Raw genomic sequence first — 56817 nt, 5'->3', positions numbered from 1 at the left:
CGTTGGTCAGCACCCGCTCCGGCGCGATGACGAATCCGGAGCCGGATTGGCGCACACCGCAGGTCGGTGCGAGGTCCTGGATCCGCAGCACGCTCGCCCGCAGTTCGGCGGGCATCGGCCCATCGAGGATGCCGGGATCGGGCGGCGCGAGCGGAAGGCCGAGCCCGGCTTCCCGGATCGGTCCGGCGAGCACCTCGGACAGCCCGGACAGCCAGAACGGTGCGACGTCGTCCACGGTCCGCACGGTGGTCGAATCACGCACCAGGGCTGCGGATTCCATCGGCGCGGCGAACAGCCACACCACCAGCGGGACCGCGAGCACATGCACGAGGCAGCCGCAGAGGGCGTCGACGCGCCGGGTGACGGGATCGGAAACCGCCGCGCGCGCGGCTTGTCCGGCCCGGTGCCCGGCGACCGCGCCGAACGCGACCAACCCGACGATCACCATCAGCACCAGCAGAAGCCGCACGGCGCCCGGAGCGAGCTGGCCGAGCACCGCCGCCGAGAGCGCCGCGCCGAGGATCGCCCCCGCCAATCCACCCGCGAAGCCGGGCAGCCCGACGATCGCGCCGCGGCGCCAGCCGAGCACCGCCGCGACCGCGAGGGTGGCGAGCACGGCCAGATCCAGCCAGTTCGGCACGGTCAAACGCCACACTCCCGTCGCTGCTGATGGACAACGGCGCGGACTCGTCGTCGGCCGCCCCGTCACCACCCGGCTATACCCTGGTTAGCGCGTCGGCAACGGTCGAGCCGCTAATTTAATCAGCGATTCGAGCTGCGGCAACCATGTTGCCCTATGCCGTGGGCTGGGTGGCCAGCGCCCGCCGGGCATACGCGCGCACGTCGGCATCGGTGTCGTCGATCGCGGCGCGCAGCGCGTCGTGCGCGGCGGGCAGGTGCGGCCACGCCGAGAGCGACAGCACCGCCGCCTTTCGGACGTCGAGATGCGGATCGTGCAGGGCGGCGGCCAGAATCGGCACCGCGAGGTCCGGGTCGGCGCCCGCGAGCCCGCGCGCCGCACCTTGACGGATCTGCCAGGCCGAATGGCGCAGGGCGGTGCCCAGTGCGGTGACGTCCGCGGGTTCGCCACCCAGCTGGGCGAACGCGGTGAGCGCCGCGGCGCGCACCAGCGGGTCGTGGTCGTCGCCGAGGCGACGGATCACCTCGAGCCCGCCGTCGCCGATGGCGGCGAGGCCGTGGGCGACGGCGATCCGCACTTCCCGGTTGTCGTCGGCGGCCAGAGTGGCGACGCCGTCGCGATCGTTCAGCGACACCAGTGCGCGGACCGCTTCGATGCGGACGCGATGATCCCGGTCCGCCGAGGCGGCGCGATACTGCGCGGCCTCGCCCGCCCGCAGCGCGCGCAGCAGATCGATCACGGTGGACCGCACGACGGGATCGGCCGAACCGAGCCGGTCGGCAAGCCCTTCCGCGGAGGGCAGCACTTCGACGAGTTCGCGCAGACCGGCCGCGGCCGCACGCCGGACCGAGGCCGCTTCGTCGTCCAAGGCATCGCCGAGGGCGATCGAGAAGCCCTCCGGGGTGTGCTCGCTCAGCACCGAGATCGCCGCGGCCCGGACGCCCGCGTCGGGATCGGTCAGATAGGCCGACAACTGCTCCACGCTGGGCTCGTCGAGCGCGAGCAACGCGACGATCCGGGGTGACGGGGGAGTGGCGGACTGCGAAGCAGCGGCTACGGCCCGCTCCTGCTCAGCGCCGGCGCCGGTATGCGGCGCACGGCCTGCGATCCGGTGCGGCTGGTGCACCGGCACCGCCTCGGCATCGGCCGAGGGCAGGTCGTCGAGCCCGGGCACGGGCACCAGGTACGGCGCCACCGGACGCTTCAGGAACGCCATGGTTCCGTCGGGGTTCTTGCGCAGGTTGAGGTGGTATCGCCATTCGACATCGTCGCGTTCGGGGAGGTCGGCGCGCTCGTGATAGAGGCCCCAACGGGATTCGGTCCTGGTCAGCGAGCTGCGGGCGGCCATATCGGCGCAATCGCGGATGAACGACACCTCCACCGCGCGCATCAGCTCGTGCGGGGTGCGCGCGCCGATGCCCTCGACCTCCGCGCGCATCCGGTCGAAGGTCTCCACCGCGATGCTCAGCTTGGCGGCGGTCTTGGGCGGCGCGACATAGTCGTTCACGAAACGCCGCAGCTTGTATTCGACCTGCGGTTGCGGCGGCCCGTCCGGCTGACGCAACGGCCGGTAGATCAGCTCGTGGGCCGCGGCCAGCTGGTCCTCGGGCAGCTCGGCGGGCGCGGGTACCTCGGCTACGGTGGACGCGGCGTGCGCGCCGGCGAGATCGCCGAAGACGAACGCGCCGATCATGTAATTGTGCGGCACGCACGCCAGATCGCCCGCCGCGTACAAGCCGGGCACCGTGGTGCGCGCGTGCTCGTCGACCCACACGCCGGAAGCAGAATGCCCGCTGCACAGGCCGATCTCGGAGATGTGCATCTCGATGTCGTGGGTGCGGTAGTCGTGGCCGCGGTTGGCGTGGAAGGTGCCGCGGGTGGGGCGCTCGGTGGTGTGCAGGATGCCCTCGAGCGTGCTCAGCGTCTCGTCGGGCAGGTGCGACACCTTGAGATAGATGGGGCCGCGCGCGGATTCGATCTCCCGCTTGACCTCGGCCATCATCTGGCCCGACCAGTAGTCGGAGTCGACGAAGCGTTCACCGTCGGCGTTGACCTGATAGCCGCCGAACGGATTGGCGACATAGGCGCAGGCCGGGCCGTTGTAATCCTTGATCAGCGGGTTGATCTGGAAGCATTCGATGCCGCTGAGTTCGGCCCCCGCGTGGTAGGCCATCGAGTAGCCGTCGCCCGCGTTCGTCGGATTCTCGTAGGTGCCGTACAGGTATCCGCTGGCGGGCAGCCCGAGCCTGCCGCACGGCCCGGTGGCCAGGATCACCGCTTTCGCGGCCACGGCGACGAATTCGCCGGTGCGGGTGTGCAGGGCGGCGGCGCCGACGGCGCGCCCGCCCTCGGTGAGCACGCGCACCGGCATCAGCCGGTTCTCGATGCGGATCCGCTCGCGCATCTTGCGTTGGCGCAGGACGCGATACAGCGCTTTCTTGACGTCCTTGCCCTCGGGCATCGGCAGGACGTACGAGCCGGAGCGGTGCACCCGGCGCACCGCGTACTCGCCGTACTCGTCCTTCTCGAACTTCACGCCGTAGCGCTCCAGCCGCTGCACCATGGCGAAGCCGCGCGTCGCCGTCTGATAGATGGTGCGCTGGTCGACGATCCCGTCGTTGGCCCGGGTGATCTCGGCGACGTAGTCCTCCGGTTCGGCCTTGCCCGGGATCACGGCGTTGTTCACCCCGTCCATGCCCATGGCCAGCGCACCGGAATGGCGCACGTGCGCCTTCTCCAGCAGCAGCACGTTCGCGCCCTGCTCGGCGGCGGTGAGCGCGGCCATCGTGCCCGCCGTGCCGCCCCCGATGACGAGCACGTCGCAGTCCAGCCGAATCCGTTCCGACAGCGGCGGAATGTTCACAATTTCTCCAGGATCTCGGCCTTCGTCGCGGCCCGGTCGATCGCCTCGCGCGGCCCGGGCACCGGCACCAGCGCCCGCAGCGTGCCGCCGCCCAGCACGGCGATGCGGTCGCCGAGCAGCAGGGCCTCGTCGAGGTCGTGGGTGACGAAGACGATGGTGGTGGGATGGGCGCGCCAGGTCTGGATCAGCAGGCGCTGCATGGTTTCCCTGGTCTGGGTGTCCAGTGCGCCGAACGGCTCGTCCATCAGCACGGCGCGCGGCGCGGCGGCCAGGCTGCGCGCCAGCTGGACGCGCTGGCGCATGCCGCCGGACAGGTCGCGCGGCAGATAGTCGGCGTACCCGGTGAGCCCGACCTCGTCCACCCAGTGCAGCGCGGTGGCTCTGCGCTCGGCCCGGGGCGTGCCGCGCAGGCGCAGGGCGAGTTCGATGTTCTGCCGCACGGTGCGCCAGGGCAGCAGCGCGTCGTCCTGGAAAACCAGGGCGCGGTCGGCCGCGGGGCCGTTCACGCGGTCGCCGTCGGCCAGGATGGCTCCGCCCTCCGGCGCGCGCAGTCCGGCGATCGCGCGCAGCAAGGTCGACTTGCCGCAGCCGGATTTGCCGACCACGACCAGGATCTCGCCCGGCGCGATCGCCAAGTCGAGCCCGTCGAGCACCGGTTCGCCCCCGTAGGCGATCCGGACGCCGGTGAGGCTCAGGCGCATTCCGGTCGATGCCGGTGCGGCGATCACTGTGGTCATGCTTCGACCTCTCTGGGCAGCCAGCGGGTGATGCGGCGGCCGGCCAGCTCGACCAGCCCCGATGTCGCGAAACCGAGGACGCCGATGGTGATCATGCCGACGAACACCGCCGGATAGTCCACGATGGTGTAGGCCTGCCAGGTGCGGTAGCCGACGCCGAGACGTCCGGAGATCATCTCCGCGGAGATGAGGCAGATCCATGCCACCCCGACGCCGACCGACAGGCCGCTGAAGACGCCGGGCAGGATGCCGGGGAACACCACGCGCGCGAGCACGTCCAGCCGGGACGCGCCGAGGGTGCGCACCGCGTCCTCCCAGATCGTGGGCAGTGCGCGCACCGCGTGCCTGGTGCTCACCAGCACCGGGAACAGCGACGCGGTGAAGGTGATGAACACGATGCCGGATTCGTCGCTGGGGAACAGCAGGATCGCGACCGGGACCAGGGCGATGGCCGGAATCGGCCGGACCAGTTCGGCCAGCGGGCCGAAGGTGTCGGCGAGCAGCCGCGAGCGGCCGAGGCCGATGCCCGCGATCACGCCGACCACCGCGGCCAGCCCGAAGCCGGTGACGATCCGGATCAGCGACTGCGCGATGTCCAGGTAGTACTGGTCGGCGCGCAACTGGGTGCCGAATTCGGCGACGATCTCGGTGACGGTCGGCAACGTGTCGAAACGCAGGCCAGCCCGCACGTTGTTGACCGTGAGCAGCTGCCACAGGCCGACCGCGACGGCGACGGAGCCGACGCGCAGCAGCCGCGAGCGCCAAGCCGATCGCGATGCCGGGGCGGCCTCCGAGCCGACCGCGGTGGTTCCCGCGGTGGCCCGCACCGCGGGGGCGGCGAGTTCGCTGGTCATCCGCGTACTTCCGTGACGGCTCGGTCGTAGGTGACCGGGGTGGCGGACGGATGTGCCTGCCGGTAGCGCTGCGCGGCGGCGGTGGTGGTGAAGGGCAGGTAGCCGTCCCCGTCGCGCAGCCAGATCGACTTGTCGGCGAACCAGCGGGTGCCGAGTTCGGTATCCGGGATGTAGGCGGCGCGGATCGTCTTGCCCTGCGCTTTGGCGAGCTGGACCGCGCGCAGCAGGCAGGTCGGATCCGCGGCCGGTTGCGGCTTCGGCGCGCCGTCCAGCCACAATTCGCCGGCCAGCGCGGGGTTCTCCGCCGCCTTGCCGCAGACCGGATCGGCGCCGGTGACGCGGGTCGGGTTGGCGGTGTCGGTGAGTTCGCGGTCGTAGTCGCGGCCGGTCTCGGTGAACGCCTTGCGCAGCGGCGTGTCGTCGACGAACCGGTCGATGTCCAGGTCGGCGAAATCGCCGATCGACTTCAGGTACGCGACATCGCCTTTGAGCGCCGCGATCAGGCTGGGCTCGAGCGTGGTGTCGAAACTGGTTCCGCCGGGGCCGTTGTAGAGGTACACCACCTCCTGGGGCAGCCCGGACCCGTCGGCGACGATCTTCGCGGCCTCGAACGGCTCGTCCCGCAGGAACTGGGTGGCGTCCAGTTGCGCGGCCAGGAACGCCTGGAGCACCTCCGGGTGATCGGCGGCGTAGGCGCGCCGGGCCACCACACCGTGGAAGGTCGGCACGCCGAGTTCGGCGCCGTCGTAGAGCAGCTTGGCCTTGTTCTGGAAGACGACCAGACCGGGCCACGCGACGAACTGCGACAGCGCGCCCACCTGACGGGACTCCAGGGCGGTCGCGCCGACCTGCGGCTGCTGGTTGAGCACCTCCACGCCCTTGGCCGGGTCGATGCCTGCCCGCGTCAGCGCCTGCACCAGCGTGCCGTGCCCGGCCGAACCCACGCTGGCGGAGATCTTCTGCCCGGCCAGATCGCCGATGCCGGTGGCCGCCGAGTCGTTCGGCACCACCACCATGTTCAGCGCGCCCTTGGGGTTGTACCCGGTGATCGACACCAGTTCGGTGCGCGAGCGCTCGCCCGCCTGGGTGCGGGAGCCGTTGATCAGCAACGGGTAATCACCCATCGACCCGATGTCGATCTTCTCGGCCACCATCTGCGCGGTGATCGGCGCGCCGGTGTCGTAGTCCTGCCACTCGACCTGGTACTTCGCCCCGCCGTTGTCGGTGATCTTCTGTAGCCGCCGCTCGAGATAGCCCTGCGCGCGAAGCAAGGTGCCCGCGGTGACGGTGTTGATGGTCTTCGATTGGTAGCCGACGACCACCTTCACGGTGCCCGCGGGGGTGTCGTCGGTCTGCTCCAGCGAGCACCCGGTCAGCGCGAGCGCGGCGGCGAGCAGGATGGGGGCGAGTTTTGCTTTCATCGGTCTTCCAGATCAGCGGAGCAGGTAGGGCATGTTGACGGTGACGGCGCCGGTGGGGCAGCGGGCCGCGCAGGGACCGCAGTACCAGCACTCGTCCACGTGCATGAAGGCCTTGCCGTTGTCGGGGTTGATGGCCAGGGAGTCGAGCGGGCAGATCTCGACGCACAGCGTGCAGCCCTGGATACACAGCGACTCGTCGATGGTGACGGGGATGTCGGTGCGCTGGTTCACGAGTGCCATCTAGAGGACCTTCCATTCGGGGGTGCTGCGGGTCAGGCTGCCGCGCATGGTGATGCGGTCGCCGCGCATGCGGATGTACTCCAGATCGACCGGGCGGCCGTCGTCCAGCCGGGTCAGCCGTTCCAGCATCAGCAGCGGCGCGCCGCCGGGTACGTCGAGGGTGGAGGCGGTGTGCGGGTCGGCGGGCACCGCTTCCAGGGCCAGGTCGGCCGAGCCGAGCGAGTGGCCGCTGATGCGTTCCAGCAGCACGAAGACGTCGGTGTGCTCGAGATCGTGGCCGAGCACCTCGGTGCCGATGTCGGGCACGAGGTAGGTGAGGTCCAGGCTCAACGGCAGATCCGCGAGGTAGCGCAGCCGCTCGAGATAGACCACCCGCTCGCCCGGTGCCAGGCCGAGCCTGCGCGCGACAGCGGGCGGCGCGGGGACGTGCATCGCCGCGCGCACCTCGTTGCGCACGGTGCCGTGGCCTTTGAAGGTCTCCTGCAATCCGAGCAGGGCGTCGAGCCCGTGGTCGTACTTGCGGGTGGCTACGCGGGTGCCGACCTTGGGCGCCCGGTCGATCAAGCCTTCGTCCTTCAGCAGCGCCAAGGCGTCGCGGACGGTATTGCGCGAGGCGCCGTACTCGGCGGCCAAGTCCTGTTCGCTGGGCAGCGCGCCGTCGAACGCGCCCGCGTGCAGTTGGTGGCGCAGGATGTCGGCCACCCGCCGCGCCTGATCGGCGCGCAACTGCCGCACCGGCGTGGGTTCCGCTGCCACCGTTCCCGCCTTTCCATCGCTGACCTGCACGAATAGCGACGATAACGGGATTGTGGCCGCGTGCTTGCCCACGTCGGCTTGGGAAGAAATCAGGGGATGTTATTGCGCCGGGTGGCGCGCGGCCCTACCTGGCGATATGCGCGGTGGTCCGGCCAATACGCCACGTCGGCTGCGGTCGGCCGGATTTCGATCACAGCGATTCGAAAGCGGGCTCGCGCGGGCCGCGCCCTACGGATCTACGGTCGCGGACCGTAAGTATTGAGAAACAGCACCGGTCCGTCGCCTAACACGCCCGAGCGGTCCAGGGCCAGCAGCGCGGCGAGCGCTTTGGCGGTGTAGACGGTCTCCAGGCGCAGGCCGGCCGGTTCGGCGCGCTGTGCGGCCTCCAGAGCCCCGGGTGTGGTGTGGCCGTAGCCGGGGCCGAGCCACTCGGTGGTCATCGTGACGTCCTCCGGCCGGAGCGCGATCGGCGCGAAGCGTGCTCCGCGGGTGCGCAGCAGGCGCTCGGTGCGCCCCGCGAGCCGGACGATGTGCTTCGCGTCGAGGGGGAGCGTGTCGTTGACGACGACGCCGACGACGCGCGTACGCAGCCCGGCCAGGCGCAGACCGAGTGCGAGGCCCGCGGCGGTACCCCCCGATCCGACCGCGGTGACGATGTGGGCCGGCTCGGGCAGCTCATCCGCCGCGATCTGTGCCGCGAGTTCGCACGCCACCTCGACGTAGCCCAAGGCGCCGACCGGCGATGAGCCGCCCGCGGGCAGGAGATACGGACGCCTGCCGCCGTGGACCCCGCGCAGATACAGCCATGGCGCCGCGAGGATCGTCCGCAGTTTGGTATGCGTGAAATACAAAGTGGCGCCGGAGTTCTCCAGTCGCCGCAGTTGTGCGCGCACGTGGTCGTCGACCGGCTGGTCCACCAAGGCGAGCGCGGTATCGATGCCCTGGGCGCGGCCGTACAGTGCGGTGGCGAGCCCCCAATTGGTTCCGGTGCCGCCGACCGTGAGAATGGTGCGCGCGCCACGTCGCCGTGCCTCCGGCAGCAGCCATTCCAGCTTGCGGACCTTGTTGCCGCCCCAGCCCCCGTCGCCGTAGACGCTTTCGTCCTTGCACCACAGCTCGGCGGTGGTGTGGAGGTCGTACCGGCTGACGGGTGTCGGAGCGGTGCCGAGGCGGACGAACGGCAACGTATCGGCCACCTCCGGAAAGCGCGCGTGCAGCAGCGCCCCGGTCATGGCGTGATCGCCTCGGGAATGCCCAGCAGCGCCGCCTGGACCTCGTGCAACCGGTCGACGTCGCCGCGAATGCCGGCGACGCTGTCGTTGTACAGGAACGCCTCGCCGAGCCGGACCAGCGCGTAGGCCAGCAGCGCCGGTTCCAGCGGCGGGGTGTAGCCGTCCTCCTCCGCGGCGCGGATGATCAGCTCGCGGACGGTGCCGACGACCAGCGGTTGCACCGGTCCGTCGCCCGCGGTGAGGATGCGCAGCCCGGACAGCGGCTCGTTCTCGAAGTAGCGCCGGAACGGTTCGTTGTCGGTCATCCACCGGTTGACCCGGTACAGCACGTCCAGGATGCGCCGCGCTCCGGTGGAGCGGCGGCGGGCGTCCGCCCGGCTGAGCAGCGCCTCGAACTCCCCGGCCAGGACCGCACCGAGCACCCCGTCGCGCGAGCCGAACCAGCGGTAGACCGACGCGCGGCTGAGCCCGAGCTGTCCGGCGATCGCCTGGATGTCCACCCGCTCACCGGACAGGAACGCCCGGCGAGCGTGCTCGATGACCTGCTCCCTGGTCGCGGAGGCCGGTCGGCCGGGAGGGCGGGTGGTCCGCTGACTGGAATCGATCACCGCGGAATGATACATCTTCTGTGAAGTGTATCGAAACGGGCGGTGTTCAGAACCAGGCGTCGCGCATCCGCAGAGTAGTCGTGTCCAGGCTGGCGAGTAGATCCAGTGCCGGTGCCGTCTTGGGCAATTCGAAACGATAGAAGAACCGGGCCGCGTGCCGCTTGCCATCGTAGAAATCGCCCGCACGGTCCGCGGTGGCGAGGAACTGCTCGAGCCAGATCCAGGCCAGCACAGTGTGCCCGAAGGCTTCCAGGTACACCGAGCTGTTGGCCAGCGCGGCCTCGATATCGCCGGAGGCGAACAGCCCCGCGGTGACCTCGACCAGCCGTCGCCACGCCGAATCCAGTTGTGCGGCCAGTTCGGCCGCCTCGCCGCCCGACGCGCGAGCGGCGGTGATGGTCGCATCGATCCGGGACCCGAGTGCGAGCAGGCTCGCGCCGCCCTGCTGGGTCACCTTGCGTCCGAGCAGGTCCAGGCCCTGGATGCCGTGCGTGCCCTCGTGGATCGGGTTGAGCCGGTTGTCCCGATAGTGCTGCTCGACGTTGTATTCGCGGGTGTAACCGTAGCCGCCGAGCACCTGGATGGCGAGGCTGTTGGCCTCCAGGCACCACTGCGAGGGCCAGCTCTTGGCGATCGGGGTGAGGATGTCCAGCAGTTGGGTGACCGCGCGGCGGTCGTCGTCGGACTCGGCGGTGCGCTGCTCGTCGACCAGTTGCGCGCAGTAGAGCACCAGCGCCAGCGCCCCTTCGGCGTACGCCTTCTGCGCCAGCAGCATTCGCTTCACGTCGGCGTGCTCGATGATCGGCCGCTGCGGCGCGGACGGGTCGGCGGGAAGCTTGGCCCGGCCCTGCGTGCGGGTGCGGGCGTAGTCCAGCGACTCGAGGTATCCGGTGTAGCCGAGCGCGGTGGCGACCAGGCCGACGCCGATGCGCGCCTCGTTCATCATGTGGAACATGTAGGTCAAGCCGCGATGCGGTTCCCCGACCAGGTAGCCGACCGCGCCCGGCGCGCCACCCGGCGTCCAGCGGCCCTCGCCGAAATTCAGCACGGTGTTGACGGTGCCGCGGAAGCCCATCTTGTGGTTGAGCCCGGCCAGTGCGACGTCGTTGCGCTCACCGATCGCGCCGTCGTCGCCGACCAGGAAGCGGGGCACCACGAACAGCGAGATGCCCTTGGTGCCCGCGGGCCCGCCGGGGATCTTGGCCAGCACCAGGTGCACGATGTTCTCGCCGAGTTCGTGGTCGCCGCCCGAGATCCACATCTTCGTGCCGAACAGGCGATAGCTGCCGTCGTCCTGCGGTTCGGCGCGGGTGACGATGTCGGCCAGCGACGAGCCCGCCTGCGGCTCCGACAGGCACATGGTGCCGAAGAAGCGGCCCGCGAGCATGGGCTTGACGAACTTCTCGACGTGCTCGGGGCCGTGGGCGAGGAGCAGATTCGCATTGGCCACGGTGAGGAACGGGTAGCCCGCGGTGCCCGGGTTGGCCGCCTGGAACCAGGCGTAGCTCGCCTGTGCGACGGTGGCGGGTAGCTGTGCGCCACCGAGTTCGTAATCCATTGCCGCCGAGGGCAATCCGGCCTTGGCGAAGGCTTCCAGCGCCTGCCCGACCTCCGGGATGATGGTCACGCGCTCGCCGTCGAAGGTGGGTTCGTTGGCGTCGTTGAGCTTGTTGTGCGGCGCGAAGTATTTGGTCGCGAGCTGCTCGCTGAGCTCGAGCACGGCGTCGAAGGTCTCGCGTGAGTGCTCGGCGTACCGCTCGCGTTTGGTGAGCCGCTCCACGTCCAGCCACTCGTAGAGCAGGAAATCGAGATCGCGCCGGGACAGCAAGGTCGACCGCATTCAGCCCGTCCTTTCGAGACATGTTCGACTTACTGTATCTTACGATGCGATGGCCGGGCAGGGGGCCGGTAGTCCGCGCTCGAATACGGATCAGGGCGCAACGCCGTACCGGCGGTCGGCGAGATCCTCGTCGGGCGGCCACCAGTCCTATCGCCGCTTCGGCCGTCTCGACCGGCAGCTCCGTAGCATCCGTTCGTGCGCGGAGGCGGGCGGTTGCCCGCAGACGGGATGCCTCCACGATCGCTTCGGGCCGACGGGTCGACACAGTTCGCGAGGACCACGGTAGCCATCACCCGGACACGAGCAGGCCGCGTTCGCGTGCGATCGCCGCCGCCTCGGTGCGGCTGGACGCACCGAGCTTGGTGAGGATCCGTGAGACGTGCACACCGGCGGTGTTGGCGCTGATGAACAGCTCGGCCGCGATCTGACGGTTGCTCGCGCCCGTGGCCACCAGGCGCAGCACGTCGAGTTCGCGCGGGGTCAGGCCCACGGTGCTCGCCGATCGGGCCGGGGAAGGCCGGTTCCCGGAGTCGGCGAGGTCGATCCCGGCGCGGTCGGCCAGCTGCCTGGCTTGCTCGGCGAGTGGCGCCGTGGCCAACTCGTCCGCGAGCCGGAGCACGGACCGCAGGGCGCTGCGCGCTGCCGCGCGATCACCCGCGGCCAATTCCGCTTCGCCGGATTCGACCAGGCTGCGCGCCAGCTCGAATGGCCGACTCAGGGTTCGCCAGGAGGAAGCGGCCGCGGTCCAGTCGGCGGGACGGCCGCTGCGCACGGCGTGGCAGGAATTCCGGTATGCGGCGTCGACCGCGGTGGTCACCGGCAGCCTCTCCGTTACGGAGTTGAGAACCAGTGGGGCGCAGCGAGTTCGCGCCACCGCATCGGCCAGCGCCCACGCCTCGTGATGGTGCGCGGTCAGATCGTCCGCGGTCAGCGTCGCCGCGCCGATCTCGGCGGCGCGCTGCGGATCGCCCGCCGCGAGCGCGATCTCGGTCTGCACCGTGTGCAGCTGGATCTGATACTGCCTGGCCCAGCGGCGATCCCCGAGCAAGGGCTGCGCGGTCGCCGCGCTCGTCGCCGCGGCCTCGTCGTCCCCACGCGCCAGCATGATCCGCGCGTGACACAGCAGCAGCGCGGCGGTGCTCAACGGGGGCAACCGCTCGGTGAGCGATTCGTCGATCAGATCGAGCGCTTCGTTCCAGCGACCCAGCGCGGTGAGCGCCTGTGCCCATTTGACCAGCAGGATCGGTGCCGCCTCGGCGAATCGGTAGGTTTCGTGCGCGGCGCGCAGCCCCTGCTGAATCGCCGCGATGGCGGCCTCGTCGGCGCCCGCCGACACCAGCAGCGCCGTCTCCCACAGCACCACGGTCAGCACCGTGCCCGGATCTCCCGCATCCTTCGCGGCGGCATGCGCCTGCTCGAAATGGGTCATGGCGACCTCCGGACGGTCCGCCGTGGCCAGCCCGAGATACGCGTGGGCACGCGCGGCCAGCGACGCGGCATCCGCACCGGCCGCCTCCTCGATCGCGCCCGGCGGGTGAAGTGCCCCAGCCATGACCGACGAGGTGTCGTGGGCGGGCGGGATACCACGCAATTGTTCGGCCACCTCGACGGCGGCACGCGCGTCGTTCTCGGCCGCGGCCGCCGCGCCGCTGAACGCGCGCGCCGCGGCGAGTTCGGCGAGCACCTCGCCGCGTAACAGAGTCGGCCGGTCCGAAGGAAGACATGCCAGCGCCGCGAGCAGGTCGTCTTCACCGCCGCCGCTGCTTTGATTGCGTAATCCGGCGCGGTAGTAGTGCAGTCGGGCGGCACGCTCCGGCTCGATCTCCGCATCGATGGCGGCCAGCGCCTCGTCGGCCGCCGCGATCCCGCGCTCGACGACGCCGCCCCGATAGCATGCCGCCACGACCGCTTGCACGACCTCGATCCGCTCCGCGCCTACTCGGCTCGCCGCTTCCCCCACCCGATCCCACGAGTCGAGCACTCGGTCGAGATGGTGCACCTCAACACGATGCGCCCCGATGTTCCTGGCTTCCGCCGCCGCATCCCAGGCGGCCTCGAGCGCCGATGAGAATTCTCCGGCGGCATACGCGTGATAGGCAAGCTCGCCGGAGGGGCATTGGTCCGCATCGCGTTCGCGGAGCGTGGTCAATGCGCGAAAAATATTGCCATGCAATCTTTTTCGCTCCACGGGCAGTAAGTCGGCGTAGACGGCGTCCCGGATGAGAACGTGCCGGAACGCGTAACCGGTGTCGTCGGGTACCAGCAACTGCTGGTCGACCAGTAGCTGCAACGCTGTGGTCAGCGCGTCCTCGGCGAAGTCGGAGGCCGCCGCCAGCACGGTGTGCCGGACCGGTGACCCGGCCGCCGCCGCGAGCCGCAGCACCGATGCGGCCTGACGGGGCAGGTCCGACAGGGGACCGAGCAATAGTTCGGACAGTTCGGCGGGCGTGTCCTCGGGCGCGGGGTCGAGCGCCTCCACGAACAGCGGGATTCCTCTGCTGCGCTCGAAGACGCGCGCGATCGTCCCCGGTTCCGGTTCTCTGCCGCGCAGCGCGGCCAGCTGCCTGCCGACCTCGTGCTTGGTCAGCGGTGCCATCGAGAGCAGACGGACACTCGGGTCCCGGCGTAGGCCGGTGACCAGCTTGCGCAACGGCTCGGAATCGGCGGGCCGGTAGGTACCGATCAAGAACAGATCGCCTTCGGCGATGTTGGCCACCAGGAAGGCGAGCAATTCCAGGCCGGCCTCGTCGGCCCAGTGCAGATCCTCCAGCACCACCACCAGCGGTCTGTTCATCGCGCACTGTTCCAGCACGGTCAGGATCTCGCCGAACAACCGGATCCGATCGGTGTCGATCTCCGCCGCGCCGGAACGCGCCGCCAGTTCCGGAAGCCAGCGCGCCAGCGCGGGTTTCGCCGGGAGCAGCGCCGCGAGCGCCTCCGCTCCCTGGTCGCGCAGCAGTGCGCGCATGACCGCGACGAACGGAGTGAACGGCACCCCCTTCGCGCCGAACTCCGGACACCGCCCGGACAGCACCGCCGTGCTGGCCCCGAGCCGCGTCCCGAACTCCGCGACCAGCCGCGACTTGCCGATCCCCGCTTCGCCCCCGACCAGCACGGTATGCACCGTCGGCTCCCCATAGGCATCCTGCAATGCCGCAAGCTCAGCGGCCCGCCCCACGAAGGCACCGCATACCGGAAGGCTGACCACGGCGCGATCATGCCCCTACCGCGAGGTCGGCGCCAATCGCGGGAGCCGAGGCGGAGTGCGGCGGACAGGAAAGCCGCTCCCCGCCCTCGCCCGAGCCGCGTCGAACTTCAGTGGCGGCGTCGACCGGACGCGGGCCGCCGCCTGAAGTTCACGAGCCGCACACCATGGATCTTCTCGGCCGAAGCCGCCATGGTCGCGGATAAGAGCGGTGGCGTTGGCGGCGAGGTATCGGCCGGGCCAGTTGGGGTGCGCTCCTCGGTGATGGTGGCCGAGGGTGTTGCGGCCGAATTCGGCGTCGCGAGGGGCTAGGGGAGTACGGGAAATAATGAATTCTCGTGATTCGGTGCACCCCTCGTTACCCGAAGTATCAATGGCATGACGAACACCGAGATCCGCCCCTTCCGCATCGACATCCCGCAGGCCGACCTGGACGACCTTCGCTCGCGCGTGGCCCGCACCCGCTGGATCGACGACCTGCCCGGCGTCGGCTGGGAGCGCGGTGTGCCGACCGCCTACCTGAAGGAACTTGCCGGATACTGGGCCGAGAAGTTCGACTGGCGCGCCGCCGAGGCGGAGTTGAACACCTACCCGCAGTTCACCACCATCGTCTCCGGACAGAACGTGCACTTCCTGCATGTGCGCTCGGCCCGAGCGGACGCCACCCCGCTGCTGTTGCTGCACGGGTGGCCGAGTTCGGTGGCCGACTTCCGCGACACGATCGGCCCGCTCACCGACCCCGCCGCGCACGGCGCCCCGGACGCGCCCGCCTTCCACCTGGTCATCCCGTCGCTGCCCGGCCACGGCTTCTCCGGCCCGATCACCGAGCCGGGCTGGAACGACGGCCGGATCGCGGCGGCGCTCGCCGAACTCATGGCCCGCCTCGGCTACGACCGCTACGGCGTGCATGGTGGCGACCACGGCGCCTTCATCGCCCCGGCACTGGGGCGGATCGACGCCGAGCATGTCCTCGGCGTGCACGTCAACGCGTTGGTGACCTTCCCGACCGGCGACCCCGCCGACATGGCCGCCCTCACCGACGCGGAGAAGGCGCGACTGGGCGCGATGAAGAAGTTCCAGGACGACGGTTCCGCCTACATGAACCTGAAGGGCTCCCGCCCGAACACCATCGCCCAGTTACTCGCCGATTCCCCGACCGGCCAGCTCGGCTGGATCGTGGAGAAGTACCGCGAATGGACCGACCGATCCCACGACCTGCCCGAACAGGCCGTCGACCTCGATCGCCTGCTGACCACGGTGAGCATCTACTGGTTCACCGACACCGCCCGCAGCGTCGCGAACCTCTACTACGAGCGCTTCCACGACGCCACCATGTTCGCCCCGAAACCGAAGGGCACCGTGCCCACCGGCGTAGCGGTATTCAAGGACGGCGACTACGCCATCCGCCGCTTCGCCGAGCACACCCACAACATCACCCATTGGTCGGAGTTCTACTCCGGCGGGCATTTCCCCGCACTAGAGGTGCCGGAGCTACTGATCGGCGACGTGCGCGAGTTCTTCCGGTCGCTGGGCTGATTCGGTGGAGTCGTAGCGGGCAGGCAGTGGCGACCGCCTGCCCCACGACGGGGCGAGACGACTAGTCCGCGATCTGATGGCGCGAGCATTCAGGAACGGCGACGACACGCTGCCGTACGAGCCTCATTTGTCCAGCGTCGCTAGCTCGGGCTATCTCAGCTCACGAGTCAAGACATCGAATGTCGGTGCGTCCGGCCAACTCGGTTTCGTCACACCGACTCGGGACCATCCCCACCGCAGGTACGCCCCATACGCGCGGTGATTCTCCGGCTCGACCAGTAGCGTCGCACGCCGTTCCGCCCGGCTGCTCAACAGCGTATCGTGCAGCTTTCGCGCCAAGCCGCGACCGGTGTATTCGGCGCACACCATGATCTCCGACAGCGCGAATGTCCGGGCGCCATCCTCGGCGGTAAATGTAGCGCGGTCGCCGATCTCATCGTCCGGCTGAAAATTCCTCCACCACGCGGCATTCGGACGCAGCGTCCACCCCCACGTCTGCCCCGCGGGCGTCCCGCCGACATACGCCATGACCATCGCGAACACACTGCCGCCTGCGGGGTCGGTGTAGTTGTCGAATCGGTGCATGAACTGGTCAGGCGCATCGAACGGATCACCGGAGGCGATCGCGTCGACGTAAGACCGGCGGTAGATGTCTTCGACCGTGGGCCGGAGTGCGCGCGCTTCTACAGCGTCGAGATGCCGGAATTCGACATCCGGAAGATTCACGCGGTATTCCCTGTCTGTGTGAGTTTGTCGAGGCGGTGTCGGAACTCGTCCGCGGCAGGCAAATCGGCAGTCGCGCGCCGAATGGGTTCGAGAACCTTGAGGGTGCGGGGCGACGATACGCCGTTGTCGATGTGCACCAACACCGACATCGCGTCAGCCAGCGCCCCTTCGAGGTCTCCTACTGCTGTTCGTGCTGACGCCAGCCACGCCCGTGTATTGACGGCGTTTCGGTTTGTCGACTTCTCGTCGGCGGCGGTCTCGAAGAGGCTGACAGCCCTTGCGAGGTCCCCGACACGTCCACAGCCGCGCGCCTCATGACCACGAACCTCGTTGTGGTCCACAGTGCGAAGCCACGTCGGACAGTCGGCGAGGGGTTCGTGTTCGATTGCGTGGTCCACTTCACGCCACGCTGTCGCGATCGCGCGCCCGAACTCCCGGCGATCACCGAGCAAGCCGAAGGCCTGCGCTTGGCGGATTGCGATCAGGGCGTGGATACGGCCAGGTGGTCGGCCGCGCATCAGGTGACGTGCGCGGTCGACGAGGCGCAGCGCGTGTTGTGGATTCGCTTGGCCGGTCCGGCTGAGCGCGATGGATTGGTTCGCGGCGTACAGGCAGCTATGAGCTGTGAGATCGGCGTCATCTGCCTGACTTGCCAACGCCATGGCATCCGAGTAGCAGTGGCGCGCGAGCGAATGCATCTCGGCGTCGAAAGCCAGCCATCCGGCCAGGACGGCCAATTCACCGGTCGCGCTGGTGAACGCGTTACCACTCGCACTATCGAAAGTACCGGTCTCCAAGAGGCTTTTCGCGCGAGCCAACTGCGCTACGGCGGTCGCGACCAAGGAAGCGCCACCTGCCCTCTGGTCCTCGAACTCCAAGGCATCGACTACTTCCAGCAGCCCTCGTACGTCGGTCATGCCGATTCGGACGCCGTCGACGTCCCACGACTCCAGAACTGCAACTGCCCCAGCCGCCGCTGCCAGGCGTCCGAATTCACGTCGCTTCACGTCACTGTCGGCTTCCCGTACATCGCCGTCGACCACACCGCCGGACGGATCCGTCGAAATCTTGAATTCCTGACTGCCAGGATGCCTCGGCTTTCGTGCTTGGGCGACAGCCGACCAAAAGCGTGCGGACTGTTTCTCATCGAGCCGCGCCAGCTGGGTATCGAGGTCATGGGCAGATTTTCCTCGAATAGGTCGGGAATCCGGCGCACGTTGCCATTTTCTGACCGTGACAGGCTGATAGCCGACCTGCTCAGCGAACTCTTCCTGGGTCAGTCGGAGGGCGGCGCAGCGCAAAGCCCTGACCTCGACGCCGGTCCAATTGGTGACAATCATCGTGGTCCCCCATCCCACGTCTGCATCCTGGTGTGCCGGAAGCGTATCGGGTCCGTGCGGTTCTGTGCCTGGGAACGAACAACCAGGTCAGTCACGCTCGAGTTGGCCCCGGCGCCGGGCGAGCACATCCCTCGTCGACAGCGCCGATCGCGTCGCCATCGTCCGGGATCCCCGGCGCCGGGTGCCACACCACATCGACGGAAGAGGGGCGGACATGGCGGAAATCGCGCTCGGCTACATCCGGCTGGATCAGTCCGGCAGTGATCATGCGGGGGAGGAGCGCGCGATTCGGGCGCTAGCCGAGCGGCGAGGCTATCGCGAGCCGGAAGTGCTGGTGGTGGATCGGGATGCGCTGATGCCGACGCTGCTGCTCGTGCAGACGATCCGCCGGGTGGGCGCTTCGGTCGTCATCGCTCCGACTCGGGAGCACATCTGGACGGCCAGACGCGGTCTCACGGAGGAAGTGACGCTCATTGTCGTCGCGCCCGAGCAGGTGTGGGAGCGGGGACATCGGTGGGCGTCGTTCGGCTCGTCGGAGAACGGGGTGGGGTCTTGATGTCCGGCTGGTCCGAGGTCGGCGCAGCGCTGGTGGTGGGAACCGCGGTGGTCATGGTGCTGCTGATGGTCTTCTTCGCCGCGAGCAGATGGTGGCGGAGGCCGTTGCGGGGTCCGAGCGTCTATCACATCGCCGAACGTGTCGGCCATGAACAATTGTGCCTGCTGGGCTGGCCGCCGTTGGGCTGGCCTGCGGTAGATCCGAGAGACGGCCCGGAATTCGGCCCCGGCGACGCGCACGCCCTCATGCAGGTGCATCTCGAGTGCGACGCGGACGAGTGCTCATGGAAATGCGCGGCCGTGGAGACCTTACGGACCACCAGTCGCATGCGGCCGAGTAAGTACCCGCGCCGCCCGCATCCCTCCCGCCCGCGCGGGAGCGAAGCGCTGCCGTAGGCCGTGTCTCACATGGCTGGTGGCGAGTTTCTTGTACCAGGTAAGTGTCACGGCGAGGGTGAGGAAGGCGAGGAAGTGGTGGCCTTGCGCTCGTAGCGGATGCTGAGGCGGCGTAGCCGGTCAGCCAGGAAAATCGCGCGCTCGATACCCACCGGTGGCCACCGATTTGAAGGGACCTCTACGGTTCCAGGACAGTGCGCTGGTAGGGTCAGTCTCTAGTAACCCAGCTCGAGAGATCGACCACAGCAAGGCAGTACTCGTCGGTATCATCGACGATCTTTTTCGAGGCGAGATCCCCCGTACGAGCCAGCGGAGCAAGTTCTTGTGGCAGGAGTCCATATCCGAAAACCCCCGGTCCATGTGGTCCGTTGATAGGTGCATCGAATCCGTAGATTTCGTCGGTCGCGGTGATTCTGATGTATATGCGACATGTGTGATCGCTTCGGAGCATGAACCCACCGAAGGTGTAATCCTCCTCGAACCATGGAAAACCGCCACCGTGCACGAACAGGCTGAAGACGCTGAACAAGCCTTGGTCGTAATGCAAAGGGGCAGTGGAGGGTTCGAAGCCGGTGGCGGAGGCCTGAATAACGACATTTGAATGAGTGTCGATGGTCTGCGGGTGTGTCGCCATCAGTTGGGTCATTCGTGGTGCGACACTGGCACGCACATGGTCCATGATCGGATTGACGGACGACGTGTCGGCATCCCGCGCAAGATTGAATTCCACTGCGAGACCTGACAACATCTGTGCTCCATCCGATAACGCGACCCGTACCCGCTCATTGTTCGCTCGAACGACTCCGCGCAGCTGGACACCTGTTGGCGGAAGTGGGCCCATCGGTGCGACGATCAGTGGAATCATCGTGCGGAGCAGAAAACTGAACGCGTGATCACCCGTGGCCACTGCCATGGCCTGCCACCTCCTAAATCGATGCTTTCTTGTTCAGCCTGACAGATCACGTAACCAGTCAGGGCAGGTATTGCGACCTTCGCAATACGCTGTGATGACTCCGATGTTCTTGTTGTCGGTTGTTTTATATTTGCCGTCATCTGTACGCGTGGCCGCCTGGGCGACTATGTGAAGAGTCGCGCGATCATCTACTTTCCCCCGGCTTTTCGCATGTTTGAACTCGACGAGGTACTCCACACGCGCGCCCGAGGTCTTGGGTTTTGCGGTACGGATGGCGTGCTGAATGACGTAATACTTGGTCAGATTGTGCTTCTGCGTATAGTGATCGAATCCCAGGTCGGCGTTTCCGGTGCGAATCGGAATAATTACGTTGGTGGCATCGGTTGCTTCCGCTAGGATGTCATACCAGTTCGCCGCATCGGCAAATCCTGCTGAAAGCGTCGCCGCCCCAAACGCGGTGAGTAGTGCGGTTGGTAAGGCCAGTAATCGACTCCGAGTTGACGTCGGTAAAGTGAAAACCCCGACGAAACCATTCTGTTTCATACTTTCCCACCCCTTGTTGATTGTTTCCGGCGAATCGCAACGTTTCGTGCCCGGAACGATGATCAAGTTACCTTGCCAGATCGTGGTTCGCAACGGATGTCGGACCGATAATGCTGGCTCTTCGTCCGTGATGAGACCGGCTAGGGGATAGCGGGATTGGTGTAGGCCACCACCGGCTCAGGCAAACTGGCTCCGATCGCCCCGTCCTTGCGCGGTTGGTGCCCCCGGAACGGCAAGTACTTCACCCGCTCACCGGTGGCCAGATAGTCGAGCAGCTCGGTGGCACTCCGCGTCGGCATGCCGATAAGTCCGGTGACAATACCTCGCGACCGCACTCCAATTAGATTGGGGCACAGAGAATTCCGGGTTCAGCGGTAGTAGCAGCCGCTGTCGAGGTCCTCGACAAGACCGGGACCGCTGGGCGTCCAGCCGAGCAGTGAGCCGGTGGCGTCACTGCTCGCGGCCATGTCCGCTCCGAAGAACCTGCCGAGCCAGCCGAAGTGCTCGCCGCCCCGCTCCGCCGGTATCGAGACGACGGGCAGACGGAGCCCCCGACCGATCACGTCGGCGATGTCGCGGGCCGGGATGCCGGTCTCGGCGGTGGCGTGCAGGACGGTGCCGCCGGGAACCCGCTTGTCGAGCGCCAGCCGCACGATGCGCCCGGCATCGCTGCGATGGATCGCCGCCCAGCGATTCATCCCGTCGCCGAGGTAGGCCGAAACCTCTTCGGCGCGAGCGGCCGCCACGAGTCCGGCTACGAAACCATGGTCACCTTCGCCGTGCACGGTAGGAGCGAAACGCACAATGACCGTGCCGACGCCACGCTCCACGAATTCCAGCGCGAGGTTCTCGCCGCCTCCGCGCAAGGAATCGAGACCGTGGGCCGGTGAGCGGTCCTGCTCGGTGGCCACGCGGCCGGGAGCGAGCAGGGCCAGAGCGGAGGCGAGCACGAACGGCCGGTGCGAACCCGCGAGGACGTCGCCGATGGCCTGCACGGCGTCGCGCTCGGTCCGGTTGGTCCCGGCGGGATTCGCGAAGTCGTGCTTGTTGGCGAGATGAACGACGGCGTCGGCCTCCGTGGCGCCGGTGCGGATGCTGTCGAGATCGTCGAGGTCGCCGCGCCGCGCCCGGGCTCCTTTCCGCTCCAGCGCGGCGGCCGAGTCGCCCGAGCGGGCGAGTCCGGTGACCTCGTGACCGGCCTCCAGCAACTGGTCGACCACGGCCGAACCGATCCATCCGGTCGCTCCGGTGACGAATACATGCATGTCGATACGCCTTTGTGTAGGTCCGCGACCGATCGCGCGGATCAGCTTCCGCGGCGGTCCGATCCGACCGCCGGCGTTCTCTGTGGAATGGGTGACCGTGCCGCGTCACCTCTGTGCGATCAGCGAGGACGACCGACGGCGACCGGCACTCTCCGCCGGGACAGCAGCGATTGCAGCACCACCAGCCCTCCGAGGACGAGCACGGTCACGCCGACCGCCCGCAGCCCCATCTGCGCGCCCGAGACGAACGCGGTCACAACCTCGTGGGCGCGGTCGGGTGTGGTCGAGGCGAGCGCCTGGGCCATGGTGTGCGGATCGTGGTCGGCGCGGACGTCCGGTGGCAGCGCGGCGACGAACCGTGCGGTGAGCACCGTGCCGATGACCGCGACACCCAGCGCGCTGCCGAATTCGCGTGTGGTGGCCTGCAATCCGGCTCCGACTCCGGCCTGCTCCGGCGGTAGCGAACCGGCGATGGCGCCGGACAGCGTCGGAAGCGCCAGCGTCACGCCGATTCCGGTCACGACCAGCCACGCGGCGTAGACGAGGTAGGGCGTCCCCGCGTCACCGGTGGACAGCCCGAGCAATCCGCAGCCGACGAACCCGAATGCGAGCGCGGTGGTGGCGTCGAGGCCGATGCGCTGCGACAGGCGTCCGACGTGTCGTGCGCCGAGGATGATCGGCACGGTCAGCGGGACGATCCCCAGTCCGGTTCGCAGAACGCCGAATCCCTTGCCGTACTGGAGGAACGACGCGTTGACATAGAACAGCGCGAACATGCCGAAGAAGACCGTCGTCATGCCGAGGCAGGCGCTGCGCAGGCCGGGAACGCGGAACAACCGTGGATCGAGCAGCGGATGCTCGGTCTTCAGTTCGACGATCGTCCACACGGTGAAAAGTACTGCGGCGCAAGCGAACCCGGCGATGACGACCACGCTGTCCCAGCCCGCCTCCGGTCCTTGGACGATGCCGAGCAACAGCGCGACCGACGCACCGACGAGCAGCACCGCGCCGAGCGGATCGAGGCGGCGATCGTGGCGCGCCGACACCGGCGCGATACGTCCCACGAGCGCGGCGAGAACCAGCGAGATCGGCACGGCGGCGGCGAACAACCAGCGCCACGAGCCACCCGACAGGATCGACCCGCCGCCGACGTTGCCGACGACTCCGCCGATGCCCGTCATCGACGCCCAGGTGGCGATCGTCGCGCCCTTGCGTTCGGCGGGCACGGCGTGCAGCAGGACCGACAGCGTGTTGGGCAGCACAGCGGCGGCGCCGACACCCGTGATCGCACGGCCCGCCAGAAGCAGGGCCACGCCGGGTGCCGCCGCCGAGATCAGCGCTCCCACCGCGAACAGCGCCAGACCCGCGAGCAGCACTCCCTTGCGCCCGAAGCGGTCCCCGGCGGCTCCACCCGGGATGACGAGGCAGGCGAACACGATCACATAGGTGTCGACGATCCACACCAGCGCCGACGCGGACGGATGCAGCGTGCTCGAGGCGAGCATCGGGACGGCGAGGTTGATCGCGGCGACCATTCCGACGACGAGGACCACACAGGCGCACATGATCGCGAGCAGACCGCGCTGTGCGGCGGGACGGGACGGGTCTCGCGACGACGCGGCGCGATCCCGGAACATGACATCGAAGGGCATGTCCCGACGGTAGGGATCTCGATGAACTTCGTGCCACGCAACTTCGACAATAGATACTTGCGTAAGATGCAACTATGCCCGAGCAGCTGGATCTGAACCTCCTGCGGGTGTTCGACGCCCTGCTCCGGGAAGGCGGGGTCACGGCGGCTTCCGAGCGCTTGCATCTGTCCATCCCCGCGACCAGCCGGGCGCTGGGCCGGTTACGACGGGCGATGAACGATCCGATCCTGGTTCGCGCCGGGCGTGGGATGGCTCCGACTCCGTTCGCACTGCGCACCGCGCCGCGGGTGCGGTCACTGCTCGACGAAGCGTCAACGTTGATCAGCGCCGATCGCGAGATCGCGATCGGAGAGCTCGAGCGCACTTTCACCATTCGCATCAATGACGGCGTCGCCGCGACCTTGGCGACGACGGCGGTCGAAGCCACGGCCGCGCTCGCCCCCGGCGTGGTCCTTCGGTTCGTCACGGAGGGCAGCGAGAGCGCCGAGGCCTTGCGCGACGGTTCGGTCGATCTCGACATCGGCGTCGGTGACGCCGCGGCTCCCGACATCCGCACCGCCGTGCTGTACCGGGAGCGAATGGTCGGCATCGTCCGCGCCGACAGTCCGCTGGGCAGGCGCCGTCGCCCGACGTTGCGGCAACTGTGCGGGCATCCCCACGTCTCGGCCTCCCGCCGTGGACGCGCTCGCGGCCCGCTCGACGATGCGCTCGACGCGGCGGGCCTGCAACGCCACGTCGCCGCCGTCGTCCCGACCTTCGCCGTCGCCGCGCTCCTGGTCTCCTCGAGCCGTTACGTCGGACTCGTCCCGCAGCGCCTCGCCGAACAGTACGGCCCGACTCTCGGCATTCGCTGGTTTCCCCTCGCCGCGGACCTGCCGGAAGTCGAAGTGCGCCTGCTCTGGCACGCCCGTCTCGACGCCGACCCGGCCCAGCGCTGGCTGCGTGACACCATTCGCGACGCGTTGTGTGAGCCCGGCGGCGCGAAATCGGCGGAGTCCGTTCGCACGAACGGGTGACATCGTGTCGCCTCCGAGCAGGCACGGCCGATGTACGACAGCCGAATCGACGCGAATGCGGGGCGTGCCAGCGGGATTGGAATCAATGCCGTCCGGTCGCGGCGGTGGTACTTTGAACGCCGAACCGGCCGGGCACGGGGGTTTGGGACCACGACGGTCGATCAGGCGCGGCGCTCGGCATCGTTTTCGTACCGTTCGACGGACCGGTTACCGAGAATCGGGCGGTGGGGCGGGCTGCGGGGTGTGAGGTCTGTTGAGTTCCGTATGGCGCGGGCGCATGAGACGCTCGGCGGGTGGCATGGCGGAGTCCGCCGACAGCGCGCGGGACGGAAACTCACGCTTCGTCCCGAGTCCCGCGCGGGTTCGTGAGGTCGAGCATCGCACCCGCCTGCTGCTCCAGCGCATGAAGGTGCGTGAATTGCTGACCATGCGCCAGCTGATCGAGCGCTATTGCGAATTCACCGGTTCGACGGTGCTTCTACAGGAGAAGTTGCTGCCGGTCGACTGCTTCTTCGCGATCACGTTGAAACTTTCGGCGCCGCCCGACACCTATGTCATCGCGTATCAGAAGGCGACACCCGCCTGGCATCAGGACCACGGGATCGGGCACGAGTTCGGGCACATCATCGCCGGGCACTACGAGACCGGGAACGTGCATCGCCATTCGGCGATGTCTCCGGAGCGGGAATGGGAGGCCGAGTACACGGCGAACCTGCTCGCGCGGTGGGGGTACGAGGTGGGCAGGGTGCTCGATCGGCAACGCGCGCTGCGGCCCTTACAGCGGACCGAAGACCTGTCCCTGCCGTTGCAGGAGAGAATGGGCTGGCTGTGATCTACCTACCGCACGGGTGGCTCATCGCGGCGTTCGCCGCCGCCATGATCTGGAAGTCGAGTCAATACCGCCGCAACAAGGACGTCGCTCTTCTCGCGGTCGTGGGGGCCTTCTTCTTCCTCGCGTCCGGGTATGCCTTCGGCGAGTACGTCCAGAACCGCCGGGACCCGTGGTTGCTGAGCGCGATGGGTTACGAATTCGTCGGGACCGTCCTGCTGGTGGGAGCCAAGGCCTGCATCGTCGCGTTCTTCGTGCTGGCCTCCCGGCATACCGCCCAGACGAAGAAAATACTGGTCGGGCTCGGTATCCCGCTTGCCGCGTCGATCATTGTCATGGCCGCGTGCGCGGTCGTCGCGGGCCCCGGCGCGAAACCCTACGGATTCGCCGACCCAGCCGTGGTCGGCTTCAATCTCGGGGAGAAGGTGAGCACGTTGCCGATCGGGATGTTGATCGTTTTCTACTGCTTCGCCTATCTGCGTTTGCTCTCGGGGACGCCGGCCCACGGAATCGTGCTCGCCGCGATAGGTGCGGTGTCGATGCTCGCCGCCACGGTGACTTTCACCGTCCAGCTCGGGTACTACGCGGCATCGGAACGGCCACCGCGAGCGCTCGTCGCGCTGGGGCGGTGGGAGGTCTATCTGGGGCAGCTCGTATTCCTTCTGGGTGTGTCCTGGTATGGCTTGGTGATGCGGATACGAGCGGTGGTCGTCGGCCTCGCGGCATTGCGTGACGTTCTGTTGCTGTGGCGGCTGTGGCGATTCGCGGTCGGCGTGATCACCCGGTTTCTTCCGGAACGGCGGATGCCCGCCTTCCGCCTCCGGCAGCCCTTGGCGGCGGTCATGGAATGGCGGCAGGCGATGATGGTCGACATCCGTGATGCGCTGATGCTGCTCAGCCCCCAGATCGATCCGGCGTCGACCGCCACCATCTCCGGGTACGCGCGCGAACTCCAGCGCGTCGCCGCGGCCAATCGCGAGCGGCCGGTGCTGTACGGCGAACCGCACCGCGCGGCCGTGGACCAGGCTGATACGTTCGATGCCGACCGCAAACTGCTCGTGGCCTTGGCGGCCCGCCTGGGGGAGAACATGGTTCGGGTGCGTCGGCAATGGGCTCGGCCCACGGCGAAGGTGTGACCGGATGTTTCGAGCGGAGATCATCGGTTGCGGCGTCGGAGGGGCGTGCGCGGCCCTGGCGATGGCGAAAGTCGGTGCGCGGGTGCGGATCTACGAGACCGCGCCGCGCACTGCCGAGGTGGGCGGGTGGGTCACCCTGGGCCCCGCGGCGTCGACCGCGCTCGATCAGATCGGCTTGGGCGAAAAGGTCAGATCGGCCGGATTCCCGGTCGTCGGCGTGAGCACCGTCGACACGCTCACCGGGCGAACGATTTCCTTCGCCCGGACCGAACCCGGTCATCGCTGGTCCAGCACTCACATCTGGCGCAAGGATCTCCTGGCCTTGTTGCGAGAAGGGTTGGAAGAAGCCGACATCCCGTGCGAATACGGAACGCGGGTCGATCCCGGCTCGCGCACAGGTGATCTGCTGGTCGGCGCGGACGGTGCTCGTTCGGCCACGCGGCGCATACTCGGCGATGCCAGAGAACCCACCTACACCGGCCAATCGATCCGCTACGGTCATTGCCCGGTCGTGGTGCCCGGGCTCCCGACGCACGTCCTGCACTTCTGGTCGCACCCCGAAGGTGTAGCGGGCTATGTGGGGGACGACCGCGATGGATCGTTCTGGTTCAGCAGGCGCAGCGTCGCGCCCGGCACGGCGGTCGACCCGGAGGTGTTCCTCGACGCGCTGCGGACAACCCCGGTGGAGCGGGTGCTGGAGCGTTCCGAGGTGAGCGCTCCGATCGCACTGTACGAACTCGAACCCGAGGGGAGCTGGCACAACGCCGACACCGTCCTGATCGGCGATGCGGCGCATGCCGTTTCGCCTGCGGCGGGGCGTGGCGCGACCTCCGCCATCGAGGATGCGATCGTGTTGGCGAAGACCCTGCGCAGCGCGGACTCCATTGCCGCGGCGCTGGAGTCCTATACGGAAGTTCGCCGCCCGATCGCGCAGGCGACCTATCGGCCGGGCCCCGCTCCGAAAGTCTCGGCGGAGGATCTGCGGCTCTGACACGAGCGACAGCCGATCACTCAGCCCTCGGTCTTCTCGTCGCCCTCCCCGGCGGCCGGTCGGCGATAGAGTTCGTGCTGCTGGAGATCGCGCAGGATGTTGCCGACTATGGCGCCGAACGTCGATCTGCCGAGTTCGTTCAAGGTGCCGAGTTCGGACAGGCGGAAACCGATCGCCTCCACGCCCGCCTCGGAGAGCTCCGCGGCCAGCCGCGATTCGACGTCGGCTTGCTGCGCGGCCGCGCCGTCGAGGAATTCCCGGACGTCGACGCCCAGTGCCACGGAAATCCCCTCGACCGTGCGGAAACTGGGGTTGCGGACTCGTCCGAGCCGGATGTGCGAGACCTGGGCCGGGCTCAGTGGATAGCCGAGCGCGGTCGAGCGCTCGGCGATGTCTTTGTTGGAATAGCTGCGTGAATCCCGCTGCTGGGCAGCGGCGATCACCCGATTCAGATGCCGCGCGATGGGGCCGCCGTCCTCCGTCGGTTCCTCGCTGATCTCATCTCCCTCGCCGGACACGACCTGTGCCACCAACCTCCCGATTCGGCCCCGTCACCGTGCGACATGGTATCCGCCGGTAAAGGATCAGAGCGCAGCGGCTAGGCCCTTAGCGCTTTACAATCAGATCCTATCGCTCTACGCTCGTATCCGAACCGATTACGGAGATGTCACCCGAAGTCGGCTTCGTGTATCGACTGCGGAGGGGATAGCCGATCCACGAAGCCGCCGACGACGAATCGGGGAAGCCGAAGGGCAGGCGGCCACTCGCCGCCTGCCCTTTCGGCGAACCACCGCGACCACACCGGCAACGGCGACTAGTTTCGCCACTTCGCCGACGCGGCGGACGTTCTCCTCGCACCGGGTTGGTCGGCGAAGCATCGCACCACGTTTCACCTGCGGCAGGGAAGCAACCTCTGCCATCGAGGATTCGATCGTGCTGGCAAAGTCGCAGCGCTGCGCGAACTCCATTGCCGCGGTGCTGGAGTCCTACACTCCGGCCCGTCGCCCGATGGCGTTGGCGACCTATCGGCGGGATCGGCTCCATATGTCTCGCCGGGGTATTTGCAACTCTGACACTGCGGTGGATCGCTCAGTTGCCGGAAGCTTCTTCGCTGCCCGCCGCGGCTGTCCCGATCATGCTTTCAACCGGCAGTTGATCGCTGGCACACTGGATCAAATGGCCATGATATGGGGGAACGCCGTTCGATGGGTGTCGGATACTCAGCCTGGCGTCATCGAGGTGCAGTTCACCGATGCCGACGGTGTTACGCACAGCTTGATCGACAAAGTGTGGATCTTCGGCGCTGACGATTTGAGATCGGACTCGGCCTACCCAGTGCCCGTTGAGATCGGCGTGGACCTGGTCGAACAGGTCGGTGACTCGACGGTAGTCGATCTCAAGGCGGAGCCGCACAACACCGACCGCATCCGGTACATCATTCCGAGCGCGGATATCGTCCGCTGACTGCGATGGCGCCGTGGTCCTCAGAGCTGACGCGGTAGATCCGGAGATCAGCGCCCGAACCGCTGCTGATCTCCGGATAGTCTGCGCCGAGGCGGGATCAATCCAATCGGCTCAGCCGAGCGATGATCGTCGCGGCCATCGAGGCCGGGTCGCCGTGGTCGGGCCGTAGGACGATCTCGGCTTCGGTGGGTGCTTCGTAGGGGTCGTCGATGCCGGTGAAGCCGCGGATCTCGCCCGCGCGGGCTTTGGCGTACATGCCTTTGGGGTCGCGGGCTTCGCAGACGGACAGTGGCGTGTCGACGAAGACTTCCAGGAAGGGGATGCCTGCCGCTTCGTGGGCGGCGCGGACCCGGTCGCGGTCGGCGCGGTAGGGGCTGATCAGTGAAACCACGGCGACCACACCGGCTTCGGCGAACAGTTTCGCCACTTCGCCTACGCGGCGGACGTTTTCCTCCCGGTCGGCGGTGCTGAAGCCGAGATCCGAGTTGAGGCCGTGGCGCAGGTTGTCGCCGTCCAGGAGGAACGCCGGGCGGCCCGCGGCGACCAGCCTGCGCTCCAGTTCCACGGCGACGGTGGACTTTCCGGACCCGGACAAGCCGGTCAGCCAGACCGTCAGGCCGCGGGTGGCGCGCTCGTCGCGCTCGACGGCCGTGGAGTGCCAGACCACTCGGGTGGAGGGCAGGCTCGGGCCGGTGATCATGCCCGCGGCGACGGTGTTGTTGGTGGTGTCGTCGACGAGGATGAAGCTGCCGGTGGCACGGTTGCGGCGGTACGGGTCGAACAGCATCGGTTGCCGGGTGCGCAGCTGGACTCGACCGATCTCGTTGAGCGACAACGACTCCGCGTGCTCGTCGCGATGCAGCGTGTTGACGTCCAGCCGGTAGTCCAGCGAGCGCACCTCGGCGGTCGCGGCGCGGGTGCTGTGCCGGATGGTGTAGGTAGCGCCGGGTGTCAGCTGGGTGTCCTCGGCGAACCAGCACACCATCGCGTCGAGATCGCGACCCGCGGTCGGACGGTTGTTCGGACGACAGATCAGATCGCCACGGGAGATATCCAGCTCGTCGGCGAGCTGGATGGTGACCGCCTGCGGCGGAAAGGCTTCCGCGACCGGTGCGCCGCCCGGCCCCCAGATCGCCTCGACAGTGGTGGTGAAACCGGACGGCAGCACCGCCACTTCGTCGCCGGGCTTGAAGACTCCGCCCGCCACGGTGCCCGCGTACCCGCGGAAATCCTGGGCGTGGCTGCGAGTGACGTACTGCACCGGGAAGCGCGCGTCGATCAGGTTGCGGTCCGAGGCGATATGCACCTCTTCCAGATGGTGCAGCAGGGGAGTGCCCTCGTACCACGGCATGCTCGCGCCACGGTGCACGATGTTGTCGCCGTGCAGCGCTGACACCGGCACGAAGGTCAGGTCGGAGACGTCCAGTTTGGACGCGAATCGCGCGAACTCCTCGCGGATCTCCTCGAACCGTTCCTGCGACCAGTCCACCAGGTCCATCTTGTTCACGCACAGCACCAGGTGCGGGATGCCGAGCAGACTGGCCAGGAACGCGTGCCTGCGGGTCTGCTCCACCACGCCCTTGCGGGCGTCGACCAGGATCAGCGCCAAGTCGGCGGTGGAAGCGCCGGTCACCATATTGCGGGTGTACTGCACGTGCCCCGGAGTGTCGGCGATGATGAATTTTCTTCTCGGCGTGGCGAAATAACGATGCGCCACGTCGATCGTGATGCCCTGTTCGCGTTCGGCGCGCAGGCCGTCGGTGAGCAGGGCGAGGTTGGGGTAGTCGTCACCGCGGTCGCGGCTGGTGCGCTCCACGGCGGCGAGCTGATCGGTGAACAGCGTCTTGGAGTCGAACAGCAGCCTGCCGATCAGCGTGGACTTGCCGTCGTCGACGCTGCCCGCGGTGGCCAGGCGCAACAATGTGGTCGTCATCAGAAGTAGCCTTCGCGTTTGCGGTCTTCCATGCCTGCCTCGGAGATGCGGTCGTCGGCGCGGGTGGCGCCGCGCTCGGTGACCCGCGCCGCGGCGACCTCGGCGACCACCTCCGCGGGTGTGGCCGCGGTGGATTCGACGCAGCCGGTGCAGGTCGCGTCGCCGACGGTGCGGAACCGCACGGTGGACTCGTAGGGCTCCTCGCCGTCGAGCAGTTCGAGAAAGCGGGTGTGCGCCAGCAGCATTCCGTCGCGCTGCACCACCGGCCTGCGGTGCGCGTAATAGAGCGGGGGCAGCTCGATGCCTTCGGCGGCGATGTAGCTCCAGATGTCCAGCTCGGTCCAATTCGACAGCGGGAACACCCGGATGTGCTCGCCCGCGCGGTGCCTGCCGTTGTAGAGGTTCCACAGCTCGGGGCGCTGCCTGCGCGGATCCCACTGGCCGTACTCGTCGCGGAAGCTGAACACCCGCTCCTTGGCGCGGGCCTTCTCCTCGTCGCGGCGCGCGCCGCCGAACACCGCGTCGAACGCTCCTTCCTGGATCGAGCGCAGCAGCGTCGTCGTCTGCAATCGGTTGCGGGAGGCGCGCGGCCCGGTCTCCTCGACCACGCGCCCCGCGTCGATGTCGTCCTGCACTCGCCCGACCACCAGGCGCAGGCCCAGCCGCGCCACCGTCTGGTCGCGGTAGACGATCACCTCGTCGAAATTGTGCCCGGTGTCGATGTGCAGCACCGGAAACGGCAGCGGCGCCGGCCAGAAGGCCTTCGCCGCCAGGTGCAGCATCACCACCGAGTCCTTGCCGCCGGAGAACAGCAACACCGGGCGCTCGAATGTCGCTGCCACTTCACGGAATATGTGCGCCGACTCGGCCTCGAGCGCGTCCAGATGGGGCAGCTCGTAGGTGCTCGCCGTCGACTTCGCGTACTGGCTCACACCGCAAAACTAGAACACGTTTCGGTTATTGGTCAATGGTTTGCGCCCGCCCGAATTCGCCGTCACCGCGTCGGCGGCCGTCACCAGGGCCGCGCCACGGCGCGCGATCTCGGCCCCGGTGATGGAGCGGCCGACGTACATCGTGAGCACCATGTTCTGCCTGCCGTCACCGTCGTAGGTCGGCGCGGCGAGCAGGCTCACCGCGTGTTCTTTGCGCGGCCGCAGATCCGAGCCGAGATACACCCGCTCGCCCAGGCTTGTCACCAGCTCACCGACCAGTTCGCGCAGCTCGGGTGGCAGATCGCGGTCGGCGACACCGGCCAGCAGCGAGTACAGCCGCCGCCCGGCCGTGGTCATGCTCTCCACCAGGAATCCGCGCTCGCGGCATTCGGCGACGACTCGGCGCAGGCGCTGCTCGTCCTGTCGCAGCGGTACCGCCGGGGGTTTGGCCAGCCAGGCGTCGAACGCCGCGTCGGTGTCCCAGAGCACGTACATCAGGCCGACCGGCGGCGCGAAATGGTAGGCCGCGCCCACCTTCACCAGGCCGGGGCCCGTGCTCTCCAGCACCATGATCTGTTCGCCGACCACCGCCGACGCGGTGCAGGTGGTGTGGTAGCGCGCGGAGAGTTTCTCCAGCTCGACGCGGGCGAGCGCGGAGATCGCGAAACTGTCCTGCGCCACCCGGCCCGCGGCGATCAGCGCCGGTCCGAGCCCATAGGTGACCGTGCCCGCATCGCGCACCAGGTAGCCGCCCGAGGTCAGCTCGGTGAGGATGCCCAGGCAGGTCGGCTTGGCCAGGTCGAGCTCGCGGGCGAGCTCGGAGAGCCCGAAGCGTTTCCCGCGCTGTTCGACGAAGAAATCCAGGACCTGAACCACGCGTGCGGTGGGTGCGGACCGTCGGCCGACCATTGACCACTCCTAGAACACGTTCTAATCTTGCCTTTATTGAAATGTACCAGAGTGGTACATATTTGGAACACCGGAGAAGCCTCTTGCTTACACAGCCGTTCGCGGACGCCATCGCCGCCGCCGAGCAGATCATCACCGGAGCCGCGCACATCCGCACCGAACAGGACCTCGTCGAGGGCTACGACTATTTGGCGGGCAGCATCCGCGCGTCGTTGCAGATGGCCTGGGCCTACGAGCTGGACTTTCCGTTCTTCGTGATGTCCACCGGCCCCTACACCAAGATGGGCCTGGACAACCCCGACACCCTCTACTTCCACTCCTATCTGCGGCCGGACGCGGAATACGTGGTGACCGGCAGCCGCGGCACCACCCGCGACCTGAGCTTCCAGGTGCTCAACGGCAACTACTCGCCGGTGGACGTACCCGACAGCCTCACCGCCTTCGACGACCGTGAACTCGACATCCGCCCCGACGGGTCCTACGAGATCCGGTTCGGACCCGGTGAAGCCGGACCCGGCTACGTCCACCTGGGCGCCGACGCGGCGATGCTCGTGGTCCGGGAGGTGCACAGCGATTGGGCGACCGAGAAGGCGGGCACGATCCGCATCCAGCGGGCGGACCGGATCGGTGACGCGCCGCCGCCGCTGACCAAGGACGTGATGACCAAGCGGTACGGCGTGGCGGGCAAGATGCTGGTGTCGCGGTTGAAGACCTTCCTCGCCTTCCCGGAGTGGTTCTATCTGAACCTGCCGGTCAACACGCTGACCGAGCCCAGGCAGACCCCGGGCGGGCTGAGCACGCAGTTCTCCTCGGTCGGTCACTACGACCTGGACGACGACCAGGCCATGATCATCACGGTGCCGAAGTCCGACGCGCCCTACCAGGGATTCCAGCTGGGCAGCATGTGGTACTTGTCGCTGGACTACATCAACCACCAGACCAGCCTCACCGCCGACCAGGCGCACGTGGACCCGGACGGGATGATCCGGCTGGTGGTGAGTGAGCGCGACCCCGGCGTGGCGAACTGGATCGAGCGCACCGGCCACGCCAGGGGATACCTGCAGTTCCGCTGGCAGCGGTTGTCACGGGAGATGAAACCCGACGACGGGCCGACCGTGGAGCTGGTGCCGGTCGCCGACCTGCCCGCCCGCTTGCCGTTCTACGAGCAGGCGCGCGTCACGCCGGAGCAGTGGCGGGCCCGGATCGCGGCGCGTCAGGTCGCCGTCGCGGAGAGGATGCTCGGCTGATGCTGTTGCAGGACAAAGTGGTCGTCGTCTCCGGCGTGGGGCCGGGACTGGGGCGCGCGATCGCCGTGCAGAGCGCGAAAGCGGGCGCGGATGTCGTGCTCGCGTCGCGGACCGAGTCGCGGTTGACCGAGGTGGCCAAGGAGATCACCGAACTGGGCAGGCGCGCGGTGGTGGTGCCGACCGATATCAACGACGAGGCGGCGGCGGCCCACCTGGTGGAGGCCGCGCACAGCGCGTTCGGCAAGGTCGACACGCTGGTGAACAATGCCTTCGCGATCCCGCCCATCGTCGACCTCGCCGACGTCGACCTGGACCAGGTGCGCGCGGGCTTCGAGACGAACGTGCTCGCCGCGCTGCGCCTGACCAGGCTGTTCGTACCCGCTCTCGCGGAGACCAAGGGTTCGGTCGTGATGATCAACTCGGCGGTGCTGCGCCACTCGCGCCGGACCTTCGGGCCCTACAAGATGGCCAAGGCCAGCCTGCTCGCGCTGGCCCAGAGCCTGGCCACCGAACTCGGGCCGAAGGGCATCCGGGTGAACTCCGTCGCGCCCGGCTACATCTGGGCCGACAACCTGAAGTGGTATTTCAACTATCTCGCGCAGCAGCGCGGGATCACTTCCGAGGAGGTCTACGCCGAGACCGCGAAGACCACCGACCTGCGCAAGCTGCCCGAACCCGACGAGATCGCCGACGCGGTCGTGTTCTTCGCCTCCGCCATGGCGCGCGCGATCACCGGCGCGTGCCTGGACGTCAACGCCGGCGAATACCACCACTAGGAGATGACCGTGATCGGTAGGGACGACGTCGGAACCATCGACGATCTGCACGCCTCGGCGACCAAGGTGGTCGGGCTGGAGGATTTCGGCACCGACGACTACCGCGAGGGACTCGGGGTGCTGCTCGAGTCCTATGCCCGAGACGCCGAACTCACCCCCTTCGGCAACAAGGTCAACCGCGCCTTCCTGCGCGGCGCCTTGATCGCCCGGCTGCTCAGCGAAGCCGCCTGGAAGCAGCACCCGCAGCACGCCGACGTGGCGATCGAACGGCCGATCTTCGTGACCGGCCTGCCGCGTTCCGGAACGACGGCGGTGCACCGCCTGCTCAACGCCGACCCGGGCCACCAAGGCCTGGAGATGTGGCTGACCGAGATGCCGCAGCCGCGCCCGCCGCGGGAGACCTGGGCGAGCAATCCCGTGTACCAGCGTCTCGCGGCCGCCTACGACAAGCACCATGTGGAGCATCCGGAATTCATGGGCGTGCACCACATCTCGGCCGACCAGGTGGAGGAGTGCTGGCAGCTGCTGCGGCAGTCGGCCATGTCGGTGTCCTACGAATGCCTGGCCTACCTGCCCACCTATTCCGAGTGGTTGCGCGAGCGCGATTGGACGCCCGCCTACCGCAGGCACCGGCGCAATCTCCAGCTGATCGGGCTGCCGGATGCCGGAAAACGATGGGTGTTGAAGAACCCGAGCCACCTGTTCGCGCTGGACGCCATCTTCGAGGTCTATCCGGACGCACTGGTCATCCAGATGCATCGCGATCCGCGCACCATCATCGCGTCGGTGTGCAGCTTGAACGAGCAGGCGACGGCGCGCTGGTCGGAGAAGTTCCGCGGTCCGGTGGTCGGCGCGACGCAGCTGGATCTGTGGGCGCGCGGCGCGGAGCGGTTCCTCGTCGACCGCAAGCGCCACGACGCGGCGCAGTTCTGCGACGTCGACTACGACGCGTTCGTCGCCGACCCGATCGGCACCGTCGAGTCGATCTACCGGCATTTCGGGCTGCCGCTGACCGACGAGGCGCGCGCGGCGATGGCCGCGTTGCATTCGGAGAGCACATCGGGCGCCGCTCGTCCGGCGCACCGCTACACCCTGGATGATTTCGGGCTCACTTCCGAGCAGGTGGACGCCCGGTTCGGCGCGTATCGGGAGGCGCATTTCCCGGGGCGGTGACCCGCTCGGCCACCGGCATCGCCGTTACGACCCGCCTCGCGGAGCGCTCGGGCACCTGACCCGGCGGCGGGGCGCGAGCCTCAGGGCTGGCCGGGTTTGAGCACGATGAACAGCCCGTTCGCCTCCGCGCACAGCCGGTCGCCGTCGTGCAGGGTGGCCCGCACGTAGACCTTGCGGCCTTCCCGCCGTTCGGCCCACGCGCGCACCTTCAATTCGGTGTTCAGCGGAGTGATGGAGCGGTAGTCGACGGTGAGCGACGCCGTCCTGGTCACCGCGCCCGAATGCACGGCCGCCGCCATGCCGAGCAGGTCGTCGAAGGCGATGGCGATCTGGCCACCGTGGGCGGCGCTGTTGCCGCCGAGATGGAAGGTGCGGAAGGTGAGCCGCGCGTCGACGCCCTGCTGGGGGTGGACGTGGTCGATGAAGAACGGCGGCAGGGTGATGTTGCCGCGTGCGGGCAGGTCGAAGCGGGTCCAGTTGGGCGTCGACCACTCGTCCACCGCGGCGGCGTCGAGCTTGTCGTTCAGCTCCTTGAGGATGCCGATCGCCTCCACCGCCAGTTCGTCGGAGGGCGAGGCCAGCCGGACACGGTCCATCAGGCCGCGCACCTGCTCGATGAACTGCCCGTAGTGCGGCCCGCCGCGGGAGATGTCGTCCTTGGCGGCCTCGTGGGCGGCGATCAGCTCGGTCATCGGCCGGAACCCGCCCTCGTGGTGCTCCTTGCTCGGCAGCGAGTCGCCGGCCTGCGGTTCGTTCATGAGAACAAGTTATCGGTTGCCCGGGGAATGCTCGCCGGGCGGGTGCGGTGTCCGCCGCCGCGAGCGGTCACCGCCTAGGCTGGTGCGCGACCGGATATCGCCGCTACCCCGGCGATACCGGCACGGTTCCCCGCGGCCGGAGACGCGATCCGGCCGCGCAAGATCTGTGACCGCTTCGGCTGGCGAAAGGCATTGTGCGCATGGGTATCACCGCGGTCGTGTTCGACATGGACGGCGTCCTGATCGACTCCGAGCCGGTCTGGGAGCTGGTGCGGCGCGGCTATGTCGCGGAGAAGGGCGGACGGTGGCTGCCCGACACCCAGCAGCGGCTGATGGGGATGAGCACCGGTGAGTGGTCGGCCTACCTGAGCGGTGAGCTGGGTGTGGGCGAGCCGCCGGAGACCGTGGCGCGGGAGGTGATCGAGCGGATGGCCGAGCGCTACGACGAGGGCGTACCGGTGCTACCCGGCGCGGTCGAGGCCGTGCAGCGGATCAGCGAGCACTGGCCGCTGGGGCTGGCCAGCTCCTCGCCACGCGCGCTCATCGACGCGGTGCTCGGCCGGACCGGTCTGATCGAGTACTTCTCCGTGACCTTCTCCACCGAGGAGGTCGACCGCGGCAAACCCGCCCCGGACGTGTACGTGACCGTCGCGACGTTCCTGCGTCAGCGGCCTGCCGACTGTGTGGCCGTGGAGGATTCGAGCAACGGCCTGCGCTCGGCCCATGCGGCGGGGATGCGGGTGATCGCGGCGCCACGCCCGGAATACCCGCCCGCCTCCGATGCGCTGGCCATGGCCGCCAAGGTGATCTCCGGCCTCGACGAACTCACTCCGGCGCTGATCACCGGCTGAGCGGCTGACGGCCGGCCGGACCGGCTGGTCAGGGGCGGTAGGAGGTCAGCAGGGTGCGGGCGGCGGTGGTCAGGTCGTCCTCGAGCCATGCGGGCAGGACGGCGGCGTGGGCGTGGCGGCGCAGCGCCGCGTAGGGGAGATCCACGACCGCTCGCGAGACCGCGTCGATCTCGCGTTCGCCGTCCCGGCCGAACACGCCGTCGGCGATGCGGCGCAGGTGCTCGATCAACGGCGCGTTCATGCCGGCCAGGGTGGTACGGAACTCGGCGTCCGGCCCGCCGTCGAGAAGATCGCTGGGGCGCAGCTCGAGCAGGAGCTTGGCGTCCTCGGGTAGTTCGCGCCCGAAGCGCAGGGCGGCTCGCACCATCTCGACCCCCGCCTCCACGGGGTCCGGCCGGTCGGCGGCGGCGAGGGTGCCGTCCTGGAAGCGGCGCAGCGCCCGCAGCCACGCGGCGGCGAGCACGCCGTTGCGGTTGCCGAAGCGGTGATACAGGGTCCCGACCGGGGCTCCGCTGGCCTCGGCGATGGCCGAGACGCTGGCCGCGCGAGGTCCCTCGGCGAGCACCAGGGTGCGGGCTGCGTCGAGGATCACGTCGGTGTCGTGCTTGCGGGGTGGCGCCATGTACTAGTACGGTCCTTCTATATGGAGCGTTTGTCCTATATAGATGAGCATGCCAGATCGGTCGAGGTGAATCGCGACCGGGCGTGGAAAGCGGTGCTGAAAGTCGTGTGCCACGATCCGCACGAGCCGTCGCCGCCGACCGGGTTCGTTGTCGACTCCCTAGCGGAACCGCGCCGCTTGGCGCTGCGCGGACAGCACTGGTTCTCGAAGTACGCCCTGATCTTCGAATTGGATGAGGAGGGACCGAGCCGGACCCGCGTCCGCGCCCGCAGTTACGGCGACTTTCCCGGTCTGCACGGCCGGATCTACCGTGCGCTGGTGGTAGGGACGGGCGGTCACCGCCTGGTGGTGCGTCAGATGTTGCGCCGGATCGCGGCGACGGCATGATCCCCGGGACGGTGTGGGGCGCCACCGACGCCGAGCGCGAAACGCCCCTGCCGTGCGACGACCGGCTACCGGGCGGCTTCCAGGCCGACCGGGCGATCAGCGCCGACGCGCCGCCGGCGCTCGTCTACGCCTGGCTGTGCCAACTGCGGATCGCTCCCTACAGCTACGACCTGCTGGACAATTTCGGCACGCGCAGCCCGCGCCTGCGCGACCCGGCGCTCACCGAATTGGCGGTGGGGCAGCGGTTCATGTCCCAGTTCGAACTCGTCTCCTTCGTCCCGGGCGAGCACATCACTCTGGTCGCGGGCAAGGTGTGCGTCAACTACGCGGTGCGCCCCCAAGGCACGGGAACCCGGCTCGTGGTCCGCATCCGCTGTAGCGCACCGAAATTCGTCGCCATAGCGCTCGCCCTCGGCGACCTGCTCATGATGCGCAAGCAACTGCTGACGCTGAAGGAACTCGCCGAAGCCGAACACCGCACCGCCTCGACGGCCTAGTTCCCGTTGCCCGTCACTCCGCGCTCAGCGGTGGCGCAGGCCGATCGACCTGCACCTGAGGTGGGCGCCGTGATGACGCTTGGTCCTCGCGACGCCGTCGCCACGATTCGCGCCGCCGCAGTCATCGGCGCCCTCCGCATACGCCGCTGCCCGGCAACGGCCGTGATCGCCGGGTCGGAGTTCGTCCACGCGGGCGCCGAGCGGCGACAGTGCTCAGGGGAGGCGTTCGACCAGGTCGAACTTTCGTTGTTCGAAGCCCTTCGGCACGGTGTCGCGCACCGAGATCAGGGCGTGTGCCCAGGAGCCGAGGAGAGTGTGGTCGCCGACCGTGCGGCCGGGGACCGGTGTGGGGTCGGCGGTGAGCAAAGGCAACGGGTGGATGCGGTGGCGGACCTCGTTCTCCAGCACGGTCGCTTTGTCCACGAAGATCCGCATGTCGTGATTGAGCAGGTACCGGCCCACCGCCCCGTGTTCCGGGGGTAGCAGGGCGGCGACCGAATCGACTGTGTGAAAGAGGTTTTCGGTCTTCGGCGACCGTGGCGCACTCCGTCCCGCCCAGGTGACCCTGGCCGGTTCGGCGAGCAGTCGCTCGATTCCTTGGACCAGGTGGTGGCCGATCCTCGCGTGTTCCATGAGCCTGGCGCCCACGTCCACATAGCCGAGCACCCGGTGGTCGTCGGTGCGGAGTACCGCTCGATACAGCTGCCACACGTAGCCGTATTCCCTTCGGTGGTAGACGATTTCGTTGCATGCTCACACGCGATTGCGGTGTGGCGATTACAGCGGCGTTACCACCGTGGTGCGGCCCGACAGCCCCCTCTGGACGGGCAAATTGTCTATGGGGCTAGCGCGACGGCCATGCGGTGGGTTTGCGTGCCGCGCGCGCGGTCCAGCGCCCGTCGTCGTGGCGGACTTCCACCGGGTGCGCGAACGCCGCGGTGACGTTCTCGGTGGTGATCGTCCGCAGGGCCGGACCCGACGCGACGGCGTGGCCGTCGGCGATGAGCAGTGCGTGGGTCGTCGTGCTGGGAAGTTCCTCCAGGTGGTGGGTGACCAGGATGGAGGCGACGTCGGGGTGCGTCCGGTCCAGGGTGTCGAAGGTGTCCAGGAGTTGTTCGCGGGCCGCGACATCCAATCCGGTGGACGGTTCGTCGAACAGCAGCAGCCGCGGCTGCGCGATCAGCGCTCGGGCGATGAGCGTGCGGCCGCGCTCACCCTGGCTCAGTGTGGGCCAGAGTTCGTCCGCCTTTCCGGTCAGTCCGACCGTGTCGATCATCGTCTCGGCCCGGTCGCGCTGGTCGGCTGTCGGCGTCCAGCGCATGGGGGTATCGATGGTCGCGGTCAAGCCGGTCAGCACGACCTCGCGGATGGTCAGCGCGGAGCGCAGCGGGTGGCGCGGGTTCACCTGACCGATGCCCCGGCGCAGCCGCTGCAATTCGACGCGCCCGAGTTCCGCGCCGAGCACACGGACCGACCCCGAGGTCGGAAAGGTGACCGCGCCGCAGAAGCCCAGCAGCGTGCTCTTGCCCGCGCCGTTGGGGCCGAGCAGGGCCCAGCGTTCGCCCGCGCGCACGGTGAGCGAGATCCCGTTGATGATCTTCTTGCCGTCGCGGCGGAAGGTCACGTCGGTCAGTTCGAGCACCGGTTCGGTCACGTGAAAGCCTCTTTCAAGATGGTCAGGTGGGCGCGGCTGTACTCGGCGGCGGCGGCGGGATCGCGGGCGGCGATCGCGTCGGCGAGCTGTTGGTGCGCGGCGTGATCGGCCGGTTCCGAGGGCACCGGGCGGATCTTCAGCATGTCGATCATCGCCAGGCGCAGCCGGGGGAGGAAACTGTCGAACAACTGGGTCAGCACGTCGTTGTGGGCGGCGACGAGCACCGCCCGGTGGAACGCCATATCGGCGTCGACGTGCTCGGCCACCGGCTCGCCGTGCGCCTCGCGCGCGGCCAGCGCACGGCGAATGGCCCGCAGGTCGGCGGGGGTCCGCCGCTGGGCGGCGAGGGCGGCGGCCTCGGCCTCGATGGCGATGCGCGCTTCGATCACCGAGGCGATGGTGGCGCGGCGCAGCACCGTGTCCCACTCCTCGGTCGCATGCAGGGCGGTCACGAAGACGCCCGCGCCCTGGCGGCTGCCCAGTACGCCTTTCCCGGCCAGCTCGCGAATGGCCTCCCGCAGCGTCGAGCGGCCGACGCCGAGCTGTGCGGCCAGCGTGGTCTCACCGGGCAGGCGGTGACCCAACGGCCATTCGCCCGCCTGGATGCGGGCCAGGAGCACCTCGGCCGCCTGCGCGGCCAGCGGATGACGCCGTACCTGCGAGATCATCGGTACCTCTCTACTTGTCTGAGGAGTCGTGTAAAGTCTAGCCATCATGCGCACCATGCTTCTGCTTAGCCGCCACGGCGGGGCCTGAACGACCGGCCCCCCGCCGTGGGGCTTCGTCGTGGCCGGTCACCTCTCGTCGTGACGGCCGCAACGGCCAGGAAGCAGACCCATGACCAGCGCTTTCCCCACCATCGATACCCCCTCGGGCGACATGCCGGATCGGGCCCCGGCGTGGAATCGCCAGCGGCACTCCCGAATGCCCTCGCACCGCTACCGCGACATCTACCAGCGCGTCGAGGTCCCGCTCACCCGGCGGCAGTGGCCCGACGCGAGGATCACCCGAGCCCCGCTGTGGGTGCCGGTCGACCTGCGCGACGGCAACCAGGCACTCGCCGAGCCGATGGACCCGGCGCGCAAGCGGCGCTTCTTCGAACTCCTGATCGCCATGGGCTACAAGGAGATCGAGGTCGGCTACCCGTCGGCGTCGCAGACCGACTTCGACTTCGTCCGGCTCATCGCCGAGAACGATCTCGCGCCCGAGGACGTCACCATCGTCGTCTTCACCCCCGCCCGCCGCGATCTCATCGAGCGCACCGTCGCCTCGATCCGCGGCATCCCCAACGACGTGGTGATCCACCTGTACACCGCCACCGCTCCCGCTTGGCGTGACGTCGTGCTCGGCAAGGACCGTGCCGCGCTGCGCGAGTTGATCCTCGACGGCGGCCGCGCCGTGCTGGACTGCGCCGGGGACCTGCCGAACGTCCGGTTCGAGTTCTCACCCGAGGTGTTCAACCTGACCGAGCCCGACTACGTGCTCGACATCTGCGACCGGATGACGACCTTGTGGGACGCCACCGCGCGCAGGCCGGTCATCCTGAACCTGCCCGCCACCGTCGAGGTCGCCACCCCGAACGTGTACGCCGACCAGATCGAGTACATGCATCGCAATCTGGCCCGCCGCGACAGCGTCATCCTCTCGGTGCACCCGCACAACGATCGCGGTACCGGCGTGGCGTGCGCCGAGCTGGCGGTGCTCGCGGGCGCGCAACGCGTCGAGGGCTGCGTCTTCGGCAACGGCGAGCGCACCGGCAATGTCGACATCGCCACGCTGGCGCTGAACCTGCACGCGCAAGGCGTCGATCCGATGATCGACTTCTCCGACATCGACGAGATCCGGCGCACCGTCGAATACTGCACGCGCATGCCGATCCACGAACGCCACCCGTACGTCGGCGACCTGGTGCACACGGCGTTCTCCGGCACCCATCAGGACGCGATCAAGAAGGGAATGGCCGAGCATCGCGCCCGCTCCGCCGCGACGGGCATCGCGGAGCGCGCGCTCGACTGGCAGGTGCCCTACCTGCCCATCGATCCCGCCGACCTCGGCCGCAGCTACGACGCGGTGATCCGGGTCAATTCGCAGTCCGGTAAAGGCGGTATCGCCTACCTGCTGCACACCGAGTACGGCATGGACCTGCCGCGGCGCCTGCAGATCGATTTCGCCCGGCGCGTCCAAGCGCTCGCCGACGACACCGGTGCCGAGGTCACCGCCGCCGAACTGCGTGATCTGTTCGAGGCGAGCTATCTCGACGATCCGTCGTGGCTGGGGTTGAAGGACTGGCGCAGCACCGTCGACGGCGCGGAGACGAGCACCGAGATCACGCTGACCGTCGACGGTGTCACCCGCCGCACACGACGTCCGGGCGACCCGCTCGCGGTGCTGACCGAGGCGCTGGCCGACGCCGGATGCCCGATCGAGGTACTGGGTCTGACTCAGCAGTCGATCGGCTCGGACGACGCCGGATCGGCTCTCGCCTACCTGGAGTACCGCAGCGGCGAACACACCGGATGGTCCTGCGGCCGAGGCGAATCCGCCGTGGCGGCAGCGCTGGCAGCGGTTGTGCGCGCCGCCGGACGCTCGGCACGACGATGATCGTCTGACACGGTCGGTCCCCAGCGCTGGTGACCCGATCGAGGTGCTCGGCCGGTCCGGCACCTCGATCCGGTCCGGTGGCGCGAGCGCCACGCGCTTGACCATATCCTCGCTTCGATCGGCCGAGCACCCGGATTTCTGTCGTCAGAACATGCCGTGCGGAGTCCGGCCTGGCTCGGGCACCGGTTGCACGACGTCCCAGTGCTCGACGATCTTCCCGTCGACCATCCGCCAGATGTCGACAACCGCCTGGTCGGGCTCCGTTTCGCCGGGCAGGATCATGCGATAGTGCATGACCACGTACTCGTCGTCGGCGATCACCCGCGCGAGTTCCAGCGTCGATCCGGCCACAGGTGCCTTTGCGATGAACTCGAGGAAAGCTTCCTTACCCGAGGGGTTTCCGGGGCTGTGCTCGAGGAAGTCGTCGTGCAGCAGCGTCCGCAGCGCGTCTATGTTGCCCGCCGCGAATTCCGCGAAGCCGCGCATGGCCAGTTCCTTGTTGCGCAGTGCCGTGTTGTCGTTGGTCATGCCGCCGAGACTGACAGCGGGTGAACCGGGGTGTCGATTACATGGCAGGTAATGGCGGGTATGACCCGGTCGTCGGGATACTGGGCCGGTGAACGGTGATCGACCGGTCGGCGAGCTGCTGCGGGAGTGGCGGCACCGGCGGAAGCTGAGCCAGCTCGATCTGGCCATCCGGGCGGACGTGTCCGCCCGGCACGTCAGCTTCGTCGAGACCGGCCGCACGACACCCAGCCGATCCATGGTGCTGCACCTGGCCGAACAGCTGGACATCCCGCTGCGCGAGCGCAATCGCGTGCTGATCGCGGCGGGCCACGCTCCCGAGTTCCGGCGCCGCGACTGGACCGACCCCGCGCTGCGGCGCGCCCGCGACGCCGTGCAGCGGGTCCTGCGTCTACACGAACCGTATCCGGCGCTGGCGGTGGACCAGCGCTGGAATCTGGTGCAGGCCAACGACTGCGTGGGCGTGTTCTTCGACGACGTGGATCCGGATCTGCTCGAGCCGCCGATCAACATGATGCGACTCGGTCTGCACCCCGGCGGCTTCGCGCCCCGGCTTCGCAACCTCGACCAGGTCCGGGCCTTCCTCCTGCCCCGGCTGGGCCGCCAAGTCATGGCGACCGGGGATCCCGGACTGGCCGCGCTATACGAGGAGTTGCGGTCCTATGGCTCCCCGGGCAGTGCGGACAGCGACCCGGCGGAAATCACGTTGCCGATCCGGCTGTGTCACCGTGCCGCGGAACTGTCGTTCTTCAGCACGATCACGACCTTCGGCGCGGCCTTCGACATCACACTCGACGAGGTCGCCGTCGAGGCGTACTTTCCAGCCGACGACGAAACCGCTTCCTACCTGCGCGGACTGGCCGCACCAGGCCGGTGAGCGCCGGGCGGGATCAGCCGGACGCGGTGAACCGCTCGGCGGCTTCGCCCCGCAGGTAACCGGCGGGCAGCTTGCGCCCGCACAACACCAGCAGCAGGTCCTGGGCGCGGCCCGACAAGACCGTGCCGGAGCCGTAGCGGAAGTCCAGGTCGTCGGCGCGCAGTTCGATGCCGCCGAGTTTGGCGCCGAACAGCTTGGCGGTCCTTGGCTCGATCGTGTCCAGCACCATGCGCATCCGGTCCTCGGGCACCCGGCGGTCCAGCCCCAGCGCCACGGTGATATCCAGCCCGTGGATCACATCGTGGCTCAACGCGTTGGAAAGCCCGCCGCCCGGCGGCCGCCAGGGGTGATCGACGTTGTCCCACAGCGATTTCAGCAGGTCCGCCGCGCTGAGCGTGGCGGCGTCCACCCGGGCGGTGCGGTCGGCCATGCGGTTGAAGTTGCCGAACGCCGCGAGCATCCCCAGCGTGAATCGCGCGCTCGACAGGCGATACGGCATGGTGATGTGCGCGACTACTTCGCGTACCCGCCAGCCCGCGCACAGGGTCGGCGCATCCCAGCTCGCGGCATCCAGCCCGGCCAAGAGTTCGGCGAGTTCCGTCCGTTCCGCCGTCACCGCCCTTCGCACCTGGGTCTCGGTCATTCGTCCACCTCTCTTCGACGAGGGTGATCAAACCCCTCACGCCGTCGAGGCGCCACTCAGCGACGAAAATCGGCGGCCCGAGAACAGGCCGCGCGAGGCTACCGGATCGAGAGCAGACGAGTCCGCCGGACTGGTTTCGCGACGAAGACCGTGGTCAGCCGTAGAGGGCCCGGCGCGCCCGCCGGTACTCGGCGCGGATCTCTTGCCCGGTCGCGGCGTCGGCCGGTGCCGGAATCTCCGCGACCGAGCGCGCGGGCCAGGACGGCGGCCGGGACGCGCCGCTCAGCGCCCATGCCGCTTGCCGGGCCGCGCCGAGCGCGACGTACTCGGCCGGTTCCGGGATCGTCACCGTGACGCCGAAGATCTGCGCGGCGATCAGCGCGATCAGTCGTGAGCGCGCGCCGCCGCCGATGAGCAGCACGCGCCGCGGCGTCACCCCGATGCCGGTGAGATGGTCGAGCGCGTCGGCGAGATGGCACAGCACCCCCTCGAAAGCGGCCCGGGCCACCGTGGCGGGGCGCATGGCCTCCGGCCGTAAACCGTGCAGGCTGCCCACGGCGTGCGGAAGGTTGGGTGTGCGTTCACCGGCGAGGTAGGGCAGCAGGACCACGCCGTCCGCGCCCGCGGGCGCGGACGCGGCGAGTGATTCGAGCGTGGGCAGGTCCACGCCGAGCAGATCGGCGGTCGAGGTCAGCACGCGCGCGGCGTTGAGCGTGCAGACCAGCGGCAGGAATGCGCCGGTGGCGTCCGCGAAGCCGGCGACAGCGCCGCCGGCGTCGGCGGCGGGATGGCCTGCGCGAGCGAAGACCGTCCCGCTGGTGCCGAGCGAGACCACCACGTCGCCTTCCGCGATGCCCAACCCCAGCGCGGCCCCGGCGTTGTCGCCCGTTCCGGCGGCCACGAGTGTGCCAGACGGCGTCCGTCCGGCGGACTCCTCCGGGCCGAGGACCCGAGGCAGGGCCGGGCTGCGACCGCGCGAGGCCAGGGTGAGCAGATCCTCCCGATATCTGCCGAAGGCGGGTGACCAGTAGCCGGTGCCGGATGCGTCGCCCCGGTCGGTGGTCGGCTCGGGAATGCGTCCTCCTCCTCCGCCGCGCAGCCGCCAGGTCAAGTAGTCGTGCGGCAACAGGACGTGCGCGGTGCGATCGGCGAGTTCCGGCTCGTGGTCGGCCAGCCAGCGCAGCTTGGCGACGGTCAAGGCCGCCACCGGCACGCTGCCCACCGCATCGGCCCAAGCCTGCGGCCCGCCGAGGTCGGCGATCAGTTCCGCCGCCGCGCCGGCGGAGCGAAGGTCGTTCCACAGCAACGCGTCCCGCACCGGAACGCCCGCGGCGTCCAAGGCGACCAAGCCGTGCTGCTGCCCCGCGACGGCGATCGCGTCGACATGATCGAGCAGTCCCGCGCCCGCCGCGCGCAGCGCGTCCCACCAGGCGTCCGGGGCGACCTCGGTCCCTTCCGGGTGCGGGGCCTGCCCCCGCCCGAGGATCTCGCCGCTGTCCGCGTCGCAGACGACGACCTTGCACGACTGGGTGGAACTGTCGACTCCCGCGACCGTCGTCATCCGGCCTCGATCGTCTCGCGCACTCCCATACCGACCACCTTGCACCCGATCCGTCCCGCACCGGCGCATTTCGGGTATTCGGCCGCCGGATCGGGCAGACTGTCGCGGTGAGCATCGACCCCACCGACGTGCGCATCCGCACGGGAGACGGGACGCACCTGCCGGAATTGACCGAGGACGCGCTCGGCGACCTGCTCGACGAACCAGCCGGGCCGGAACACGCGATCCTCGAGCTCAGCCGCGCCGACCAGCACGAGATCCGCGCCAAGTTGCTGCCCGACGGTGTCTACGAACTCGAGCACCGGGCCGGTTCGGCGACGGAGTCCTTCCAGATGTACACCTCCGACCCGGTGCTGGTCCGCGATGTGCTGTGGTCTTGGCTGTCCGACGATCCGTGGTGGCACGACTCCGTCGCATGGTTCCCGATCGATCCGGCGATCGCGGAACTGCGCGCCGTGCAGGACGAACTCGCCGGGTTGCTCGACGGCCTGAGCGCGATGGACGATCTCACCGCCGGCATGGACGCGGCGCTGGCACGCGCCGACGAACTCCTCGCGCTGGACTTCCCCTCGAATCCGGACGACCCCGATCAGGCCTGATACCACCAAGCGGTGGTCGCCACCTCGGCGTCCTCCAACGGAAGATAGGTCTGCGCGTCCTGCCATCCGAGGGCCTGCACGGTGACGCGCAGTTCGCGTTCGAAACAGATCGGATCGCGCACGTGCCAGCGGTACATACCGAACCGCTGATCGGGTCGATAGATCTGCTCGGGCGGCAGCACCTGGTGCAGGCCGAGATACGGCGTGGAATACGTCCGATACATCCCGTCGAGGTCGAAGTTCCAGGCGCCGCCGAAATAGTCCTCGGTGCCCGTTCCGCAAATCGTGGGATGCTCGGCGTCCCCGTCGAGGAAGAACTTGACCTCGCCCTCGCCCCACCATCCCGGCGCGCCCGGGCGAATGGCGAGGTAGGTGCCGACGTAGCGGCCGGGCCCGGGCACCGTGTCGAGAATCGTGTGCACGGCCGGACTGCCCAAGCCGGTCGTCCGCGTCCACCGCGTGTGCAGATACCCCGCGTCGTCCGGCACGTCCTCTTCGGTGAAGGTCGCCTGGTAGTACACCGGAACCTCACGGCCGCAACGATTCTCCAGCGTGATTCGCGCACGGTGCCGGAACGGCATGGGCCAGTAGCTGTTCAGGCCGCCCGCGGGCGCGACCACCACCATCTCCGAACTCAGCAGGGCCGTCTCACCCCATCCGTTGCAGAAGAAGTCGCCGAGCGGCGCCTCGATCGCGGGCCGCTGCGCGTCGTCCCAGGTCATCCGCAGTGTCAGTGCGCGAAGGACGGAACGTTCGGTGGTCAGCCAGAAATGCCTGAACACGCCGGGGCCGGAAACGTCGGCCAGCGTGGCGGTCTCCCCGTGAGCGAGCGCGATCGAAGGCGAGATCTTCCATCCCGGGCCCAGCAGCCGCGCCGCGTGTGCTCCGGTGCCGTCGGTCGCCCGCGCGCCCGCGCCGGGCGCTCCCGTCGGGTTCTCGGCGCTGACCGACCGCGTTCGCGTGCCGTCCAGCCGCCACAGTTCTCCGCCCGGCGCGGTCACAATCCCGACCCCCCGTATCGAGGCGCGGTGGGCGCGAGCCCGGCTCCGCGCGCGGAGCCCACGAGCACGATGGAATGTGATGCGACGACGGAGTCGAAATTGTCCTGGGTCAGAGTGATCGTGGGCATGAAATCCTCATATCGTTCCGCGAACCGGCTCCGCATCGCCGCACGGGCGTTCAGGACGACGCACCCGCACGGCGCTGTTCGGCCGCGAGGAAATGCGCGATAGTCGTCGTGCGATCGTAGAGATCCCGGTAGTGCCGGTAGTACTCCTCGTATTTCGCTACGCGTTCGGGACGTGGCAGCACGGTGTCGACGACCGGATTCCACGCGGAGGTGTCGACTCCGGCGGCTTCGGCGGCGAGCAGAGCGTCACCGAGGCTCGCGCCGACGGTCTCGGCGGGCAACTGCTGGGGCAGCCCGGTGACATCGGAGACGATCCGGGTCCACAGGCCGCCTTTGGTGCCACCGCCCACGGCGACCAAGCGCGCCGCCCGTCCACCGGCTTCGGTCATGGCCTCGAGATTGTGCCGCACGCCATAGGCGATGCCCTCCAGTACCGCGCGGTAGAGCTCGGCCCGGCCGTGCCCGAGGGTGAGTCCCGCGACGATGCCACGTGCGTCCGGGTCGAACAGGGGAGTGCGCTCACCGGCGAAATAGGGCAGCGCGAGCAGCCCTCTGCTGCCCGCAGGCACGTCCGCGGCGGCGACGACGAGATCGGCGAACTCGCCGCCCACGAGTTTGCGCAGCCAGTCGGTGACCGCGCCGGAGGTGGCCATACCCGCGGCGAGGGTGTACGTGTCCGGCCAGGTGCCGCAGGTGCCCCAGAGGCCGGGATGCGGACGCGGGTCGGTGAGCACCTGCACCAGGAACATCGTGGTGCCGTACATGATCATCGCGTCGCCCGGGGCGCGGACGCCGACGCTGGCCGCCTCGGCCCAGGCGTCGATGGTCCCGGTGGTGACCGGCAGCCCGGCCGGAAGGCCCGTGGCGACCGCGGCGTCCGCGCTCACCCGGCCCACGATCTCGGTGGGCCAGGCCAGATCCGGCAGGGTCCAGCCCGGCACGATCCGCTCGGCCCAGTCCGTCGCCCACGCACGTGCGCGCAGGTCGTACAGCGGTACGCACTGACTGGCCGATTGGTGGTCCAGAACGTACCGGCCGGTGAGCCGGTACACCAGGAAAGAGCTCGCCATCAGCAGCAGCTCGGTGCGTGCGGCGACGTCCGGCTCGTGCCGGACCAGCCACCGCGCCTTCGGGCCGACGGCCTGGCTGGTCAGTGGCGATCCGGCGCGGTCGAGCACGGCCCGCGCGCCGAATTCCTCGTTCAGCTCGTTGATCTCGGTCCCGGCCCTGGTGTCGACACCGTAGAGGATGGCGGGGCGCAGCGGCGTGCCCCGGGCGTCGGCGGGCAGCAGGCACGGACCGATGCCGGATACCGCCAGACCGTCGAGCGTGGCGCCGTCGGCCGCCGCCACCAGGTCGCGGGCGAGTGCGACGAAGTCGGCCCACCACACTGTCTCCGCGTCGTGCTCGACCCATCCGGGGTGCGGCATGGAAACCTCGTGCGCCCGCTCGGCCCTGGCGAGAATAGTGCCGCGGGCATCGGTGAGCACGCCTTTGGAACTCGCGGTCCCGATGTCGATGCCGAGGAACATCGTCACCGCGTGAACTCGTCCACCGTGACGTCGAGCAACTCGCACGTCGCGCGGACGGCCGCCCGGTGGTCGCCGGGCACCGCGTGGATGTGGTTGGCGCCGAAGCGGTTCAGGAAGTCCTCGGCGCGCGCGTCCAGCCGGGCGAACGCGTGCGGCCACTCCCGGGTCGACTGCTTCATCAGCGCCTCGTTGGTCTGCTGGTCGTAGTGCTCGAACTCGCCGAGCATCAGCTGCATGCGGTAGTCGCCGTCGAGACGGGTCAGCCGCGCGAGGGTCATCCGGCCCGGGGCGGCCAGATGGTGCACCGAGGCGCCGCCGGCGGGAAAGAAGAAGACCTCCGGGTACAGGTGCACCTTCGCCAGATTCTCGGCGGGATCGGCGCTGCGCGCGGCGAACCAGGTGGCGTGCTGGCCGGAATTGCAGAGGTCCCAGATGTCGCGATCGGCGTGATAGTGCCGGACGTCGGCGAACAGCACCGGGGTGCCCGCGATCCGCTTGAGCAGTTGCATGGTCAGCGCACCGTCCATGTCCGCCTCGGTGGCGCAGACGTGCGGTTCCTTCGGGCCGTTCCAGTCGTAGGGATCGTTGAGGAACGCCTCGGTGATATCCATGGTGGCGAAATACTGGGTGAGTTCGGGCTGCCCCTTGATACCCGAGAAGTCCAGTCGCCATTCGGAGATCAATTCGCGTACCGCCAGATAGGACCGGATCTGGCGTTCCAGTAGTTGCGGGGTGAGCTTCGCCCCGTCGTAGTGCACGCCCGCGGTGTGCCGCTCCAGCCACTCGCGTGCGGCCCGCGCCTCGCCCGCGTCGGCCAGTTCGGCACGCCGCACGATCTCCCACTGATCGATTTCCTCGACGTCGATGCCGAACTGCCGCTGCCACTGATCGGTATTGGCGACCGCGGTGTTCATGCCCATCGGCCGCCCGCCGAAGCGCCCGAATGTCGAACCGCGCAAGCCCGATACGGCGGCCGCGGCCCGCGCCCGCACGCCGATGGCCTCGACGAGTTCGGGATCGGACGGATCACCCCACAGCCTGCTGTGTCTGCGCCCGATCTGATCCAGGGCGCCGCCCGCGGCGAGCATGCCGACCATCCCGGGCTGCACCGGGTCGATATTCGACAGCAGCAGCAGCGGCCCGGGGATGGCGCCCGCCGCGAGCATGGTGAAATGCGGGAACGCCCAGACGGCATAGTGCAGGACGGTCAGATCGACGCCCGCCGCCGCGACGGTGCGCGCCACCGAGGTAGCCAGCGCGTTGTCGCTGATCGGCGCCGCGCCGCGGACCACATCGTGTCCGGCCGCCGCCAGCGCGGCCACCAGCCGATCCTCGGTGGAGGCGATGAAATCGGCGATGCCCGCATGCACATAGTCGCGGCCATCGGAAACACTGATAACGCCGATACGGGCCATGCCGGTCCCTCCCGTAGGTGGGGTGATCGGAGAGTTCGACTCGATCAACAGATACCAGCCGCGACCGAGCCCGGAGACGCCTTTCGCCGAATTCGCGCTCGGCCCCGTTCTCGGACCGCTTAGCGCGGAACCGTTTTGACCACGCGCGACTGCGGAAAGTCGAGCGGCGCCAGATGGACGCCGCCCTGGCCCCAGCCCGCACTGGTGATCCACCAGCGGCCGTCCGCGCCGATCACTTCGGCGGCGTGCGCCGCGATGTGGCCGACCTTGTCTCCGATGCGGAAGCGGAAAGGACTGTCACTGCGGAAGACGTCGGTGCCGACGTAATGCGGGCGCGGACCGATGAACAGGTACCACCATCCGTCGTGCCGCAGGACGTAAGGCGATTCGGTGTTGCCCGCCTCGGTGCCTTTGGTCGGGTCCGTGTACGCGATGTGGCGTTCACCCCAGTGCACGAGGTCGGTACTGGTGCGATAGGCGACGACGTGGTGACCGCCCGTCGGGGCGCTGGTCGCGCAGTAGTACATCACCCATTGGTCGCCCACGCGCACCACCATCGGGTCGCGAGCGTCGTATCCGTCGCGGAACAGCGGGCCCGCGGGCGAGCGGGTCCATCGGAAGAGATCGCGCGACGTCGCCAGGTTCATCGCCGCGGCGGTGCGGTCGGCTCCGCCCGCCGCGTAGAACATGTAGTACCGCTCGTGGGCGCCGACCACGTAAGGCGCCCACAGATGGGTTTCGCCGTAGTTCCGATCCACCAGCAACGCACGCTCGCGCGTGGTCCAGGGCCCGTGCAGCCGGTCCGCGGTGGCGTGGGCGAACTCGGTCTCGTCGAACGGGTCGGCGGGCTCCGGGTGAGTGATGCCGAAGAGGTGCCAGCGCCCGGCGTCGTCGCGGACGATCGTGTGATCGTTGATGTACCAGGCTTCCGATTCGCCGACGCCCGGGTCGTAGATCCGCGCGAAAGCTCCCGCCCGGACCACCTCCCGTGTCGTCATAGGTTCATGATGCCGCCGCGGTAGACGTCCCTGTGCGGTATCGGTCCGATGGAACTCGGCTGCTCGATGCTTCGGCAGCCGAGATCCGTGCGATGACGCTATGACTTTCCGCGGGCGGTCAGGCGCGGACGCCGACGCTGCGCCGCAAGTATTCCGCGGTCAGCGACCGGTCGTCCGCCAGGAGGGCCGCCGGGGTCCCCGCGAAAACTATTTCGCCGCCGTGCTTTCCGCCGTCCGGTCCGAGATCGATCACCCAGTCGGCCCGGGCGACGACGTCGAGGTCGTGTTCGATGACGATCACCGTGTTGCCCGCGTCTACCAGCCGGTCCAGCAGCCCGACCAGCGTGTCGACATCGGCCATGTGCAGTCCGGTGGTCGGCTCGTCGAGCACGTAGATACCGGATCCGCTGCGCCGCTGGAGATGATCCGCCAGCTTGATGCGCTGGCGCTCGCCACCGGACAGCGACGTGAGCGCGCGGCCGAGGGTGAGATAGCCGAGACCGACGTCGAGCAGCGCCCGCAACGGCGTGAGCACGCGCCGGTCTCCGTCTCCGGCCCAGAACTCCAGCGCCTCCTCGGCGGGCATCTCCAGGACGTCGGCGATCGACGCCCCGCGAATCTCGTAGGCGAGCGCTTCCTGGCGATACCTGCGTCCGTGGCAGGCCCGGCACACCGTGGTGACCGGATCCATGTACGCGAGGTCGGTGAAGATCACTCCCGCGCCATCGCATTCGCCGCAGGCGCCGTCGGAGTTGAAACTGAACAAGCCCGGCCGCACACCGTGCCGCTTGGCGAAGAGCTGGCGCAGCGGGTCCATGATGCCGAGATAGGTGGCCGGGCTGGAGCGCCGGGATGCGGCGATGGCCGCTTGGTCCACCGCGATGACCTGCGGATGCGCGGCGACGAACGCGCCGGAAACCAGCGTGCTCTTCCCGGAACCCGCCACGCCGGTCACCGCAGTGAGCACGCCCGTCGGAAACCGCGCGGTGAGGCTCTTCAGGTTGTAGGCGTCGGCATCGGTGACGGTCAGCCATCCCGTCGGCTCGCGGACGTCGTCCTTCACTCGCCGCGCCCGGCGCAATCCCGCACCGGTCGCCGTCGGTGCGGTCCGGAGCTGATCGACCGTGCCTTGGAACACGACCCGCCCGCCGCGCGAACCGGCCCCCGGCCCCATGTCGACCACATGGTCGGCGACGTCGATGACGTCGGGGGAGTGCTCCACCACCAGGACGGTGTTCCCCTTGTCGCGCAGCCGGCTCAGCAGAGTGTTCAGCCGCCCCACGTCGCGCGGATGCATACCGACGCTGGGCTCGTCGAAGATGTAGGTCATACCGGTGAGGCTGGAGCCCAGATGCCGGACCACCTTCAGGCGCTGCGCCTCGCCGCCGGAGAGGGTCGCGGTTTCCCGATCGAGCGACAGGTAGCCGAGCCCGACCTCCTCGATCCGGCGCAACCGCCCGATGGCCGCCTGCGCGATCGGTCGAGCCACCGGATCGTCCAGCCCCGCGAGCACCTCGATGAGATCGGTGATCTCCAGCCTGCCGTAGTCGGCGATGCCGAGGCCATCGATCCGGCTCGCCAGCGCGTCGGCGTTGAGCCGGGCGCCTTTGCAGTCCGGGCAGATCTCCTCGGTGACCACGGCGCGGGCGGCCGCGCGATTCCGGTCCGACAGCGCGGTGAGATCGCGCTTGACGTAGAGGCGGTCGAATCGTTCAAGCAGGCCCTCGTAGGCGTTGTTCCCCGCTGATCCGTTCCGGTTCTTGCGCGGCACCCGGAACCCCTTGCCGTGCAGGAACAACTGCCACTCCTGGGTGGTGAAGTCCCGCAGTGGCTTGTCCGGGTCGAACAGTCCCGACTCGGCGTAGAGCTGCCATTGGAAGGTTCCGACCGCGAACGGACCGAAGGTGATGGCTCCCTCGTTCAGCGACTTGCCGGTATCGATGAGCTTGCCCAGATCCGGGCGCACCACATGGCCCAGACCGCCGCACGCGGGGCACATGCCCAGCGGGTCGTTGAACGAATAGCGCGTCGCCTCGCCCGCGCTCGGCACGCTGTGCCGGGAGAACAGCACGCGGATGACCGACTGGATATCCGTCATGGTCCCCACCGTGGAACGGGAATTGCCGCCGATCGGCTTCTGGTCGACGACTACGGCGGGCGCGAGATTGTCGATCGCGTCGGCCTCCGGCCGCTCGTACTTGGGCAGCCGGTTGCGAATGAACCAGGTGAAGGTCTCGTTGAGCTGCCGCTGCGATTCGACCGCCACGGTCCCGAAGACGATCGACGACTTACCCGAACCGGAGACGCCGGTGAAGACCACGATCTTGCCCTCGGGGATCGTCAGCGACACGTCCCGGAGGTTGTTCTCCCTGGCCCCGACGATGCTGATGGTGTCTCGATGAGCATGCACGAGCCTCACGCTAGAAGCTGATGAGGTCAGGTTCTGTCCTCCTTCCCGGCCATACTGGAACCCGTGACCCAGACCGCCGCGCGCCTGCTCCAACTGCTGTCGCTGCTGCAAACTCGCCGCGAATGGAGCGGCCCGGAGCTGGCCGCGCGGCTCGGGGTCACCGTGCGGACGGTGCGCCGCGACGTGGAGCGCCTGCGCGAGCTGGAATATCCCGTGGTCGCCTCCCTCGGCGCGATAGGCGGATACCGCTTGGAAGCGGGCGCCGCGCTGCCGCCGCTGCTGCTCGACGACGAGGAGGCGGTCGCGATCACCCTCGGGCTGCGTGGCGCGGCGCAGGGCGCGATCGCGGGTATCGAGGAATCAGCTGCCCGCGCCTTGGTGAAACTGCAGCAGGTGCTGCCGTCGCGATTGCGCCGCCGGGTCGACGCGATAGACACCACCACCGTCTCGCTCGGCGGGCCCCCGGCCGGTCCGATGGTCGATCCGGAGGTGCTCGTCGCCTTGGCCGCCGCCGCGCGCGACGGCGAACGGATCCGCTTCCGCTACCGGGACAAGGTCGACGCGGAAACCGGCCGCCTCACCGAACCGCACAGTCTGGTCTCCGCCGGTCGCCGCTGGTATCTGGTCGCATGGGACGTCGATCGCGCGGATTGGCGCACCTTCCGGGTGGATCGGCTGACCTCTCCACAGCCCACCGGAATACGGTGCGCTGCCCGCGCCCTGCCCGCCGAGGACGCGGCAGCCTTCGTCACCAGCCAATTGGCCCGCACCAGGCCGGTCCGCCGAGTGGTCCTGCGCGTGCACGCGGGCGCCGAAACCCTCGCCGACGCGTTCCGCGTGCGCGCGGAGGAGATCGAACCGCTGGATGCGCACACCTGCCTGCTGCGCACCTCGGCCGATTCCCTGGAGTGGACCGCACTGCGCATCGCCCACCTGGACCTGGACTTCGAGGTCGTCGAACCACCCGAGATGAGGGATCTCCTCGCCGGCCTCGGCGCGAAACTGCTTCGTGCTGCTGCCGTCCCGCAGTGAGTGGCAGCACGCCCGCCGGACGAATAATGACCTGACCGGCATCGAGAGCGGCACTACGGTGCTGCGCACGACGCTATCGATAGACGACAGCTTGGAGATCAACGACCTCATCGCCGCACACGGTCACCTCATGGACGCCGGGGAACTCGATCGGATGGACGAGTTGTTCACTCCGGACGTCGTCTACGACCTCACCGAGCTGGGATTCGGTGAACTGCGCGGCATCACCGCGCTGCGCGAAGCGGCGCTCGCGCTCGGCGACGCGAATCCGGTCGGACACCACATCACCAATGTCCTCATCACCCAGAACGACGCGGGCACGGTCGGGGTGCGGTCCAAGGGAATCGGCATCAGCGCCGACGGCGGTTGCGGGAGCGTGACATACGAAGACGTCGTGGTGCGGGAATCCGCCGGATGGCGGATCTCCTACCGCAAGGTCGTGCCGCGTCGAGCTCCATTGGGCGGCTGACCGGGATTGCCGAACGAGCAATCGAAACGATCTTGTCGTGGCCTGAATCACATTTGTGTCATTCCGTCGGGCGCACGCCCACCGGCGCGCCTCTGACCTGCGAAAAGGCACGCTGGACAGGCGATTTGACGTAGCGTTTTCCGCCGCGTAACTTTATCCAAGTCAGAGCGACACGGACACCGACCCGGAGCCGAGAAGCGAGGCGGAGACGCCGAGCGGATGGACCGGGAAACGAGGTAGGACGAGGAGCGCCTGGCCATCACATGGCTCGAACGGGAGCCCGATTTTGATCGGGTGAACGAATGGGCTAAGCTGGAAAAGTTGCCTCACTGAAGTTCCGAAAATGTTCGGAGTGAATGTGTGTGCGTGTGTTCTTTGAGAACTCAATAGTGTGTCGATGAATGTCAGTGCCAAATGTTTTATTTGGTTCCGGCCTTTCACCCCCCGTGTGGAGGGTCGGACATTTTTGTCAGCTTTTTGCTGGCGATTGTTTTGCTGGGTTTTCGGACTCTGGTTTTTGATCTGATTG

General features: G+C 68.5%; 55 protein-coding genes (1 of these 55 only partly in view). 19 read left to right on the top strand and 36 right to left on the bottom strand.

Annotated elements, in window-relative coordinates; genetic code table 11:
- The 11 genes from ABZ803_RS18305 to ABZ803_RS18255 all read right to left on the bottom strand — a co-directional run.
- A protein-coding gene (locus ABZ803_RS18305) for a MarP family serine protease (RefSeq protein ID WP_357039917.1) crosses the window boundary here: on the bottom strand, positions 1-640 show its 5' portion. Its footprint begins 494 nt before the window's first position; only the first 640 of its 1134 coding nucleotides appear in the window; it begins with the start codon at positions 638-640; the stop codon falls past the left edge of the window.
- 154 nt (positions 641-794) lie between these two features.
- The gene (locus ABZ803_RS18300; RefSeq protein ID WP_357039155.1) at positions 795-3503 is read right to left on the bottom strand and encodes a fumarate reductase/succinate dehydrogenase flavoprotein subunit; all 2709 of its coding nucleotides are present in this window, start codon (positions 3501-3503) and stop codon (positions 795-797) included.
- A complete protein-coding gene (locus ABZ803_RS18295) occupies positions 3500-4240 on the bottom strand; it encodes an ABC transporter ATP-binding protein (RefSeq protein WP_357039152.1) in 741 nt (246 codons plus the stop codon). Before ABZ803_RS18295 ends, ABZ803_RS18300 begins: the two co-directional genes overlap by 4 nt.
- The gene (locus ABZ803_RS18290; protein ID WP_357039149.1) at positions 4237-5094 is read right to left on the bottom strand and encodes an ABC transporter permease; all 858 of its coding nucleotides are present in this window, start codon (positions 5092-5094) and stop codon (positions 4237-4239) included. The genes ABZ803_RS18295 and ABZ803_RS18290 overlap by 4 nt, the downstream gene beginning before the upstream one ends.
- Positions 5091-6515, bottom strand: coding sequence for an ABC transporter substrate-binding protein (locus ABZ803_RS18285; RefSeq protein WP_357039146.1), 1425 nt, complete (start codon positions 6513-6515; stop codon positions 5091-5093). Before ABZ803_RS18285 ends, ABZ803_RS18290 begins: the two co-directional genes overlap by 4 nt.
- 12 nt (positions 6516-6527) lie before the next feature.
- Positions 6528-6755 carry a ferredoxin family protein gene (locus ABZ803_RS18280; protein WP_014984269.1) on the bottom strand — a complete coding sequence of 76 codons (228 nt, stop codon included), beginning with the start codon at positions 6753-6755 and terminating at the stop codon, positions 6528-6530.
- The gene (locus ABZ803_RS18275) at positions 6756-7511 is read right to left on the bottom strand and encodes a GntR family transcriptional regulator (RefSeq protein ID WP_357039143.1); all 756 of its coding nucleotides are present in this window, start codon (positions 7509-7511) and stop codon (positions 6756-6758) included. It abuts the gene before it with no gap.
- Between the two features lie 236 nt (positions 7512-7747).
- Entirely contained in the window at positions 7748-8743 is a 996-nt protein-coding gene (locus ABZ803_RS18270; protein WP_357039140.1) for a pyridoxal-phosphate dependent enzyme, read from the bottom strand.
- Positions 8740-9351: a QsdR family transcriptional regulator gene (locus ABZ803_RS18265; RefSeq protein WP_357039137.1), complete on the bottom strand. Its 612-nt coding sequence runs from the start codon at positions 9349-9351 to the stop codon at positions 8740-8742. Before ABZ803_RS18265 ends, ABZ803_RS18270 begins: the two co-directional genes overlap by 4 nt.
- 46 nt (positions 9352-9397) lie before the next feature.
- A complete protein-coding gene (locus tag ABZ803_RS18260) occupies positions 9398-11191 on the bottom strand; it encodes an acyl-CoA dehydrogenase (protein WP_357039134.1) in 1794 nt (597 codons plus the stop codon).
- A gap of 289 nt (positions 11192-11480) precedes the next feature.
- The gene (locus ABZ803_RS18255; RefSeq protein ID WP_357039913.1) at positions 11481-14369 is read right to left on the bottom strand and encodes an AAA family ATPase; all 2889 of its coding nucleotides are present in this window, start codon (positions 14367-14369) and stop codon (positions 11481-11483) included.
- Between the two features lie 405 nt (positions 14370-14774).
- Between ABZ803_RS18255 and ABZ803_RS18250 the strand changes: the two genes are divergently transcribed.
- Positions 14775-15932, top strand: a complete 1158-nt coding sequence (locus ABZ803_RS18250; RefSeq protein ID WP_357039131.1) for an epoxide hydrolase family protein — start codon at positions 14775-14777, stop codon at positions 15930-15932.
- A 150-nt stretch (positions 15933-16082) separates the two neighbouring features.
- Here the strand turns inward: ABZ803_RS18250 and ABZ803_RS18245 are convergent, their stop codons facing one another.
- Together ABZ803_RS18245 and ABZ803_RS18240 are read right to left on the bottom strand one after the other, a co-directional pair.
- Positions 16083-16658 carry a GNAT family N-acetyltransferase gene (locus ABZ803_RS18245; protein WP_357039128.1) on the bottom strand — a complete coding sequence of 192 codons (576 nt, stop codon included), beginning with the start codon at positions 16656-16658 and terminating at the stop codon, positions 16083-16085.
- Positions 16655-17998 carry a hypothetical protein gene (locus tag ABZ803_RS18240; protein WP_357039125.1) on the bottom strand — a complete coding sequence of 448 codons (1344 nt, stop codon included), beginning with the start codon at positions 17996-17998 and terminating at the stop codon, positions 16655-16657. Before ABZ803_RS18240 ends, ABZ803_RS18245 begins: the two co-directional genes overlap by 4 nt.
- A gap of 214 nt (positions 17999-18212) precedes the next feature.
- Between ABZ803_RS18240 and ABZ803_RS18235 the strand changes: the two genes are divergently transcribed.
- Positions 18213-18554 carry a hypothetical protein gene (locus ABZ803_RS18235; RefSeq protein WP_357039123.1) on the top strand — a complete coding sequence of 114 codons (342 nt, stop codon included), beginning with the start codon at positions 18213-18215 and terminating at the stop codon, positions 18552-18554.
- Positions 18554-18949 (top strand): hypothetical protein, encoded by a 396-nt coding sequence (locus tag ABZ803_RS18230; protein WP_357039120.1) that lies wholly within the window; start codon positions 18554-18556, stop codon positions 18947-18949. Before ABZ803_RS18235 ends, ABZ803_RS18230 begins: the two co-directional genes overlap by 1 nt.
- 208 nt (positions 18950-19157) lie before the next feature.
- On the opposite strand, the gene ABZ803_RS18225 is transcribed toward ABZ803_RS18230, so the two are convergent.
- From ABZ803_RS18225 to ABZ803_RS18205, 5 genes are all read right to left on the bottom strand, one after another.
- Positions 19158-19862, bottom strand: a complete 705-nt coding sequence (locus ABZ803_RS18225) for a hypothetical protein (protein ID WP_357039117.1) — start codon at positions 19860-19862, stop codon at positions 19158-19160.
- Between the two features lie 33 nt (positions 19863-19895).
- Positions 19896-20471, bottom strand: a complete 576-nt coding sequence (locus tag ABZ803_RS18220; protein WP_357039114.1) for a hypothetical protein — start codon at positions 20469-20471, stop codon at positions 19896-19898.
- A gap of 74 nt (positions 20472-20545) precedes the next feature.
- Positions 20546-20704, bottom strand: a complete 159-nt coding sequence (locus ABZ803_RS18215) for a hypothetical protein (protein ID WP_357039111.1) — start codon at positions 20702-20704, stop codon at positions 20546-20548.
- Positions 20705-20773: 69 nt separating this feature from the next.
- Positions 20774-21670 (bottom strand): SDR family oxidoreductase, encoded by an 897-nt coding sequence (locus ABZ803_RS18210; protein WP_357039108.1) that lies wholly within the window; start codon positions 21668-21670, stop codon positions 20774-20776.
- 119 nt (positions 21671-21789) lie between these two features.
- A complete protein-coding gene (locus ABZ803_RS18205; RefSeq protein WP_357039105.1) occupies positions 21790-23322 on the bottom strand; it encodes an MFS transporter in 1533 nt (510 codons plus the stop codon).
- Positions 23323-23396: 74 nt separating this feature from the next.
- Between ABZ803_RS18205 and ABZ803_RS18200 the strand changes: the two genes are divergently transcribed.
- The 4 genes from ABZ803_RS18200 (at position 23397) to ABZ803_RS18185 (ending at position 27294) form a co-directional block, all read left to right on the top strand.
- Entirely contained in the window at positions 23397-24338 is a 942-nt protein-coding gene (locus ABZ803_RS18200) for a LysR family transcriptional regulator (RefSeq protein ID WP_357039102.1), read from the top strand.
- A 277-nt stretch (positions 24339-24615) separates the two neighbouring features.
- The gene (locus ABZ803_RS18195) at positions 24616-25170 is read left to right on the top strand and encodes a hypothetical protein (protein WP_357039099.1); all 555 of its coding nucleotides are present in this window, start codon (positions 24616-24618) and stop codon (positions 25168-25170) included.
- A complete protein-coding gene (locus ABZ803_RS18190) occupies positions 25167-26303 on the top strand; it encodes a hypothetical protein (protein ID WP_357039096.1) in 1137 nt (378 codons plus the stop codon). The genes ABZ803_RS18195 and ABZ803_RS18190 overlap by 4 nt, the downstream gene beginning before the upstream one ends.
- 4 nt (positions 26304-26307) lie before the next feature.
- Positions 26308-27294 carry an NAD(P)/FAD-dependent oxidoreductase gene (locus ABZ803_RS18185; RefSeq protein ID WP_357039092.1) on the top strand — a complete coding sequence of 329 codons (987 nt, stop codon included), beginning with the start codon at positions 26308-26310 and terminating at the stop codon, positions 27292-27294.
- Between the two features lie 20 nt (positions 27295-27314).
- On the opposite strand, the gene ABZ803_RS18180 is transcribed toward ABZ803_RS18185, so the two are convergent.
- Positions 27315-27824 carry a helix-turn-helix domain-containing protein gene (locus ABZ803_RS18180; RefSeq protein WP_357039089.1) on the bottom strand — a complete coding sequence of 170 codons (510 nt, stop codon included), beginning with the start codon at positions 27822-27824 and terminating at the stop codon, positions 27315-27317.
- A gap of 403 nt (positions 27825-28227) precedes the next feature.
- Here ABZ803_RS18180 and ABZ803_RS18175 point away from each other — a divergent pair, with 403 nt between their 5' ends.
- Entirely contained in the window at positions 28228-28758 is a 531-nt protein-coding gene (locus ABZ803_RS18175; RefSeq protein WP_357039086.1) for a hypothetical protein, read from the top strand.
- A gap of 97 nt (positions 28759-28855) precedes the next feature.
- On the opposite strand, the gene cysC is transcribed toward ABZ803_RS18175, so the two are convergent.
- From cysC to ABZ803_RS18160, 3 genes are read right to left on the bottom strand one after another with little or no spacing between them, the layout of a single operon-like run.
- Complete coding sequence (cysC, locus tag ABZ803_RS18170) at positions 28856-30691, bottom strand: adenylyl-sulfate kinase (RefSeq protein WP_357039083.1); 1836 nt, start codon at positions 30689-30691, stop codon at positions 28856-28858.
- The gene (gene cysD / locus ABZ803_RS18165) at positions 30691-31623 is read right to left on the bottom strand and encodes a sulfate adenylyltransferase subunit CysD (protein ID WP_357039080.1); all 933 of its coding nucleotides are present in this window, start codon (positions 31621-31623) and stop codon (positions 30691-30693) included. Before cysD ends, cysC begins: the two co-directional genes overlap by 1 nt.
- A 9-nt stretch (positions 31624-31632) precedes the next feature.
- Positions 31633-32532 (bottom strand): helix-turn-helix domain-containing protein, encoded by a 900-nt coding sequence (locus ABZ803_RS18160; RefSeq protein ID WP_357039077.1) that lies wholly within the window; start codon positions 32530-32532, stop codon positions 31633-31635.
- Between the two features lie 83 nt (positions 32533-32615).
- Between ABZ803_RS18160 and ABZ803_RS18155 the strand changes: the two genes are divergently transcribed.
- The 3 genes from ABZ803_RS18155 to ABZ803_RS18145 are packed head-to-tail and all read left to right on the top strand — an operon-like array spanning position 32616 to position 35728.
- Positions 32616-33779 carry a hypothetical protein gene (locus ABZ803_RS18155; protein WP_357039074.1) on the top strand — a complete coding sequence of 388 codons (1164 nt, stop codon included), beginning with the start codon at positions 32616-32618 and terminating at the stop codon, positions 33777-33779.
- Positions 33779-34555: an SDR family oxidoreductase gene (locus tag ABZ803_RS18150; protein ID WP_040866449.1), complete on the top strand. Its 777-nt coding sequence runs from the start codon at positions 33779-33781 to the stop codon at positions 34553-34555. The genes ABZ803_RS18155 and ABZ803_RS18150 overlap by 1 nt, the downstream gene beginning before the upstream one ends.
- Before the next feature lie 9 nt (positions 34556-34564).
- Complete coding sequence (locus ABZ803_RS18145; RefSeq protein WP_357039070.1) at positions 34565-35728, top strand: sulfotransferase; 1164 nt, start codon at positions 34565-34567, stop codon at positions 35726-35728.
- Positions 35729-35808: 80 nt separating this feature from the next.
- On the opposite strand, the gene ABZ803_RS18140 is transcribed toward ABZ803_RS18145, so the two are convergent.
- Positions 35809-36486 carry a PaaI family thioesterase gene (locus tag ABZ803_RS18140; protein ID WP_357039066.1) on the bottom strand — a complete coding sequence of 226 codons (678 nt, stop codon included), beginning with the start codon at positions 36484-36486 and terminating at the stop codon, positions 35809-35811.
- Between the two features lie 200 nt (positions 36487-36686).
- On the opposite strand from ABZ803_RS18140, the gene ABZ803_RS18135 reads away from it, so the two are divergent.
- A complete protein-coding gene (locus ABZ803_RS18135; protein ID WP_040866452.1) occupies positions 36687-37337 on the top strand; it encodes an HAD family phosphatase in 651 nt (216 codons plus the stop codon).
- Positions 37338-37365: 28 nt separating this feature from the next.
- Here the strand turns inward: ABZ803_RS18135 and ABZ803_RS18130 are convergent, their stop codons facing one another.
- Positions 37366-37959, bottom strand: a complete 594-nt coding sequence (locus tag ABZ803_RS18130; protein ID WP_357039062.1) for a TetR family transcriptional regulator — start codon at positions 37957-37959, stop codon at positions 37366-37368.
- A gap of 21 nt (positions 37960-37980) precedes the next feature.
- On the opposite strand from ABZ803_RS18130, the gene ABZ803_RS18125 reads away from it, so the two are divergent.
- Together ABZ803_RS18125 and ABZ803_RS18120 are read left to right on the top strand one after the other, a co-directional pair.
- Entirely contained in the window at positions 37981-38346 is a 366-nt protein-coding gene (locus ABZ803_RS18125) for a hypothetical protein (protein WP_357039059.1), read from the top strand.
- Positions 38343-38843: a hypothetical protein gene (locus ABZ803_RS18120; RefSeq protein ID WP_357039056.1), complete on the top strand. Its 501-nt coding sequence runs from the start codon at positions 38343-38345 to the stop codon at positions 38841-38843. Before ABZ803_RS18125 ends, ABZ803_RS18120 begins: the two co-directional genes overlap by 4 nt.
- Before the next feature lie 213 nt (positions 38844-39056).
- On the opposite strand, the gene ABZ803_RS18115 is transcribed toward ABZ803_RS18120, so the two are convergent.
- The 3 genes from ABZ803_RS18115 to ABZ803_RS18105 all read right to left on the bottom strand — a co-directional run bounded on the left by ABZ803_RS18115 (position 39057) and on the right by ABZ803_RS18105 (position 41165).
- Complete coding sequence (locus ABZ803_RS18115; protein WP_357039053.1) at positions 39057-39554, bottom strand: hypothetical protein; 498 nt, start codon at positions 39552-39554, stop codon at positions 39057-39059.
- A gap of 133 nt (positions 39555-39687) precedes the next feature.
- Positions 39688-40497, bottom strand: coding sequence for an ATP-binding cassette domain-containing protein (locus ABZ803_RS18110; protein ID WP_357039050.1), 810 nt, complete (start codon positions 40495-40497; stop codon positions 39688-39690).
- Positions 40494-41165 (bottom strand): FCD domain-containing protein, encoded by a 672-nt coding sequence (locus tag ABZ803_RS18105; RefSeq protein ID WP_357039047.1) that lies wholly within the window; start codon positions 41163-41165, stop codon positions 40494-40496. Before ABZ803_RS18105 ends, ABZ803_RS18110 begins: the two co-directional genes overlap by 4 nt.
- A 211-nt stretch (positions 41166-41376) precedes the next feature.
- On the opposite strand from ABZ803_RS18105, the gene ABZ803_RS18100 reads away from it, so the two are divergent.
- Positions 41377-43098: a 2-isopropylmalate synthase gene (locus tag ABZ803_RS18100; RefSeq protein ID WP_357039909.1), complete on the top strand. Its 1722-nt coding sequence runs from the start codon at positions 41377-41379 to the stop codon at positions 43096-43098.
- A gap of 144 nt (positions 43099-43242) precedes the next feature.
- Here the strand turns inward: ABZ803_RS18100 and ABZ803_RS18095 are convergent, their stop codons facing one another.
- A complete protein-coding gene (locus ABZ803_RS18095) occupies positions 43243-43626 on the bottom strand; it encodes a nuclear transport factor 2 family protein (RefSeq protein WP_357039044.1) in 384 nt (127 codons plus the stop codon).
- An 88-nt stretch (positions 43627-43714) separates the two neighbouring features.
- On the opposite strand from ABZ803_RS18095, the gene ABZ803_RS18090 reads away from it, so the two are divergent.
- The gene (locus ABZ803_RS18090; protein ID WP_357039041.1) at positions 43715-44500 is read left to right on the top strand and encodes a helix-turn-helix transcriptional regulator; all 786 of its coding nucleotides are present in this window, start codon (positions 43715-43717) and stop codon (positions 44498-44500) included.
- A gap of 13 nt (positions 44501-44513) precedes the next feature.
- Here ABZ803_RS18090 and ABZ803_RS18085 read toward each other — a convergent pair whose 3' ends face one another.
- Both ABZ803_RS18085 and xylB read right to left on the bottom strand, forming a co-directional pair.
- Entirely contained in the window at positions 44514-45143 is a 630-nt protein-coding gene (locus ABZ803_RS18085; RefSeq protein ID WP_357039038.1) for a maleylpyruvate isomerase family mycothiol-dependent enzyme, read from the bottom strand.
- Between the two features lie 154 nt (positions 45144-45297).
- A complete protein-coding gene (gene xylB / locus ABZ803_RS18080; protein WP_357039035.1) occupies positions 45298-46704 on the bottom strand; it encodes a xylulokinase in 1407 nt (468 codons plus the stop codon).
- Positions 46705-46811: 107 nt separating this feature from the next.
- Here xylB and ABZ803_RS18075 point away from each other — a divergent pair, with 107 nt between their 5' ends.
- Entirely contained in the window at positions 46812-47303 is a 492-nt protein-coding gene (locus ABZ803_RS18075) for a hypothetical protein (protein ID WP_357039032.1), read from the top strand.
- On the opposite strand, the gene ABZ803_RS18070 is transcribed toward ABZ803_RS18075, so the two are convergent.
- From ABZ803_RS18070 to ABZ803_RS18050, 5 genes are all read right to left on the bottom strand, one after another.
- Positions 47294-48304, bottom strand: a complete 1011-nt coding sequence (locus ABZ803_RS18070; RefSeq protein WP_357039029.1) for a glycoside hydrolase family 172 protein — start codon at positions 48302-48304, stop codon at positions 47294-47296. The genes ABZ803_RS18075 and ABZ803_RS18070 overlap by 10 nt on opposite strands.
- 178 nt (positions 48305-48482) lie before the next feature.
- The gene (locus ABZ803_RS18065) at positions 48483-49964 is read right to left on the bottom strand and encodes an FGGY-family carbohydrate kinase (RefSeq protein WP_357039906.1); all 1482 of its coding nucleotides are present in this window, start codon (positions 49962-49964) and stop codon (positions 48483-48485) included.
- A 2-nt stretch (positions 49965-49966) separates the two neighbouring features.
- A complete protein-coding gene (locus tag ABZ803_RS18060; protein ID WP_357039026.1) occupies positions 49967-51379 on the bottom strand; it encodes an L-fucose/L-arabinose isomerase family protein in 1413 nt (470 codons plus the stop codon).
- Positions 51380-51498: 119 nt separating this feature from the next.
- Positions 51499-52377, bottom strand: coding sequence for a glycosyl hydrolase family 32 (locus ABZ803_RS18055; protein ID WP_357039023.1), 879 nt, complete (start codon positions 52375-52377; stop codon positions 51499-51501).
- A gap of 118 nt (positions 52378-52495) precedes the next feature.
- The gene (locus ABZ803_RS18050) at positions 52496-54787 is read right to left on the bottom strand and encodes an excinuclease ABC subunit UvrA (RefSeq protein ID WP_357039020.1); all 2292 of its coding nucleotides are present in this window, start codon (positions 54785-54787) and stop codon (positions 52496-52498) included.
- 63 nt (positions 54788-54850) lie between these two features.
- On the opposite strand from ABZ803_RS18050, the gene ABZ803_RS18045 reads away from it, so the two are divergent.
- Together ABZ803_RS18045 and ABZ803_RS18040 are read left to right on the top strand one after the other, a co-directional pair.
- Positions 54851-55819: a WYL domain-containing protein gene (locus ABZ803_RS18045; RefSeq protein WP_357039017.1), complete on the top strand. Its 969-nt coding sequence runs from the start codon at positions 54851-54853 to the stop codon at positions 55817-55819.
- Positions 55797-56288: a nuclear transport factor 2 family protein gene (locus ABZ803_RS18040; protein WP_357039014.1), complete on the top strand. Its 492-nt coding sequence runs from the start codon at positions 55797-55799 to the stop codon at positions 56286-56288. The genes ABZ803_RS18045 and ABZ803_RS18040 overlap by 23 nt, the downstream gene beginning before the upstream one ends.
- 162 nt (positions 56289-56450) lie before the next feature.
- Here ABZ803_RS18040 and ABZ803_RS18035 read toward each other — a convergent pair.
- A partial coding sequence (locus ABZ803_RS18035) for a hypothetical protein (protein WP_357039011.1) occupies positions 56451-56817 on the bottom strand: 367 nt, incomplete at its 5' end.

Origin of the sequence: Nocardia sp. NPDC047648 (assembly GCF_040642815.1) — a bacterium.
In the GTDB taxonomy this organism is placed as follows: Bacteria; Actinomycetota; Actinomycetes; order Mycobacteriales; family Mycobacteriaceae; genus Nocardia; species Nocardia gamkensis.
The sequence above is the reverse complement of the archived record's forward strand: the minus strand, read 5'-3'. Positions and strand labels throughout refer to the sequence as shown.

Coding starts and splice junctions, on each gene's coding strand:
- ABZ803_RS18250 (WP_357039131.1), top strand. CDS start 14,775: ATGACGAACACCGAGATCCGCCCCTTCCGCATCGACATCCCGCAGGCC.
- ABZ803_RS18150 (WP_040866449.1), top strand. CDS start 33,779: ATGCTGTTGCAGGACAAAGTGGTCGTCGTCTCCGGCGTGGGGCCGGGA.
- ABZ803_RS18200 (WP_357039102.1), top strand. CDS start 23,397: ATGCCCGAGCAGCTGGATCTGAACCTCCTGCGGGTGTTCGACGCCCTG.
- ABZ803_RS18140 (WP_357039066.1), bottom strand. CDS start 36,486: ATGAACGAACCGCAGGCCGGCGACTCGCTGCCGAGCAAGGAGCACCAC.
- ABZ803_RS18085 (WP_357039038.1), bottom strand. CDS start 45,143: ATGACCGAGACCCAGGTGCGAAGGGCGGTGACGGCGGAACGGACGGAA.
- ABZ803_RS18060 (WP_357039026.1), bottom strand. CDS start 51,379: ATGGCCCGTATCGGCGTTATCAGTGTTTCCGATGGCCGCGACTATGTG.
- ABZ803_RS18065 (WP_357039906.1), bottom strand. CDS start 49,964: ATGTTCCTCGGCATCGACATCGGGACCGCGAGTTCCAAAGGCGTGCTC.
- ABZ803_RS18120 (WP_357039056.1), top strand. CDS start 38,343: ATGATCCCCGGGACGGTGTGGGGCGCCACCGACGCCGAGCGCGAAACG.
- ABZ803_RS18280 (WP_014984269.1), bottom strand. CDS start 6,755: ATGGCACTCGTGAACCAGCGCACCGACATCCCCGTCACCATCGACGAG.
- ABZ803_RS18210 (WP_357039108.1), bottom strand. CDS start 21,670: ATGCATGTATTCGTCACCGGAGCGACCGGATGGATCGGTTCGGCCGTG.
- ABZ803_RS18225 (WP_357039117.1), bottom strand. CDS start 19,862: ATGGCAGTGGCCACGGGTGATCACGCGTTCAGTTTTCTGCTCCGCACG.
- ABZ803_RS18285 (WP_357039146.1), bottom strand. CDS start 6,515: ATGAAAGCAAAACTCGCCCCCATCCTGCTCGCCGCCGCGCTCGCGCTG.
- cysC (WP_357039083.1), bottom strand. CDS start 30,691: ATGACGACCACATTGTTGCGCCTGGCCACCGCGGGCAGCGTCGACGAC.
- ABZ803_RS18160 (WP_357039077.1), bottom strand. CDS start 32,532: ATGGTCGGCCGACGGTCCGCACCCACCGCACGCGTGGTTCAGGTCCTG.
- ABZ803_RS18240 (WP_357039125.1), bottom strand. CDS start 17,998: ATGATTGTCACCAATTGGACCGGCGTCGAGGTCAGGGCTTTGCGCTGC.
- ABZ803_RS18270 (WP_357039140.1), bottom strand. CDS start 8,743: ATGACCGGGGCGCTGCTGCACGCGCGCTTTCCGGAGGTGGCCGATACG.
- ABZ803_RS18230 (WP_357039120.1), top strand. CDS start 18,554: ATGTCCGGCTGGTCCGAGGTCGGCGCAGCGCTGGTGGTGGGAACCGCG.
- ABZ803_RS18295 (WP_357039152.1), bottom strand. CDS start 4,240: ATGACCACAGTGATCGCCGCACCGGCATCGACCGGAATGCGCCTGAGC.
- ABZ803_RS18205 (WP_357039105.1), bottom strand. CDS start 23,322: ATGCCCTTCGATGTCATGTTCCGGGATCGCGCCGCGTCGTCGCGAGAC.
- ABZ803_RS18130 (WP_357039062.1), bottom strand. CDS start 37,959: ATGGCGCCACCCCGCAAGCACGACACCGACGTGATCCTCGACGCAGCC.
- ABZ803_RS18105 (WP_357039047.1), bottom strand. CDS start 41,165: ATGATCTCGCAGGTACGGCGTCATCCGCTGGCCGCGCAGGCGGCCGAG.
- ABZ803_RS18100 (WP_357039909.1), top strand. CDS start 41,377: ATGCCGGATCGGGCCCCGGCGTGGAATCGCCAGCGGCACTCCCGAATG.
- ABZ803_RS18235 (WP_357039123.1), top strand. CDS start 18,213: ATGGCGGAAATCGCGCTCGGCTACATCCGGCTGGATCAGTCCGGCAGT.
- ABZ803_RS18290 (WP_357039149.1), bottom strand. CDS start 5,094: ATGACCAGCGAACTCGCCGCCCCCGCGGTGCGGGCCACCGCGGGAACC.
- ABZ803_RS18215 (WP_357039111.1), bottom strand. CDS start 20,704: ATGCCGACGCGGAGTGCCACCGAGCTGCTCGACTATCTGGCCACCGGT.
- ABZ803_RS18125 (WP_357039059.1), top strand. CDS start 37,981: ATGGAGCGTTTGTCCTATATAGATGAGCATGCCAGATCGGTCGAGGTG.
- ABZ803_RS18260 (WP_357039134.1), bottom strand. CDS start 11,191: ATGCGGTCGACCTTGCTGTCCCGGCGCGATCTCGATTTCCTGCTCTAC.
- ABZ803_RS18135 (WP_040866452.1), top strand. CDS start 36,687: ATGGGTATCACCGCGGTCGTGTTCGACATGGACGGCGTCCTGATCGAC.
- ABZ803_RS18055 (WP_357039023.1), bottom strand. CDS start 52,377: ATGACGACACGGGAGGTGGTCCGGGCGGGAGCTTTCGCGCGGATCTAC.
- ABZ803_RS18185 (WP_357039092.1), top strand. CDS start 26,308: ATGTTTCGAGCGGAGATCATCGGTTGCGGCGTCGGAGGGGCGTGCGCG.
- xylB (WP_357039035.1), bottom strand. CDS start 46,704: ATGACGACGGTCGCGGGAGTCGACAGTTCCACCCAGTCGTGCAAGGTC.
- ABZ803_RS18195 (WP_357039099.1), top strand. CDS start 24,616: ATGAGACGCTCGGCGGGTGGCATGGCGGAGTCCGCCGACAGCGCGCGG.
- ABZ803_RS18095 (WP_357039044.1), bottom strand. CDS start 43,626: ATGACCAACGACAACACGGCACTGCGCAACAAGGAACTGGCCATGCGC.